50 protein-coding genes (1 of these 50 running past the window's edge) are annotated in these 56,778 nt (G+C 63.9%); 21 read left to right on the top strand and 29 right to left on the bottom strand.

The features are described from left to right. The 11 genes from BVH06_RS05845 to glnE form a co-directional block, all read right to left on the bottom strand. Positions 1-426: the start of a glycosyltransferase family 9 protein gene (locus BVH06_RS05845; RefSeq protein ID WP_075929685.1), read on the bottom strand. It extends 627 nt beyond the left edge of the window; the window shows 426 of its 1,053 coding nt (coding positions 1-426); it begins with the start codon at positions 424-426; its stop codon lies off the left edge, out of view. Positions 427-462: 36 nt separating this feature from the next. Beyond that, positions 463-2,286, bottom strand: coding sequence for a lipid A export permease/ATP-binding protein MsbA (gene msbA, locus BVH06_RS05850; RefSeq protein WP_075929686.1), 1,824 nt, complete (start codon positions 2,284-2,286; stop codon positions 463-465). Positions 2,287-2,448: 162 nt separating this feature from the next. After that, positions 2,449-4,224, bottom strand: a complete 1,776-nt coding sequence (locus tag BVH06_RS05855; protein WP_075933502.1) for a carbamoyltransferase — start codon at positions 4,222-4,224, stop codon at positions 2,449-2,451. 76 nt (positions 4,225-4,300) lie between these two features. Continuing rightward, positions 4,301-5,731, bottom strand: a complete 1,431-nt coding sequence (locus BVH06_RS05860; protein ID WP_075933503.1) for a lipopolysaccharide kinase InaA family protein — start codon at positions 5,729-5,731, stop codon at positions 4,301-4,303. Next, positions 5,728-6,477 (bottom strand): lipopolysaccharide kinase InaA family protein, encoded by a 750-nt coding sequence (locus BVH06_RS05865; RefSeq protein WP_075929690.1) that lies wholly within the window; start codon positions 6,475-6,477, stop codon positions 5,728-5,730. The genes BVH06_RS05860 and BVH06_RS05865 overlap by 4 nt, the downstream gene beginning before the upstream one ends. Further along, positions 6,474-7,211 carry a lipopolysaccharide kinase InaA family protein gene (locus BVH06_RS05870; RefSeq protein WP_075933504.1) on the bottom strand — a complete coding sequence of 246 codons (738 nt, stop codon included), beginning with the start codon at positions 7,209-7,211 and terminating at the stop codon, positions 6,474-6,476. Before BVH06_RS05870 ends, BVH06_RS05865 begins: the two co-directional genes overlap by 4 nt. Next, complete coding sequence (rfaP, locus tag BVH06_RS05875; protein ID WP_075933505.1) at positions 7,208-8,035, bottom strand: lipopolysaccharide core heptose(I) kinase RfaP; 828 nt, start codon at positions 8,033-8,035, stop codon at positions 7,208-7,210. Before rfaP ends, BVH06_RS05870 begins: the two co-directional genes overlap by 4 nt. A 133-nt stretch (positions 8,036-8,168) precedes the next feature. Continuing rightward, positions 8,169-9,290, bottom strand: a complete 1,122-nt coding sequence (locus BVH06_RS05880; protein WP_075933506.1) for a glycosyltransferase family 4 protein — start codon at positions 9,288-9,290, stop codon at positions 8,169-8,171. Positions 9,291-9,310: 20 nt separating this feature from the next. After that, on the bottom strand, positions 9,311-10,312 hold the full coding sequence (gene waaC, locus BVH06_RS05885; protein WP_075933507.1) for a lipopolysaccharide heptosyltransferase I: 1,002 nt from the start codon (positions 10,310-10,312) through the stop codon (positions 9,311-9,313). Then, a complete protein-coding gene (waaF, locus tag BVH06_RS05890) occupies positions 10,313-11,350 on the bottom strand; it encodes a lipopolysaccharide heptosyltransferase II (protein ID WP_075933508.1) in 1,038 nt (345 codons plus the stop codon). 43 nt (positions 11,351-11,393) lie between these two features. Beyond that, positions 11,394-14,339 carry a bifunctional [glutamate--ammonia ligase]-adenylyl-L-tyrosine phosphorylase/[glutamate--ammonia-ligase] adenylyltransferase gene (gene glnE / locus BVH06_RS05895; protein ID WP_075933509.1) on the bottom strand — a complete coding sequence of 982 codons (2,946 nt, stop codon included), beginning with the start codon at positions 14,337-14,339 and terminating at the stop codon, positions 11,394-11,396. Between the two features lie 268 nt (positions 14,340-14,607). Between glnE and aceE the strand changes: the two genes are divergently transcribed. The 6 genes from aceE to BVH06_RS05925 all read left to right on the top strand — a co-directional run bounded on the left by aceE (position 14,608) and on the right by BVH06_RS05925 (position 24,475). After that, on the top strand, positions 14,608-17,256 hold the full coding sequence (gene aceE, locus BVH06_RS05900) for a pyruvate dehydrogenase (acetyl-transferring), homodimeric type (RefSeq protein WP_075929697.1): 2,649 nt from the start codon (positions 14,608-14,610) through the stop codon (positions 17,254-17,256). 11 nt (positions 17,257-17,267) lie between these two features. After that, positions 17,268-19,247, top strand: a complete 1,980-nt coding sequence (gene aceF, locus BVH06_RS05905; protein ID WP_075933510.1) for a dihydrolipoyllysine-residue acetyltransferase — start codon at positions 17,268-17,270, stop codon at positions 19,245-19,247. A 312-nt stretch (positions 19,248-19,559) separates the two neighbouring features. After that, a complete protein-coding gene (locus BVH06_RS05910; protein ID WP_075929699.1) occupies positions 19,560-22,226 on the top strand; it encodes a bifunctional diguanylate cyclase/phosphodiesterase in 2,667 nt (888 codons plus the stop codon). A 58-nt stretch (positions 22,227-22,284) separates the two neighbouring features. Beyond that, positions 22,285-22,938, top strand: coding sequence for a peptide-methionine (S)-S-oxide reductase MsrA (gene msrA / locus BVH06_RS05915; protein WP_075933511.1), 654 nt, complete (start codon positions 22,285-22,287; stop codon positions 22,936-22,938). Between the two features lie 17 nt (positions 22,939-22,955). Next, entirely contained in the window at positions 22,956-23,153 is a 198-nt protein-coding gene (locus tag BVH06_RS05920) for a putative motility protein (protein WP_075929701.1), read from the top strand. Between the two features lie 71 nt (positions 23,154-23,224). After that, positions 23,225-24,475 carry an HD-GYP domain-containing protein gene (locus tag BVH06_RS05925; protein ID WP_075933512.1) on the top strand — a complete coding sequence of 417 codons (1,251 nt, stop codon included), beginning with the start codon at positions 23,225-23,227 and terminating at the stop codon, positions 24,473-24,475. A gap of 421 nt (positions 24,476-24,896) precedes the next feature. Here BVH06_RS05925 and BVH06_RS05930 read toward each other — a convergent pair whose 3' ends face one another. Continuing rightward, positions 24,897-25,742: a 23S rRNA (adenine(2030)-N(6))-methyltransferase RlmJ gene (locus BVH06_RS05930; RefSeq protein ID WP_075933513.1), complete on the bottom strand. Its 846-nt coding sequence runs from the start codon at positions 25,740-25,742 to the stop codon at positions 24,897-24,899. A 160-nt stretch (positions 25,743-25,902) separates the two neighbouring features. Between BVH06_RS05930 and BVH06_RS05935 the strand changes: the two genes are divergently transcribed. Both BVH06_RS05935 and BVH06_RS05940 read left to right on the top strand, forming a co-directional pair. Next, a complete protein-coding gene (locus BVH06_RS05935) occupies positions 25,903-27,702 on the top strand; it encodes an acyl-CoA dehydrogenase (RefSeq protein WP_075933514.1) in 1,800 nt (599 codons plus the stop codon). Positions 27,703-27,872: 170 nt separating this feature from the next. Then, on the top strand, positions 27,873-28,286 hold the full coding sequence (locus BVH06_RS05940; protein ID WP_075933515.1) for a GFA family protein: 414 nt from the start codon (positions 27,873-27,875) through the stop codon (positions 28,284-28,286). A 59-nt stretch (positions 28,287-28,345) separates the two neighbouring features. On the opposite strand, the gene ppk1 is transcribed toward BVH06_RS05940, so the two are convergent. Continuing rightward, the gene (gene ppk1, locus BVH06_RS05945) at positions 28,346-30,559 is read right to left on the bottom strand and encodes a polyphosphate kinase 1 (protein ID WP_075933516.1); all 2,214 of its coding nucleotides are present in this window, start codon (positions 30,557-30,559) and stop codon (positions 28,346-28,348) included. Between the two features lie 18 nt (positions 30,560-30,577). Further along, positions 30,578-31,591, bottom strand: a complete 1,014-nt coding sequence (hemB, locus tag BVH06_RS05950; RefSeq protein ID WP_075929707.1) for a porphobilinogen synthase — start codon at positions 31,589-31,591, stop codon at positions 30,578-30,580. Positions 31,592-31,852: 261 nt separating this feature from the next. Here hemB and BVH06_RS05955 point away from each other — a divergent pair, with 261 nt between their 5' ends. Together BVH06_RS05955 and elbB are read left to right on the top strand one after the other, a co-directional pair. After that, positions 31,853-32,404 carry a DedA family protein gene (locus tag BVH06_RS05955; RefSeq protein ID WP_075929709.1) on the top strand — a complete coding sequence of 184 codons (552 nt, stop codon included), beginning with the start codon at positions 31,853-31,855 and terminating at the stop codon, positions 32,402-32,404. A 148-nt stretch (positions 32,405-32,552) separates the two neighbouring features. Then, positions 32,553-33,212, top strand: a complete 660-nt coding sequence (gene elbB / locus BVH06_RS05960) for an isoprenoid biosynthesis glyoxalase ElbB (RefSeq protein WP_075929710.1) — start codon at positions 32,553-32,555, stop codon at positions 33,210-33,212. Between the two features lie 118 nt (positions 33,213-33,330). On the opposite strand, the gene BVH06_RS05965 is transcribed toward elbB, so the two are convergent. From BVH06_RS05965 to BVH06_RS05980, 4 genes are all read right to left on the bottom strand, one after another. Beyond that, the gene (locus tag BVH06_RS05965) at positions 33,331-33,783 is read right to left on the bottom strand and encodes a YaiI/YqxD family protein (RefSeq protein ID WP_075933517.1); all 453 of its coding nucleotides are present in this window, start codon (positions 33,781-33,783) and stop codon (positions 33,331-33,333) included. A 144-nt stretch (positions 33,784-33,927) separates the two neighbouring features. After that, positions 33,928-34,557 (bottom strand): homoserine/homoserine lactone efflux protein, encoded by a 630-nt coding sequence (rhtB, locus tag BVH06_RS05970; RefSeq protein ID WP_027908590.1) that lies wholly within the window; start codon positions 34,555-34,557, stop codon positions 33,928-33,930. A 129-nt stretch (positions 34,558-34,686) separates the two neighbouring features. Beyond that, positions 34,687-35,220, bottom strand: coding sequence for a mechanosensitive ion channel family protein (locus tag BVH06_RS05975; RefSeq protein ID WP_111542222.1), 534 nt, complete (start codon positions 35,218-35,220; stop codon positions 34,687-34,689). A 50-nt stretch (positions 35,221-35,270) separates the two neighbouring features. After that, the gene (locus BVH06_RS05980; RefSeq protein ID WP_075933518.1) at positions 35,271-37,184 is read right to left on the bottom strand and encodes an ATP-binding cassette domain-containing protein; all 1,914 of its coding nucleotides are present in this window, start codon (positions 37,182-37,184) and stop codon (positions 35,271-35,273) included. Positions 37,185-37,233: 49 nt separating this feature from the next. Here BVH06_RS05980 and BVH06_RS05985 point away from each other — a divergent pair, with 49 nt between their 5' ends. Next, a complete protein-coding gene (locus BVH06_RS05985) occupies positions 37,234-37,686 on the top strand; it encodes a TIGR02444 family protein (protein WP_075933519.1) in 453 nt (150 codons plus the stop codon). A gap of 67 nt (positions 37,687-37,753) precedes the next feature. On the opposite strand, the gene BVH06_RS05990 is transcribed toward BVH06_RS05985, so the two are convergent. Next, on the bottom strand, positions 37,754-38,032 hold the full coding sequence (locus BVH06_RS05990; protein ID WP_075933520.1) for a polyhydroxyalkanoic acid system family protein: 279 nt from the start codon (positions 38,030-38,032) through the stop codon (positions 37,754-37,756). 338 nt (positions 38,033-38,370) lie between these two features. On the opposite strand from BVH06_RS05990, the gene ubiE reads away from it, so the two are divergent. From ubiE to BVH06_RS06040, 10 genes are all read left to right on the top strand, one after another. After that, on the top strand, positions 38,371-39,141 hold the full coding sequence (gene ubiE / locus BVH06_RS05995; protein WP_027908587.1) for a bifunctional demethylmenaquinone methyltransferase/2-methoxy-6-polyprenyl-1,4-benzoquinol methylase UbiE: 771 nt from the start codon (positions 38,371-38,373) through the stop codon (positions 39,139-39,141). After that, positions 39,141-39,758 carry an SCP2 domain-containing protein gene (locus tag BVH06_RS06000; protein ID WP_075933521.1) on the top strand — a complete coding sequence of 206 codons (618 nt, stop codon included), beginning with the start codon at positions 39,141-39,143 and terminating at the stop codon, positions 39,756-39,758. The genes ubiE and BVH06_RS06000 overlap by 1 nt, the downstream gene beginning before the upstream one ends. Next, positions 39,755-41,362 carry a ubiquinone biosynthesis regulatory protein kinase UbiB gene (gene ubiB, locus BVH06_RS06005; protein ID WP_075933522.1) on the top strand — a complete coding sequence of 536 codons (1,608 nt, stop codon included), beginning with the start codon at positions 39,755-39,757 and terminating at the stop codon, positions 41,360-41,362. The genes BVH06_RS06000 and ubiB overlap by 4 nt, the downstream gene beginning before the upstream one ends. Positions 41,363-41,414: 52 nt before the next feature. Further along, positions 41,415-41,816 (top strand): phosphoribosyl-AMP cyclohydrolase, encoded by a 402-nt coding sequence (hisI, locus tag BVH06_RS06010; RefSeq protein WP_013793288.1) that lies wholly within the window; start codon positions 41,415-41,417, stop codon positions 41,814-41,816. Beyond that, positions 41,809-42,150 (top strand): phosphoribosyl-ATP diphosphatase, encoded by a 342-nt coding sequence (locus tag BVH06_RS06015; protein WP_075929721.1) that lies wholly within the window; start codon positions 41,809-41,811, stop codon positions 42,148-42,150. The genes hisI and BVH06_RS06015 overlap by 8 nt, the downstream gene beginning before the upstream one ends. A 24-nt stretch (positions 42,151-42,174) precedes the next feature. Next, complete coding sequence (locus BVH06_RS06020) at positions 42,175-42,450, top strand: twin-arginine translocase TatA/TatE family subunit (RefSeq protein WP_074889750.1); 276 nt, start codon at positions 42,175-42,177, stop codon at positions 42,448-42,450. Positions 42,451-42,458: 8 nt separating this feature from the next. Next, complete coding sequence (gene tatB / locus BVH06_RS06025) at positions 42,459-42,863, top strand: Sec-independent protein translocase protein TatB (protein ID WP_075929723.1); 405 nt, start codon at positions 42,459-42,461, stop codon at positions 42,861-42,863. Beyond that, complete coding sequence (gene tatC, locus BVH06_RS06030) at positions 42,860-43,654, top strand: twin-arginine translocase subunit TatC (protein WP_074889756.1); 795 nt, start codon at positions 42,860-42,862, stop codon at positions 43,652-43,654. The genes tatB and tatC overlap by 4 nt, the downstream gene beginning before the upstream one ends. Further along, positions 43,651-44,358 carry a 16S rRNA (uracil(1498)-N(3))-methyltransferase gene (locus BVH06_RS06035; RefSeq protein WP_075933523.1) on the top strand — a complete coding sequence of 236 codons (708 nt, stop codon included), beginning with the start codon at positions 43,651-43,653 and terminating at the stop codon, positions 44,356-44,358. The genes tatC and BVH06_RS06035 overlap by 4 nt, the downstream gene beginning before the upstream one ends. A gap of 286 nt (positions 44,359-44,644) precedes the next feature. Continuing rightward, positions 44,645-45,538, top strand: a complete 894-nt coding sequence (locus BVH06_RS06040) for an acyltransferase (protein ID WP_075933524.1) — start codon at positions 44,645-44,647, stop codon at positions 45,536-45,538. A 24-nt stretch (positions 45,539-45,562) separates the two neighbouring features. On the opposite strand, the gene BVH06_RS06045 is transcribed toward BVH06_RS06040, so the two are convergent. The 10 genes from BVH06_RS06045 to BVH06_RS06090 form a co-directional block, all read right to left on the bottom strand. Continuing rightward, on the bottom strand, positions 45,563-45,997 hold the full coding sequence (locus BVH06_RS06045) for a VOC family protein (RefSeq protein ID WP_075933525.1): 435 nt from the start codon (positions 45,995-45,997) through the stop codon (positions 45,563-45,565). Positions 45,998-46,104: 107 nt separating this feature from the next. Then, the gene (gene fdhA / locus BVH06_RS06050) at positions 46,105-47,304 is read right to left on the bottom strand and encodes a formaldehyde dehydrogenase, glutathione-independent (RefSeq protein WP_075929728.1); all 1,200 of its coding nucleotides are present in this window, start codon (positions 47,302-47,304) and stop codon (positions 46,105-46,107) included. A gap of 217 nt (positions 47,305-47,521) precedes the next feature. Beyond that, positions 47,522-48,379: a formyltetrahydrofolate deformylase gene (gene purU, locus BVH06_RS06055; protein WP_075929729.1), complete on the bottom strand. Its 858-nt coding sequence runs from the start codon at positions 48,377-48,379 to the stop codon at positions 47,522-47,524. A 263-nt stretch (positions 48,380-48,642) separates the two neighbouring features. Beyond that, positions 48,643-49,272: a sarcosine oxidase subunit gamma gene (locus tag BVH06_RS06060; protein ID WP_075929730.1), complete on the bottom strand. Its 630-nt coding sequence runs from the start codon at positions 49,270-49,272 to the stop codon at positions 48,643-48,645. Further along, positions 49,265-52,282, bottom strand: coding sequence for a sarcosine oxidase subunit alpha (locus tag BVH06_RS06065; RefSeq protein WP_075933526.1), 3,018 nt, complete (start codon positions 52,280-52,282; stop codon positions 49,265-49,267). Before BVH06_RS06065 ends, BVH06_RS06060 begins: the two co-directional genes overlap by 8 nt. Continuing rightward, the gene (locus BVH06_RS06070; RefSeq protein ID WP_075933527.1) at positions 52,279-52,605 is read right to left on the bottom strand and encodes a sarcosine oxidase subunit delta; all 327 of its coding nucleotides are present in this window, start codon (positions 52,603-52,605) and stop codon (positions 52,279-52,281) included. The genes BVH06_RS06065 and BVH06_RS06070 overlap by 4 nt, the downstream gene beginning before the upstream one ends. A gap of 55 nt (positions 52,606-52,660) precedes the next feature. Further along, positions 52,661-53,911, bottom strand: coding sequence for a sarcosine oxidase subunit beta family protein (locus tag BVH06_RS06075; RefSeq protein WP_075933528.1), 1,251 nt, complete (start codon positions 53,909-53,911; stop codon positions 52,661-52,663). Positions 53,912-54,040: 129 nt separating this feature from the next. Beyond that, a complete protein-coding gene (glyA, locus tag BVH06_RS06080; RefSeq protein ID WP_075929733.1) occupies positions 54,041-55,294 on the bottom strand; it encodes a serine hydroxymethyltransferase in 1,254 nt (417 codons plus the stop codon). Between the two features lie 174 nt (positions 55,295-55,468). Beyond that, positions 55,469-56,203, bottom strand: a complete 735-nt coding sequence (locus tag BVH06_RS06085; protein ID WP_075933529.1) for a TraX family protein — start codon at positions 56,201-56,203, stop codon at positions 55,469-55,471. Between the two features lie 100 nt (positions 56,204-56,303). Next, a complete protein-coding gene (locus tag BVH06_RS06090; RefSeq protein ID WP_075929735.1) occupies positions 56,304-56,603 on the bottom strand; it encodes a hypothetical protein in 300 nt (99 codons plus the stop codon). Positions 56,604-56,778 lie beyond the last annotated feature (175 nt).

Raw genomic sequence — 56,778 nt, forward strand, 5'->3', positions numbered from 1 at the left:
AGGCGCCAGCAGCGATGCCTTGCAGGGTGATAACCTGGCCAAGGCGTCGACAGCGGGAAACTCGATGAAACGCGGATCGACCTTGAGAGTTCCTACGAACGCATAACGCCTGGCAAGCATGTCGGCGGCCTCGCCGTGACGAGTAACCATACTGCCGAGATCGGAAATGACTAGATCAAATTCATCCAACGCATTAAAGGTGCGCTCAGGCGGGGGAAGTGGCTGGGCATCGAATAGCTCAAACCAGTTGCTCAGGGCGCCCACATGGTTGCTGAACACGGTGACCTTGTAGCCCGCACGCGCGAGGTTCGCGGCCAAAACGAGGTAAATACATCCATCTCCCAAGCCCATGGAAGGAATCAGCGCCAACCGGCAATCGGAAGACGTCACGACGCCAGCCACTTCATGGTGTGTAGCCTCAGCCATTAAAGCTCCTTTAAACACTCTATCGTCCATGATCTATTACTGCGCCGAATGCCCTGTGGCAGACGGATCTGCATCGCCCTCTTCTAATCCCATGGCATGCAAACGAGCGTAGTAACCATTCTGTGCCAGCAGAGACTCGTGAGAGCCGCGCTCGACGATGCGCCCCTGATCCATCACCAGAATCAGATCGGCTTTCTCGATGGTCGACAGCCGATGCGCGATCACCAGCGTGGTGCGGCCTTCCATCACCTTGTCCAGCGCTGCCTGGATGTAGCGTTCGGATTCGGTATCCAGGGCCGAGGTCGCCTCATCGAGTATCAGCACAGGCGCACTCTTGAGCAACGCGCGGGCGATCGCCAAGCGCTGGCGCTGGCCGCCCGACAACATCACGCCATCCTCACCCACCTTGGTATCGAAGCCCTGCGGAAGCAGATCGATGAACTCACGCGCATAGGCCGCCTCGGCGGCCTGCTCGACTGCCTCGCGTGGCAAGTTACGCAGATCGCCATAGGCGATGTTATTCAAGACGGTGTCGTTGAAAAGCGAAACCTGCTGTGTGACCAGCGCGATATGTTTCCTCAGGTTTTCGACGCGATAGTCCTCGATCGGCGTGCCATCGAGCAGAATCTGCCCCTGATCATGCTGATAGAAACGTGGAATCAAATTGGCCAGCGTTGACTTGCCGCTCCCCGAGCGGCCCACCAGCGCCACCATCTGCCCCGGTTCGACGGTAAAGCTGATGTCCTGCAGAACGGTTTTCTCGGTCCCCGGGTAAACGAAACTCAGGTGTTTTACTTCGAGCGCACCGGTTACTCGCTCTTTCTCGACCGTTCCGTTATCGGGCTCGGTCACTTCGTCCAGTTGTTCGAAAATGCTCTCGGCGCCGGCAAGCCCCTTCTGGATGGTCGAGCTGACTTCCGAAAGCTGTCGAATCGGCTTGGGCAGGAGCCCTGCAGCCGTGATATAGGCCACCAGATCACCCACGCTGGCATCACCGCGCAGAAACAGCACAAGGAACATCAGGAACGCCATGGCGGCGTAGTTCACCAGTTGCAGGCTGGGCGTGTAGATCGCGCTGGTGCGGGTCATGCGCAGCTGCTTGCGGGTGCTGTCTTCGCTCGCTTCGTAGAAGCGCTCACGCTCATAGCGCTCGCCACCGAAGCTACGAACCACACGGTAATTCTGGATGGTCTCGGACGACACGTGGGTCAACTCGCCCATGGCACTCTGAATCTTGCGGCTCTGGCTACGAAATTTCTTGCTCGCGCTCTTAACCATCAGGGCAATGAGCGGCAGAATCGCCACCATCACCATGGTCAGTTTCCAGTTCATCCACAGCAGATAGCCAAACAGGAAAACCACCGTCAGGCCTTCACGCACCATGACCTTCAAGGCATCCGTCGCCGCGCCGGTAACCGAACCGACGTTGTAGGTGATGCGAGAGATGAGATAACCCGTGGAATGGTTATCGAAATAACGATTGGGCAGTGTCAGCAGGTTGTTGAAAAGCGCAATGCGCAGGTCCTGTACCAGCCCCAGCGATACCCGTGCCAGGTAATAGCCCCCGAGAAACGAGCCGATACCCTGCCAGAAGGTAATGAGTAAAAGTGCCAGCGGCACGCCGTAGAGCAGCTGCATGCTGCCCAGCAACGGCAACTCGACCATACCGGCTTCGGGAGCGGCAAGGCCGTCGACGAAGTACTTGAGCAGGCCGGCGAGCATTGGCTGGGTCGAGGCGAAGATGATGTAGCCAATCATGCTGACGCCGAACATGAACCAGTAGCGCCTCATGTAGCTCAACAGCCGCATGTACAACTTGAAGCTGGAGATCGAAGGCGATTGGGCGCTTGAATCAGGCATAAGATGCTGGCTCTGGGATTAAGCCGGCGATTGTACCATCAGGCAACCCGCAACCAAATGCAGGCGCCGAGCCGGGGCGCTTCGACACGACTGCGGCTGCGCGAGAACGCCGTGTTACACAACGATTCGCTACAGCCGTCGACATATCGATAGCCAGCCGAACTACGATTCCACGCTGCCGGACAGATCGCCGCTCGACGCAACGACACCGTCCTTGACCACCAGAATATCCTCCATGATCAGGTACTGCAGATCCGAGCCGAAGAACATGTTCAGGGCGTCGGTCGGCGAGCAGATCATCGGTTCGCCACGGCGGTTCAGCGAGGTGTTCAGCGACACGCCGTTGCCGGTGAGTCTTTCCAGCTCCAGCATCAGGTCGTACCAGCGCGGGTTGTATTCGCGCTTGAGCACCTGGGCGCGGGAGGTGCCGTCTTCGTGGACGACTTCGCTGACGCGCTCTTTCCACTCGTCGTTGACTTCGAAAGTGAAGGTCATGAACGGGCTCGGGTGATCGACCTTGAGCATCTGCTCGGCGACGGTGTCGAGCATCGATGGGCAGAAGGGTCTCCAGCGCTCGCGGAACTTGATCTGTTCGTTGATGCGGTCGGCCACGCCGGGAATGCTCGGGCAACCGATGATCGAGCGACCGCCCAGGGCACGCGGGCCGAATTCCATGCGGCCCTGGAACCAGGCTACCGGATTGCCATCGACCATGATCTGCGCGATGCGCTGCGGCATGTCGTCGATCTTCTGCCATTTCGGCGCATTCGGGTGGCGGGCGCAGGCGGCAATGACGTCTTCGTTGGAATAGGCCGGGCCGAGGTAGACGTGCTCCATCTTCTCCACGGGCACGCCACGCTTGTGGGAAACGTAGGCAGCGGCACCAACCGAAGTGCCGGCGTCACCGGAGGCCGGCTGAACGAACAGTTCCTTGACCTCGGGGCGAGCAATGATCTTCTGGTTGAGCTTGACGTTCAGCGCGCATCCACCGGCGAAGGCGATCTTGCCGGTCTCGCGGATGATGTCGCCCAGGTAGTAATCCATCATCTCCAGCGCCAGCTTCTCGAACAGCGCCTGCATGCTGGCGGCGTAGTGGATGTACGGGTCGTCGGCAATGTCGCCTTCGCGCTTTGGCCCCAGCCACTCGATCAGTTTGGGGGAGAAGTAGAAGCCCTTGCCCTTTTCCTTGTGGCGGCGCAGACCGATGACGTTGGCGTAGTCGGTATTGATCACCAACTCGCCGTTCTCGAACTTGGCCAGGCGGGAAAAATCGTACTTGCTGGCATCGCCATAAGGCGCCATGCCCATGACCTTGAACTCGCCGTCGAGCATTTCGAAACCGAGGAACTCGGTCACCGCGCCGTACAGGCCGCCCAGGGAATCCGGGTCAAAGAATTCCTTGATCTTGTGGATACGGCCGTTCTCGCCATAGCCGAAGAAGGTAGTGGCGTACTCGCCCTTGCCGTCGATACCGAGGATCGCGGCCTTCTCGGTGAAACCCGAGCAGTGATAAGCGCTGGACGCGTGCGCCAGGTGGTGCTCGACTGGCTCGATCTTGACCTTCTTGGCATCGAAGCCCAGTTGCTCCAGGCACCAGACGACCTTCTTGCGATAGCGCTTGTAGCGGCGGTTGCCCATGAGAATGGCGTCGAGGGCGCGATCCGGTGCGTACCAGTAGCGTTTGGCGTAGTGCCAACGCGCCTTGCCGAACAGGCTGATGGGCGCGAAGGGAATCGCCACCACATCGACATCCGATGGTTTGATACCGGCCTGTTCCAGGCAGAATTTGGCCGACTCGTAAGGCATGCGGTTCTTCGCGTGCTTGTCACGCACGAAGCGCTCTTCTTCGGCTGCTGCAATCAACTTGCCGTCGATGTACAACGCCGCGGAGGGGTCATGACTGAGGGCGCCGGACAGGCCAAGAATCGTCAATGCCACGGGTAAAGCCTCTTAACGCGGCTGCCTGACTCGACAACCGATACGGTTTGATTTCGCTGAGCCTTCCTCGGAAGGCTCAAATATATGTTGGCAAGCGCCGGTCGAGTTCACGATACAGGGCGCTGTCGGCGGCCCAGTTGCGCAGCAGACGCGCGCGATCACGTGCATAGGCGGCCTTGAAGCTGCTGGCCTGGCCATGGAACTGCATGGCATCCAGATCGATCAGCGCCCAGCGGCCATCCTGCCAGAGAATATTGTTGCCCTTGCAATCGCCATGACTGATGCGCTCGCGCAACAGCGCTGCGAACAACGTATCCAACGCCTGCAAGTCCGCCTCTGGCGGTAAGCCATCCGCCCCGCACGGCGCGAAACGGGCGATTATATCCATACCCGGCGTGTGTTCGGTAATCAGATAGGCCTGGCGGCGCAGCCACAGGGTGCGCCGCTCGAGCACCGCCAGCGGCCTGGGCGTGGCGATTCCGAGAAAATCCAGGCGGTTGCCTTCGCACCAGCTGTGCCAGGCCCGGCTGGGCCGCCAGAAGCGCCGCAGCCAATGGCCGAAGCCCTTGATGTTGTAGCGTTTGATGACCAATTGCCGGCCAGCCTGCTGGACGCGCGCCACGGTCGAGGAGCCGCCCAGTTTGAGTGGCTCGCCTGCAGCGATCGCCGCGTCGGGGTCGGCCAGAAGAGGCGCCAGCGCCGCGTCCTCTTCACGCCTCACCACCTGCAGGCGCGACGGCCCACGCCAGACGCGAAAGGCCGTGCACTCACGCTGAATCTTGGCCATGAAAGAATGAAGACGCAGCCCGCGCGCCTTGGCCACAGCCTTGAGCAGGGCCTCAAGCGGCAGAGCATGTTCGCCGTTGACCAACAGGTAGTGCACCAACAATTCTTCGATGAAGTCATCAATGGCGCGGGGAAACAGCGCGAAGAACAACCCCAGGTTTTCCAGCACGCGAGCTCGGGAGAGGGGCTGCCCGGGCGTCTCGGCGCGAATGCCGCCGCCATCGATGAGATGCAGGTGGCCGTCATGGCGCAGCAAATTGTCCAGGTGCAGGTCTTCCTGCCATAGCCCACGACGATGAAGCTGGCCGATGACGCCAAGCGCCTCACCCAGCACCTGCTGCTGCGCATCGCTCAGCCAGGGCTGATCAGCGACGGCCTGCCAGTCATCCGCCAGGCTGCGGGCGTCCTCCAGGAACTCGAACAACAGCCAGCCGCCCTCGCCCGCCGATACACCATGATCGAGCAGCAAGGGGGTGCACAACCCTTGTTCCGCCAGTAGCTGGGCACCTTGCAGCTCCCGAGCGAAGTGCCGCTCGGCCTTGCTGCCGACCAACATCTTGGCGAGCACCTGACGCCCCTGCCATTGCGCCGCGCCGACATAACGCTGGCCCGGCAACACACGCAGCAGGCTCTGCAACTCGAGCGACGTACCGCCCGGCAGCTCGATCGGCAGCGGCAGCGCAGGGCTGCGCCCCGCCTTGTTGAGGTGAACCAGTTTCATGGGCGTTGGGCCTTGTCCTTCAACCGCGCCGTAAGACGCTGCGACCAATGATCCACATGTTGCCCGCTGCCCAGATAGGCCGTCAGGAAACCCAGGTGATCCGCTTCATTCCAGGGGTTGGTGCGTCGCAGCAACGGCTCGATGTCCTTGACCCTGTCACGCTCGCCGAGAAACAGTGGCCGGGTCTTCTCCAGATCGATCAGCTGCGCCGCAAAACCCTCATCTCGGGGTTGCAGGAAGATATGTTTGGGGTAGAAACAGCCATGCACCTGTCCCTTCTCGTGCACGCGCCGAGCCAGACGTCCGCAAGCGCTCACGATCGCCTGGCGCTGCTCCGCTGCAAGCTGATGCCATTCGGGCAGCCAGCTGTCGAGGTCGCGCCAACCATCCAGCGCATGGGTCAGCAGAACGGCCCGTCGCTCACCGGCGATGCGCCGCTCGGCGTAGAACGCGGCGCTCATCGCCGGGATGCCGAGGCGCTGGTAACGGCGGATGTTGCGAAACTCCCGCGCCAGCGTCGGCTCACCCCAGGGGCGCTCCAGGCTGTGCGTCAAGTAGTTGCTCTGGCGCTTGAGGTAATAGCCATGGCCTTCCAGATCGAGCCGGTAGACCGTGCTCCAGCCGCCGCGCGGCGCCCGGTTGGGCTCGTCGACCGCATGCAGCTCGAGCGTCCAGAGCGCCTCGAAACTGGCCAGCCCATGACGTTCGAGCAGCGCTTGATCATCGCGCTCGATGAAGTCCTTCATTCTCTTCCCTCGAAGTAACGCACGATCTGGCCGATACGCTGCTTGTCGCTGTCGTTGAGCCGTTCACGCCCTCGATACTGCAAGTAGAAGCGCAGGCGCTGGGTACGCGACAGGTGATATTTGGCCACCTTATCCAGACAGGCGAGATCCTTTACGATGCGCCGACGTAGAAACGGCCCTCGCCAGAATGCACCGGTCGGGCAGTCGATGAAGTACAGGCGGCGGTGCTCGTCGACCAGCAGATTGCGCCACTTCAGGTCGTTATGGGCGAAATGATGATCGTGCAGGATGCGCGTGGCACGGGCCAGCTGACAGCTGACATCGTCGACCCAGGCCCGATCATGCAGGCGCGCGTCACCCGAGGAGGCCAGCCGCCACATGTCCGTGGTGTCGACCAGTTCCTGGGTGATCAGTGCCCCTCGGTGAAAGGCTGCACCCTTGCGCTCCAGCCCGTAGGCAGCGATAGGCGCAGTGGGAATCCCCCAACTCGCGAAATGTTTGAGGTTCTGCCACTCAGCCTTGACCCGCGGCCGGCCAACGAAGCGCCGAGCGCCTTTGCCGGCACCGTGGTAGCGCTTGACGTAGTAACGCAGCCCATCGAACTCCACACGAATGACGTCCGACAACGGATCGTGAGTAATAGCCTCGCCTTGCAGGGCAAAGACCGCATCAAGCGAAGCGAATGCCCTGGCCGCCTCGGGCGTGGCCAAGGCGGTGACACGCCACTGACTCATGCTTGCCCCTCCGTTTCGTACTTGCGCGCATAACGCGCACGCAGGCGGTCGGCCTTGCCCTGCAACCAGCGCAGCAGGGCAGCCTCGTCCTGCAGGACCTGACGCAGGGGACGGCTGTCGACGACGCCAAAGTAAACCTTGATGAAACGCAGCAGATCGCGCTTGGTGAGGCCTATGTTCAAGGCCGAGAAATACAGACCGGCCAGATCCTTGTCGCGCCAGCGTTTCGGCACGGCATTGCGTACCTGGGCGCGGTGCAGATCGATCACCGACAGGCGGAAATCATCAGCGTCGAATGGCTTGTCGGTATGCAGCAGAAAGTGACAGATGTAGCAGTCCCGGTGGTTCACGCCCGCAGCGTGCATGCGCCCGGTCATTTGCGCCACACGGCGCAGCAGTGCCCGCTTCACGATGGGCGACGGCGGCTGCTCGATCCAGGTCAGCGTCAATTGCTCGAGGTCGACGGTCGGCGCGAGCTCCTCGGTGACGATGAACGAATGCTGCTGCGCCGGGTTGCTGCCACGCTCGCCATAAGCCACCGCGGTCATGGTCGACACCCCGGCGTCGTTCAAACGCTGGATGGCTTTCCACTCTTGGCCCGCGCCCAGCACCGGCAGGCGGGCCGTGACCAGGTTCTTGACGATTTCCCCCCAGCCCACGCCACGGTGAATCTTCACGAAATAGCCCTTGCCATTCACCTCTGTACGCAGCGTTCGACGCGCCTCCAGTTCGCGGTACACCTGCCCCTGCAGGCCCTCGACCGCTTCAAAGGCATCCTTGCCGTCCCACAGGGACTTGAATGGTTCAGCAAGAATCAGGCGCATAGGCCTCCCTGTAGGAGCCGCGGTCTCGCGGTGAATGCTGAAGGCAACGCGAGCCTTGTGGAACGGCCACTAGGGCATCGCGCCGTAGGCGACGCATTTAAAGGGCCCAAGGTTGCCAAAGCGGTTGGGTTGCTCACGGGTGCGCCGCCAGAATCACATCCGCAGCCCGCTGCGGCATGCTGTACAGATCGGCCGTGTCGGCATAGGCCAGGCCATTTTGCTTCCATCGCGCGCGGGCAGCGTCGTCGGCTAGCATCTCGGCCAGCAGGCGATTCAGCGCGGGCTGCTCGAATGGACTGGGCACCACGCGGCCGGCGTCTGCATCCTCGATGTAATGGGCGTAGCCGCATACATCGGTGACCAGCACAGGCAGCCCGGCGACCAGCGCCTCAAGCAGCACGGTACCAGTATTTTCGTTGTAGGCCGGATGGATCAGTAGATCGGCGCCAAGCAGGAAGCGCGGAATATCGCTGCGTCCCTTGAGAATCTGCACCTGGTCGCTCAGGCCGAGTGCCTTGACCTGCAGCAGGAACGGTTTGGGGTCGTCCTGGCCGATGACCATCAACCGGGTGCACTGCTTTAGCTCCGGCGGCAAGGCGGCCAGGGCCTTGAGGCTGCGGTCCAGGCCCTTGGTCTTGAAGCCCGAGCCGATCTGCACCAGCAGCAGGTCGCTGTCGGCCAGGGCGAACTCGCGGCGAAACTCGACGCGGATTTCGGCGGCATTGGCCGGCGCGCGGCGATCCAGGGCGATGCCCGGCGGCAGCAGGTGGAAGCGCTCGGCTGGCGTGCCGTAATGCTTGACGAACAGCGGCTGCTGCACCTCGGAGATCATCAGAATCTCGGTGTCCGACTCGGGTGCGAACACAGCTCGCTCGTACTCGGCGAAATGCTTGTAGCGGCCCCAGCGGCGATACAGGGGGTTGCGCAGGGTCTGCGCCTTGTCCTCGTAGCAGCCATCGGCAGCGTAGTACACGTCCAGGCCCGGCATCTTGTTGAAGCCAATCACCCGGTCGACGGGGCGCTCGCGCAAGTCGGCCTGCACCCAGGCGGTGAGTTTCTCGTTGCGGTGATGGTTGAACAGTGCCTTGACCGGTACCACCACCACTTCGAAACCCTCTGGCACCTCGCCTTCCCAGATTGGCGTGTAGACGCGGATGCTGTGGCCGCGCCGCTGGCACTCCAGGGCGATACGCATGAAATCGCGCTGCAACCCGCCGTAGGGGAAGTACTTGTAGAGGATAAAAGCCAGGCGCATCGGCCCTCCGCTCGCTTGCATCAGTCCAGCCCCAGATCCAGCAGCAGGGCATGTAATTCGGTGAACACCCGCTGTGGTTTCAAATCATCGAAACAGGGTTTCTCGCGGTCGCCCTTGCCGGCATCCGGGCCGCTGGCGCACAGGTGCACCTGCGAGCGCCCGTAGGCACCCACCCGGCCCGGCAGGGTCGGGCCATAGAGCGACACGGTCGGCACATCCAGCGCTGCCGCCAGATGGCCCAGACCGGTATCGACGGCCACACAGGCCTGGGCACCGGCAAGCACCTTGGCCACACCTGCCAGGTTGAGCTTTGGCAATACCGCAGCGCCATCGATGCCGGCGGCGATACGCTCGGCGCGCGCCTTCTCGGCTTCGTTGCCCCATGGCAGGCGAATCGCCCAGCCGCGCTCGGCAACCTGCTCGGCCAGTTCGCGCCAGTAGGCTTCGGGCCAGTGCTTGCTGGCCCAGGTGGTGCCGTGCAGGAACACTAGATAAGGGCTTGCGGCCGGATCTGCAAGCTGGGCGCGGCTCAACCCGTAGTCGCCCAGACCAGCGGGCACGCTGTAGCTCAGCGCCTGGCCGAACAGCTGGCGGGTACGCTCCAACGCATGCTGGGCCCGCGGCACGCTGTAGGGGCGATCATAAAAGCGCGCAGCGATAGGCTCGCGGGCAGACTTTTTATCGAGCCCTGCCACCGGCGCCTTGACGTAGCGGGTCAGCCAGGCGCTCTTGAGCAGGCCTTGGGCGTCGATTACCAGGTCGTATTGACTCTCGCGCAGGCGCTGCTTGAACCGCGCCCACTCGCCACTGCGAAGGGTTTTCAGCGGGTGCTTGCGCCAGCGGCGGATGGCCACCGGAATCACCTGGGAGACGGCCGGATGCCAGGCTGGAATCTCGGCGAAGCCTTCTTCCACCACCCAGTCGAACCGGATGCCCGGGATCGCCCGGGCCGCGTCGGTCAGGGCCGGCAGGGTATGAATCACGTCGCCCAGCGATGAGGTCTTGATCACCAGCACGCGCATTCAGGGCATGACCTCGGCGGGCTCACCCGCCAGGCGCTGCAGCGCGTCGACGGCGACCCGTGGCTCGAGCTGCACCAGGCAGTTGTAATGACCGAAACGACAGGTACGCTCGAAGCACGGGCTGCATTCGATGCCCAGACGGATGATTTCCACCTGCTCGGCCAGCGGCGGGGTGAACTGTGGCGAGGTCGAGCCGTACACCGCCACCAGCGGGCGATCGAGCGCCGCGGCCACGTGCATCAGCCCGGAGTCGTTGGACACCACCGAGGCGGCGCACGATAGCAGGTCGATGGCTTGCGCAAGACTGGTCTCACCGGACAGGTTGACGGCCTCCTCGCGCAGGCCGGGAATCAGCCGCGATCGGATATCCTCGCCCACAGGGTGATCCTTCTTCGAGCCGAACAGCCAGACCTGCCAGCCTTCACGGATCTTCGTCTCGGCGACCTTGGCGTAATGCTCGCTGGGCCAGCGTTTCGCTTCGCCGAACTCGGCGCCTGGGCACAGGGCAAGAACCGGGCGATCCAGGCTCAGGCCGAAATGTGCCAGGGCTGCGTCACGAGTCGCGGGGTCGATGCGCAGGGACGGGCGCGGATATGGCTGCGGCAGCTCCGCGCCAGCCGGATACGCCAGGGCCATGAAGCGCTCGATCATCAGCGGGTAGCGATCCTTGTCCAGCTTGCGCACGTCATTGAGCAGGCCGTAACGCATCTCGCCCTTCCAGCCGGTACGCAGGGGGATGCCGGCGAAGAACGGCACCAGCGCCGACTTCATGGAGTTGGGCAGCAGGATCGCCTGATCGTAACGGCCGGCCAGGGACTTGCCGATGCGCCGCCGCGTGGCCAGCTCCAGCACGCCATGGCCGAGGGGAAAGCTCAAGGCCTGGCGAACCTCGGGCATGCGCTCGAGGATCGGCCGGCTCCAGTCCGGGGCCAGCACGTCGATGGCGCAGTCGGGATGACGCAGTTTCAGACACTGGAACAATGTCTGCGCCATCACCATGTCGCCTACCCACGAAGGGCCGATGATCAGAATATTCATAAGCTCAGTTTCGGTAGAGAAGCCCGATGGCGAACGACAGCCATCAACTCAGGCCCAGCTCACGCCAGATGCGCATCACATTGCGCCGGTGCTCGTGAAACTGGTCGCCGCCCACGATCCCGGGCTGCTTCTGCAAAGCCTGCCGATGGGCTGCCGAGCGATAGGCCTTGTAGGCGTCCTGCAGCAGGGTCGCCTCGCCATCGCGGAGCAGACCGAGCCGGTCCAGGCCTTCCAGAATGCGGATGTTATCGGTGAATTCGAGCAGCGCCGGGTGCTGCTCCGACCACGCCAGGGCCGCGTATTGCACCATAAATTCGATATCGACGATACCTCCGGCGTCCTGCTTGAGGTCGAAGGGCGAGGCCGCGTCGAAGGCATTCTCCGCCGTACCGGCGGCGGTGGCACGGCTGCCCAGGTTGTCACGCATCTTGGCGCGCATCTCGCTGACCTCGGCCTGCAGCTTGGCCTGATCACGCTCGCGGCCCAGCACGGCGCTGCGCACTTCGGCGAATGCAGCGCCCACGCGTTCGCAGCCGACCAGCACCCGGGCGCGCACCAGCGCCTGATGCTCCCAGGTCCAGGCCTCGCCCTCCTGGTAGCGGCGGAAGGCGCCCAGTGAGCTGACCAGCAACCCCGCCGCTCCGGAGGGGCGCAGGCGCATGTCGACGTCATAGAGCTGGCCGGAGTTGGTCTGCGCGGTCAGCAGGTGAATGATGCGCTGGCCCAGACGAGTGAAGAACTGCGCGCCGTCGATGGGCTTGGCACCATCGGTCTCGGCCTGCGGGTCGCCGTCGTGGATGAACACCAGATCCAGGTCAGAACCGTGGCCCAGTTCGATACCGCCGACCTTGCCGTAGCCGACGATGATGAAGTCCGGGGAGCACGGGCTGCCATCGGCGCGCAGCGGCGTGCCATGGCGGCTGACCATCTGCCGCCAGGCCAGGGCCAGTACCTGGTCGAGAATGGCCTCGGCCAACCAGGTCAGGTAATCGCTGACTTTCATCAACGGCAGGCTGCCGGCGATTTCCGAAGCGGCCACGCGCAAGCCGTGGGCCAGTTTGAAGTGGCGCAGCGCCTCCATCTGCTGCTCCAGATCCTCCTCGGGAATACGCGTCAGCCGCTCCTGCAGCTCGCCGGCCAACTCCGGCGCATGGGGCGGACTGAACAGGCGCCCCTCATTGAGCAGCTCATCGAGCAGCAGCGGGAAGCGGCTGATCTGCTCGGCGATCCACGGGCTGGCGGCGCACAGCGTCAGCAGACGCAGCAAGGCACCGGGATTTTCGGTCAGCAGCACCAAATAGGCCGAACGACGCGCCACTGCCTCGATCAGCGGCAACACGCGCTCCAGTACCAGATCGGGCTTTTCCTGCTCGACGGTGGCGGCCAGCAGCCGCGGGATGAAGGCATCCAGGCGCTCGCGACCCAGGCGCTGCATCGCGCGCACCTGGTTGCCGTTGCGCAGCCCCACCAGCCGCTGCCAGGCCGCCGGGGCGTTAGCGAAGCCGGCCTCGGCCAGTTGGCGGCAGGCGGCTTCTTCATCCTGGTCGTCGTTCCATAGCGGCAGCCAATCGGCGCCGACCATGGGCTCCTCATCGCCCTCCTGATCCTCGTCGGGGTCAGCGATGACCTGGCGGAAGTGCCAGTCGACCCGGCCGCGCCAGTGCATCAGTTGCTCATGGAAGGCCTCCCAGCCATCGAAGCCGAGCATGAAGGCCACCCGCGCGCGATCCTGATCGTTGTCCGGGAGCATCTGCGTCTGCCGGTCGTCGATGGCCTGCAGGGCGTGTTCGGTGTAACGCAGGAAGGCGTAGCCGGCGAGCAACTCGTCGACCGCCTGGCCAGGCAGGTAGCCTTGGTCCTTGAGGGTTTGCAGCACCTTGAGCAAGGAACGCTGCTGCAGGCTGAGATCACGGCCGCCATGGATCAGCTGAAACGCCTGGGCGATGAACTCCACCTCACGAATGCCGCCGGAACCGAGCTTGATGTTCTCGGCCATGCCCTTGCGGCGCACCTCCTGCTGGATCAGTTGCTTCATGGTGCGCAGCGCGTCGATGGCGGAAAAGTCCAGGTAACGGCGATAGACGAACGGGCGCAGCATTTCCAGCAGTTGCGCGCCGGCCTGCTGGTCTCCGCCGACCACCCGCGCCTTGATCATCGCGTAGCGTTCCCAATCGCGCCCCTGGTCCTGGTAGTACTGCTCCAGCGCATTGAAGCTGAACACCAGCGCGCCGCTCGATCCATAGGGGCGCAGGCGCATGTCGGTACGAAACACGAAGCCGTCGACGGTGATGGCATCCAGCGCCTTGATCAGCTTCTGGCCCAGGCGGATGAAGAACTCCTGGTTATCCAGCGCACGCTTCACGCCCTGGGTCTCGCCACCCTCGGGGTAGCCGAAGATCAGGTCGATATCCGATGACAGGTTCAACTCGAAGGCGCCGAGTTTGCCCATGCCGAGAATGACCATGTGCTGCGGCTCACCGCTGCGGCGGCCGACCGGTGTGCCGAATTGCTCGCAGTGCCGGGGGTACAGCCAGTGATAAGACAGGTCGATGCAAGCATCGGCCAGGTCGGAAAGGTCGCGACAGGTTTCCACCAGATCCGCCTGGCGGCTGATGTCTCGCCAGATGATGCGCAGCTGCTGGCGGTTGCGAAAACGCCGCAGGCTGCGCGCCAGGCCGTTCTCGTCCGCGCACTCCTGCAACTGCTCGGCGAGCTGCTGGCGCAATTCGCCGCCCGCCAGGCGCCGCTCCAGCTCGCCGCTGGCAGCCAGCTCGAGCAGCATCTGCGGGTCGCGCAGGCCCTGTTGCGTCACGAAATCACTGGCGGCCGTTACGCGCCGCAGGTGCTCTTTGCGCAGGGCCGGCCAGGCGGCGAAAGCGGCAGCGGCGTCAGCGGACAAGGCCGTGAACGCCTCGGCGAGCGATTGCTCGGCACGCTGGGCGATGGGGTGGAGCGAGGCAGGCAAAGAGACGAGCGCGGGCAAGCTCATGGTCTATCCTTTTCGGCGGGCTGGGAGCCTGGTGGAAAACCGGCGCAGACCCTGCGAAGGCTCGCCGCTTCTGGCTCTCGCCTGATTTGATTGTAGTTTCGCTACGACTGAATCGATCGAGAGAGCTGAAATCGCCGACGAAATGTAGTAAAACTACACGAAGCCGGATCTACCCAACCGGTACATCCAAGAATTAATGTGCCCGCCCAAAAAGCCGGCAACGCATCTGGTTTCCGATTCTGGAAGCCTTTCCGCTCTGGAGCAAGCCATGCAAGACCTCGATCCAATCGAAACCCAGGAATGGCTGGACGCACTGGAATCCGTCCTCGACAAGGAAGGCGAAGACCGTGCCCACTATCTGATGACGCGCCTGGGTGAGTTGGCCACTCGTAGCGGCACACAGCTGCCCTATTCGATCACCACTCCCTACCGCAACACCATTCCGGTCACGCGTGAAGCACGCATGCCGGGCGACCTGTTCATGGAACGCCGCATCCGCTCGATCGTTCGCTGGAACGCTCTGGCCATGGTCATGCGCGCCAACATGCAGGACCCCGATCTGGGTGGCCACATCTCCACCTTCGCCTCCAGCGCGACCCTCTACGACATCGGCTTCAACTACTTCTTCAAGGCGCCGACCGAAGAACACGGCGGCGACCTGATCTACTACCAGGGCCACGCATCGCCCGGCATCTACGCCCGCGCCTTCCTGGAAGGCCGCCTGAGCGAAGAGCAGATGCTCAAGTTCCGCCAGGAAGTGGACGGTGGCGGCCTGTCGTCGTACCCGCACCCGCACCTGATGCCGGATTTCTGGCAGTTCCCGACCGTTTCCATGGGCCTGGGCCCGATCACCGCGATCTACCAGGCACGCTTCATGAAGTACCTGGAAAACCGCGGTTTCATCCCGGCCGGCAAGCAGAAGGTATGGTGCTTCATCGGTGACGGCGAGACCGACGAGCCGGAAACCCTGGGTGCCATCTCCCTGGCCGGCCGCGAGAACCTCGACAATCTGATCTTCGTCATCAACTGCAACCTGCAGCGCCTCGACGGCCCGGTTCGCGGCAACAGCAAGATCATCCAGGAGCTCGAAGGCGTGTTCCGTGGCGCCAACTGGAACGTCAACAAGGTCATCTGGGGCCGTATGTGGGACCCGCTGTTCGCCCAGGACGAAGACGGCCGTATGCAGCGTCGCATGGACCAGGCGATCGACGGCGAATACCAGAACTACAAGGCCAAAGACGGTGCCTACGTGCGCAAGCACTTCTTCGGTGCCGATCCAGAATTGCTCAAGCGCGTCGAGAAACTGTCGGACGAGGAAATCTTCAACCTCAACCGCGGCGGCCACGACCCGTACAAGGTCTATGCGGCCTACCACCAGGCGGTCAACCACAAAGGCCAGCCGACCGTCATCCTGGCCAAAACCATCAAGGGTTATGGCACCGGTGCCGGCGAAGCGAAGAACACCGCGCACAACACCAAGAAGGTCGATATCGAGTCGCTGAAGAAATTCCGCGATCGCTTCGATATCCCGCTGAACGATTCGCAGCTGGAAGAACTGCCGTTCTATCGCCCTGCCGAAGACAGCGCGGAAATGAAATACCTGCGCAAGTGCCGCGAGAAACTCGGCGGCCATCTGCCGCAGCGTAACCGCGGCACCATCAGCATCCCGACGCCGCCGCTGGAAACCCTCAAGGCCGTTCTGGACGGCTCTGGCGACCGCGAAATCTCCACCACCATGGCGTTCGGGCGCATCCTCGCCTCGATGGTCAAGGACAAGGAGCTGGGCAAGCGCATCGTGCCGATCCTCGCGGACGAGGCCCGTACCTTCGGTATGGAAGGCATGTTCCGCCAGTTGGGCATCTACTCCCCCGTCGGCCAGCTGTACGAGCCGGTCGACCGCGACCAGGTGATGTACTACCGCGAAGAGAAGGACGGCCAGATCCTCCAGGAAGGTCTCAACGAGGCCGGTGCGTTCTCCTCCTTCATCGCTGCCGGTACTGCCTACAGCAACTACAACACGCCGATGCTGCCGGTCTACATCTTCTACTCGATGTTCGGCTTCCAGCGTATCGGTGACCTGGCCTGGGCAGCTGGCGACGGCCAGACCCGCGGCTTCCTGCTGGGCGGCACCTCCGGCCGTACCACCCTGAACGGTGAAGGCCTGCAGCACGAGGACGGCCACAGCCACATCCTCGCCAGCACCATCCCCAACGTGCGCAGCTATGACCCCACCTACGCCTACGAGCTGGCGGTGATCATGCGCGAAGGCACACACCGGATGATGACCCTGCAGGAAAACGTTTATTACTACATCACCGTGATGAACGAGAACTACCAGCAGCCAGCCATGCCCGAAGGTGTCGAGGACGGCATCATCAAAGGCATGTACCTGCTCGAAGAGGACAACAAGGAAGCCGCCCACCACGTACAACTGCTGGGCTGCGGCACCATCCTCAACGAGGTTCGCGAAGCGGCGAAGATCCTGCGCAACGACTACAACATCGGCGCCGATGTGTGGAGCGTCACCAGCTTCAACGAACTGCGTCGCGATGGCCTGGCCGTGGAGCGCAGCAACCGCCTGCATCCGGAACAGGAACCCAAGAAGAGCTATATCGAGCAGTGCCTGAGCGGCCGTCAGGGCCCTGTCATTGCCAGCACCGACTACATGAAACTGTTCGCAGAACAGGTTCGTCAGTGGGTTCCGGTCAAGGAATACAAGGTGCTGGGTACCGACGGTTACGGCCGCAGCGACAGCCGCCGCAAACTGCGTGACTTCTTCGAAGTGGATCGTCGCTGGGTCGTTCTGGCCGCGCTCGAAGCGCTGGCCGACCGTGGTCAGATCGAACGCAAGGCCGTGGCCGAGGCCATCGTCAAGTTCGGTATCGACCCCGAAAAACGTAACCCACTGGACTGCTGAGGAGACGCATTGTGAGTGAATTGATTCGCGTACCCGACATCGGCGGCGGTGAGGGTGAAATCATCGAGCTGTTCGTCAAGGTCGGCGACCGCATCGAGGCCGACCAGAGCCTGCTGACCCTGGAGTCGGACAAGGCCAGCATGGAAATTCCGGCCCCCAAGGCCGGCGTCGTCAAGAGCCTGAAGGTCAAGCTCGGCGACACCCTGAAAGAAGGTGACGAGCTGCTCGAGCTGGACGTGGAAGGCGACGCCGAAGCCGCGCCTGCCCAGCAGGAACAAGCCGCTGAGCCGGCAGCGCCTGCTGCCGCCGAGCAACCGGCCGCCGAGCCGCAAGCTCAGTCGGCTGGCAGTGCCGAGCCCCAGGAAGTCAAGGTGCCGGACATCGACTCCAGCGCCAAGGCCAGCATCATCGAAGTGGCGGTCAAGCCGGGCGACACCATCGAGGTCGATCAATCGCTGATCACCCTCGAGTCCGACAAGGCCAGCATGGAAATCCCATCGCCGGCTGCCGGCGTGGTGGAGAGCGTATCGGTCAAGGTCGGTGACGAAGTCGGCACTGGCGACCTGATTCTGGTGCTCAAGGGTGCCGGCGGCGCCCAATCCAAGCAGGCCGCCAGCGCGCCAGCGCCGGCAGCTGCACCGGCCGAGGCCGAAGCGCCAGCACCTGCCGCAGCCGAAGAGCCGGCAGGTGAGAGCAGTGAGGAAGTGCGTATCCCGGATATCGGTGACGACGCTGCTGGTGTCATCGAAATGCTGGTCAAGGTAGGCGACAGCGTGGAAGCCGAGCAATCGCTGATCACCCTGGAGTCGGCCAAGGCCAGCATGGAGATCCCAGCTCCAAAGGCTGGCGTGATCGAAAGCATTGCCATCAAGGTTGGCGACCAGGCCAAGACCGGCGACCTGATCCTGACCCTCAAGGTCCAGGGCAAGGCTGCCGCCAAACCGGCCGCCGCTGCACAGGCGCCTGCCGCTGCTCCCGAGCAGGCCAAGCCGGCCAACGTGCAAGGCAGCGCACCCGCCAAGGCCGCACCGCAAGCTGCTCCTGCAGCAGCACCGAGCCGCGATGGCAGCAAGGTACACGCCGGCCCGGCCGTGCGTCAGCTGGCCCGCGAGTTCGGCGTCGAGCTGGGTGCGGTGCCCGGTAGTGGCCCGAAAGGTCGCATCCTCAAGGAAGACGTACAGGCGTACGTCAAGGCCGAGTTGCAGAAAGCCAAGTCGGCTCCTGCCGCTTCTGCTGCTGGCGCGACAGGCGGTGCCGGCATTCCGCCGATCCCGACCGTCGATTTCAGCAAGTTCGGTGAAGTCGAAGAAGTGCCGATGACCCGCCTGATGCAGGTCGGCGCCGCCAACCTGCATCGCAGCTGGCTCAACGTGCCGCACGTGACTCAGTTCGATTCGGCTGACATCACCGAGCTGGAAGCCTTCCGCGTCGCCCAGAAAGCCGTCGCCGAGAAAGCGGGCGTCAAGCTGACCGTGCTGCCACTGCTGCTCAAGGCCTGTGCCTACCTGCTCAAGGAGCTGCCGGACTTCAACAGTTCGCTGGCGCCAAGCGGCAAGGCCGTGATCCGCAAGAAGTACGTGCACATCGGCTTTGCCGTCGATACGCCGGACGGCCTGCTGGTCCCGGTAATCAAGAACGTCGACCAGAAGAGCCTGCTGCAACTGGCTGCCGAAGCCGCTGCGCTGGCCGAGAAAGCGCGCAACAAGAAGCTGTCGGCTGACGACATGCAGGGTGCCTGCTTCACCATCTCCAGCCTCGGTCACATTGGCGGCACCGGCTTCACGCCGATCGTCAACGCCCCGGAAGTGGCGATCCTCGGTGTCAGCAAGGCGACCATCCAGCCGGTATGGGATGGCAAGGCCTTCCAGCCCAAGCTGATGCTGCCGCTGTCGCTGTCCTACGATCACCGCGTGATCAACGGTGCAGCCGCTGCCCGCTTCACCAAGCGCCTGGGCGATGTACTGACCGACATCCGCACCATGCTGCTGTAAGCGAACCGTTTCGAGCGCCACGCTCGTATCCTCGACCCCGCCCGATCCGGCGGGGTTTTTTTTGGCTTGCTCGTTGGTATACAACCGACCGTTCATCCCCTTTTTATCGATCTAATATCCTTTTCAAATCAGACAGTTGAAATAAAGACATCACAATGCCATTAGACTTCTTGTCAGTCGCCACACCATGGTGCAACCTAGGCCACCACTACCGCCCCATGGTGGCTGGAGCAGATACGGTAATCCCCTCGTTAGCGCTATAGTGAAGTGGCCGGGCAGTAACCTGTGCCAGCCGATGGATACAGCCAGTCGATGAAGAGCCATCCCGATACCGCAGGCCGTGCCATGGCCGAGGTCGTGACGCAATTACCCGTGCCCTCGCGGCTCGGCATGATGCGTTTCGAGCGGATGAATGAGGCGAACTGGCTCCTGCTGTTCATCGATGCGACCTGCGAAAAGCAGTTCGGCATCCCGCCCAGCGATCTTTGCAACCTCGTGGAAACGCCCTACGCCAGCCTGATGGAGCCCGAAGCGCGTTACCGGCTGCACGACTCAATCCAGCAACAGCTCGTGGAAAACTCGCGCTATCTGGTGCGCTACACCCTGCACACGCCCCAGGGCCCACTGCAACTGATGGAGCTTGGTGAGCCCTTCAAGCAACGCGGCCGTGCCCTGCTGCGCGGCTATCTGCTGGTTACCAGCGACGAGACAACCGCTCCGCCATTCCAACAGCAAGACACGCTGGAAGACCTGCAGCGCAGCCAAGCCGAGTTGCAGCAGCAGCAAACGCGCGCCTTTGCCCAGCAGCAGCTCATCGTGCGCCTGGCCAGTCAGCGCTATCAGGGCAATGACCAGCGTCGCGAGGCCGCCGAGCTGATCACCCGCAGCGCCTGCGAGATCTACGGCGTGGCGCGTGCCGGCATCTGGCACATCAATGGCGATACGCTCGAGCCCGTGGCGCTCTACCTGCAGGAGCAGGGCCATCACGAAATGCCGCTGCCGATCGACGGCCGGCGCTACCCGAACTACCTGCGTGCACTCAAGGAAGGCCGTGCGCTCGACGCCCACGATGCCGAGAACGACGCCCGTACCCGCGAGCTGCTCGACGACTACCTGCGGCCCAAGTCGGTGTCTGCGATTCTCGATGCCAGCATTCGGGTCGGCGGCGAACTGGTCGCCGTGCTGTGCCTGGAGCACACCGGCGGCCCCCGCGCCTGGCAAGCGGACGAAGTCGCCTTCGCCGGGGAACTGGCCGACCAGTACGCCAACGTGCTGAGCAATCAGGAGCGGCGCAACGCCACCAGCGCCCTTTACCTGTTCCAGCGCGCCGTCGAGCAGAGCGCCAGCGCCTTCATCCTGCTCAACCGAGACGGCATGGTGGAGTACGTGAACCCCAGCTTTACGGCCATCACCCAGTACAGTGCCGACGAAGTGCAGGGCCGTCAGCTCGCCGAGCTGCCGGCCCTGGAAAACCTCAGCGAGTTGCTGTTCGACAGTGCATCGGGGCTCGCCGAGCAGAACAGCTGGCAGGGCGAATTCAAGAGCCGGCGCAAGAACCTCGAACCCTACTGGAGCCAGTTCTCGATCTCCAAGGTGCATGCCGACGACGGCACCCTGACCCACTACATCGGCATCTACGAAGACATCACCGAGACCAAGCAGTCCCAGCAGCGCATCGAGCGCCTGGCCTACAGCGACAACCTCACCGGGTTAGGCAATCGCTACGCCTTCATCCGCGCGCTGGAAAAGCGCTTCAGCAGCGGCACCGCACCGGTCAGCCTGCTGCTGGTGGATATCGACAACTTCAAGCGCATCAACGACACCCTCGGCCACCAGACCGGCGACAAACTGCTGGTCAGCCTCGCCAAGCGCTTGCGCAACAGTTTCAGTGGCGAAGGCACCCTGGCACGCTTCGCCAGCAACGAATTCGCTATTCTGCTCGACAACTGCGAGAGCCCACGCGGCCAGCTGATCGCCCAGCAGGTTCTGGAGACCCTCGACAAGCCGCTGTTCGTCGACAATCAGTTGATCATCATCAGTGGCTCCGTGGGCCTGGCCTGCTCCCCGGAGCATGGCGCCGACCCGCAGACCCTGATGAAACATGCCGGTCTGGCGCTGCACAAGGCCAAGGCCAACGGCAAGCATCAGTTGCAGGTATTCACCGATGCGCTGAATGCCGAGGCCAACTACAAGCTGTTCGTCGAAAACAACCTGCGCCGCGCCCTGACCCAGAACGAGCTGGAAGTGTTCTACCAGCCCAAGCTGTGCCTGAAGACCGGCCAACTGCTGGGCATGGAAGCGCTGCTGCGCTGGCAGCACCCGGAAAAAGGCATGATCCGTCCGGACCAGTTCATCAGCGTGGCGGAAGAGACCGGGCTCATCGTGCCGATCGGCAAATGGGTGGTACGCCAGGCCTGCCGCATGAGCAAGCAACTGACCGCCGTCGGGCTGGGCAATCTGCAAGTGGCCATCAACCTGTCGCCCAAGCAGTTCAGCGACCCGGATCTGGTCGGCTCGATCGCGGCCATCCTCGAAGAGGAGCAGCTGCCACCCGAGCTGCTCGAACTGGAGCTCACCGAAGGGCTGCTGCTGGAAGCCACCGACGGCACGCGCAGCCAGCTCAACGCCCTCAAGCAGCTGGGCCTGACCCTGGCCATGGACGACTTCGGCACCGGGTACTCGTCGCTCAGCTACCTGAAGAAATTCCCCATCGACGTGATCAAGATCGATCGCAGCTTCATCAAGGACATCCCCGAGAGCGAGGACGACATGGAGATCACTTCCGCGGTGATCGCCATGGCCCACAACCTCAAGCTCAAAGTCGTCGCCGAAGGCGTCGAAACCCCCGCGCAACTGGCGTTCCTACGTCGCCAGCACTGCGACATCGGTCAGGGCTACTTATTCGATCGCCCCATACCGGGCCGCGATCTGGTAGAAAGTCTCAAGCGCTACTCGCGACGCCCGGCTGCCAGACGGTAATCAACCTCCGTCAGCCGCCGCGGTCTATCCCAGAACAACGATTCGGAGAACGGTCAACATGGCTCTACGCTCGGAAATTCTCGCCCACAAACTCGAACTGCCCAGCGCCGAGCAGGCGCTGCCGGGTCGCGAAACCCCGATTTCGGTGCCAGAGGCGCATTTCGTCAACGGCAACCCGCTACAAGGCCCCTTCCCCGCTGGCCTGCAGACCGCGCTGTTCGGCCTGGGCTGCTTCTGGGGCGCCGAACGACGGTTCTGGCAGCAACCCGGCGTGTGGAGCACCGCAGTGGGCTACGCCGGCGGCCATACGCCGAACCCGACCTATGAAGAGACCTGCTCGGGGCTGACCGGTCACGCCGAAGTCGTGCTGGTGGTATTCGATCCCAAGCTGACCCGCTACGAAGACCTGCTCAAGGTATTCTGGGAAGTGCACAACCCGACCCAGGGCATGCGCCAGGGCAACGACATCGGCAGCCAGTATCGTTCGGCCATCTACTGCGTCGATGAGCAGCAACTCGCTGCCGCCAGGCACAGCCAGCAGCACTTCCAGGAGGAGTTGGGCAAGGCCGGCCTGGGCGAGATCACCACCGAAATCGCACCCGCGCCAACCTTCTACTACGCTGAGGCCTACCATCAGCAGTATCTGGCCAAGAACCCCGAAGGCTACTGCGGGCTGGGCGGCACGGGTGTGTGCCTGCCACCGCAGGCCTGATATAGGAGCAAGCGACCGTGGAACTGAGCAGCATTGCCAGTCAGGTATCGAGTCAGGCATCGGCGCAGTTTTCTGCGCAGATGTCGCTCTTGCTGCTGCGCAAGACGCTCGAACTGCAGGCCGCCAGCGTCAGCGGCCTGGTGCAGGCAGCATCACCCGCCAGTGCCCCCGTCAATCCACCAAACCTGGGCAACAGCATCGACGTGATGGCCTGACGAACTACTGCCATCCCATCGTCAGTCCGACTAAACTTGTGGGCAATTAGCCAGTAATCGACGAGCACCGGATGCCCGCCAACCTGCCCTACATTTTGCCCGAGCAACTCTGTGTCGGGCTGTACATCCAGCTCGACTTGAGCTGGTGGGAACATTCGTTCGCGTTCAGCAATTTCAAGATCAAGGACGACGGCCAGCTCAAGCAGCTGCGCGCCCTGGGTCTCAAGCGCCTGCGTTATGACCCGGCACGCAGTGACTGCGCGCCCTTGCCACTGGCCGAAGCGCCGGTCGAGCAGCCTGCCGCGCCACTACCGCCCGATCCCCAGGAGCAGGCACGCCAGGCGCGGGTCAAGCAACTCAGCGTGCTGCGCAAACGCCTGTCGGAGGTCGACCGCGCTTTCGTCCAGGCCAGCCAGCGGGTCAAGGCCCTCAACCAGAGCCTGCGCAACCAGCCGGAGGAATCGGTCAAGCAGGCCGGTGCGCTGGTCAACGAGCTGGTTACCACCATGCTCGGCGAAGACGGCGTCGCCCTGCATAGCATCAACGGCAAGGCCGCCGAAGACTCTTACCTGCACTCGTTGAACGTTACCGTGCTGTCGATGATGCTCGGGCGCCAGCTGGGCCTGGACGCCGAGGCCAGCCACATGCTCGGCATGGGCGCACTGCTGCATGACATCGGTAAGCTGGAACTGCCCAGCAAGGTGTTGCTCAAGCCGCCACCGCTGACCCGCGCCGAGCAACAGTTGCTGGAAATGCACACGCTGTACGGCAAGCGCATGGGCGAGAAGCTGATGCTCGACGACGATGTGCTGCGCATCATCTACGAGCACCATGAACATTGTGACGGCAGCGGTTATCCACAGCAGCTGCGCGAGGCCTCCATCGGCCGTCTGAGCCGCATCGTGTGCATCGCCAACCACTTCGACAACCTGTGCAACCCGGTCGACCCGCGGACGGCCCTGAGCCCCCACGAGGCGCTGGCGCGGATGTTCCTGCCGCAGTATCGGGTACGTTTCGACGATGTCGCCCTGAAGGCCTTCATCCGCTGCATGGGTGTCTATCCGCCCGGCAGCCTGGTGCAGCTCGAGGACGAACGCTACGCGCTGGTGCTGGGCATGCATCCGACCTTGCCCCTGAAGCCGACCCTGATCATCTACGATCCGGCCGTGCCAAAGGAGGAAGCGCTGATCGTCAACCTAGAAGCCGAGCCGAAACTGGCCATCGCCGCCAGCATTCGCCCCTCGCAGCTACCGCCCGAGGCGCTGGAGTACCTCAACCCGCGCCAGCAATTGACCTACTTCGTCGACCCGCGGCGTCGCTAGGCAGCGGCGGGTGAGAACGTAGGAGGGGCTTTAGCCCCGAGCTTTATGAGGGCGTAAAGAGCTCGGGGCTAAAGCCCCTCCTACAAAAAGCACGCATTCACCAGCCGCTTCTGCCACTCAGCTGCCAAAAGGCTGAAAGATCGCGAACAGGCTCCTAGGGTCTGTTGACGTTTCACGCACGGCCGCGCCGGAGCCTGTTTTTGCGCGAGGCAAGGCACGAGATGCGAAGTTTGGCAGGTCAAATGAGCCATCGAGTAACGCCGCATCGCGCAAAAACGGGCCCGGCCCTTCGGGTTGCGCGAGAAAACTCGCCATGCGTTGTTGGAGGGCTTGGCAAGGGAACAACCATTGCCTGCGCCCTCCGCCTAGCCTGGCGAGTTTTCTCGCGGCAACGCGGCTCGCGTTGAAACGTCAACAGACCCTAGGCCTGCTGCTCGGCGATCAGCCAGTCCAGCCGCCAGTTGCCCTGGCTTTGCGCCAGGCGCTCGGCCAACCACGGCAGCAGCGCCCGCAGCTCCTCTTCCAACCCCCATGGCGGATTGCTGATCAGCAGGCCCGAACCATTGAGGCGCCCGGCGTCGTCGGCCGGATGGACGAACAACTCGGCACGCAGCAATTTCGGGGCGGCGCTCTTCTGCATGTCGCGGTAGAAGCGCTTGAGCTGGCGCTCATCCTTGATCGGGTACCAGACCGCCACGATGGTCTGACGCATGCGTCCGATCGCCTCGTTGAGAGCAGTCACGCAGCGCTCCAGCTCATCGGCCTTTTCGAACGGCGGATCGATCAGCATCACCGCGCGCTTCTCGCGAGTCGGCAGCAAGGCACGTGGCAGATGCCAGCCTTCGCCCAGGTGTACGGCCACGCGACGGTCGCCGGCCATGTTCTCCTTGAGCGCCTGGCCGTCGTCCGGGTGCTTCTCGTTCAGGTGCAGGCGGTCCTGCTCACGGGTCTGCAGGCGGGCCAGTTCGGGCGAGCCGGGGTAATGACGCAGCACGCCATCGGGGTTCATCGCGCGAATCACTTCCAGGTAGTCGAGCAGCGCCTCGGGTGCGTCAGTGGCTTCCCACAGCCGACCGATGCCTTCGCGCCATTCACCGGTACGGCTGGCCTGGTCGCCTTGCAAGTCGTAGAGGCCGACGCCGGCGTGGCTGTCCAGATAAGCATAGGGCGCGTCCTTGCGCGCCAGCAGCGCGAACAGGCGGCAGAGCACCAAGTGTTTGAGCACATCGGCGTGGTTGCCGGCGTGGAAGGCGTGGCGGTAATTCATCATCGGCTCCTGAGCAGGGGACGAATTGTAGCTGGCCTGGCCGCCTGGCGCAGCGCCCACCGGACGCCGTCCGGCTTCTCCCCGGGTATCACCGGTTTCGATGATGCTGGCCTCGTGTGGTGCGGCCCCTAGACTGGCTTCATTCCACCGGAGAGCCACCATGTCCGATACCCTGCTCAGCGCCCGCAACCTGGCATTCGAACTCTACGAAGTGCTCGACGCCGAGGCACTCAGCCAGCGCCCGCGATTCAGCGAGCACAACCGGGAAACCTTCGACGCCGCGCTAGGCACCGCACGCAGCATCGCCGAACACCTGTTCGCCCCGCACAACCGCAAGAACGACGAACACGAGCCCAGATTCGTCGATGGCGGCGCGCAGCTGATCGCCGAGGTCAAGCCGGCGCTGCAGGCCTTCAACGAGGCCGGCTTCCTTAACGCCACGCGGGATTTCGAGCTGGGCGGCATGCAGCTGCCCAACCTGCTGTCCCAAGCCTGCTTCGCGCATTTCCAGGCGGCCAATATCGCCACGGCGTCCTATCCCCTGCTGAGCATGGCCGCCGCCAACCTGATCGAAGCCTTTGGCGATGACGTGCAGAAGCGCCATTTCCTGCAGCCGATCATCGAGGGGCGCTTCTTCGGCACCATGGCGCTGACCGAGCCCCACGCCGGCTCCTCGCTGGCCGATATCCGCACCCGCGCCGAACCGACAGGCGACGGCAGCTACCGCCTCAAGGGCAACAAGATCTTCATCTCCGGTGGCGACCACGACCTCAGCGAGAACATCGTCCACCTGGTGCTGGCCCGCCTGCCCGACGCGCCAGCCGGTGTGAAGGGCATTTCACTGTTCATCGCGCCGAAATTCCTGGTCAACGACGACGGCAGCCTTGGCGCTCGCAACGACGTCACCCTGGCCGGCCTGTTCCACAAGATGGGCTGGCGCGGCACCACGTCCACGGCGCTGAACTTCGGCGATCAAGGCAGTTGCGTAGGCTATCTGGTTGGCAAACCCCATGCCGGGCTCGCCTATATGTTCCAGATGATGAACGAGGCACGCATTGGCGTCGGCATGGGTGCGGTGATGCTCGGCTATGCCGGCTACCTGTATTCGCTCGACTACGCCCGCCAGCGCCCCCAGGGGCGCCTGCCCGATGCCAAGCAGGCCGGCGGCCAGGTGGCGATCATCGAGCACGCCGACGTGCGCCGCATGCTGTTGGCACAGAAAGCCTACGTGGAAGGCGGGTTCGACCTGGTGCTGTACTGCGCCCGCCTGGTCGACGACAGCCAGACCCTCGACGATGCCGAGCAACGTGAACAGGCGCGCCAGCTGCTCGACCTGCTCACGCCGATCGCCAAGTCGTGGCCGTCCGAGTACTGCCTGCAGGCCAATGCCCTGGCGATCCAGATTCTCGGCGGCCATGGCTACACCCGCGACCACCCTGTGGAGCAGTACTACCGCGACAACCGCCTCAACCCGATCCACGAGGGCACCCACGGCATCCAGTCCCTCGACCTGCTGGGCCGCAAGGTCGGTCAGCACGGCGGCGCGGCGCTGCAGGTGTTGGGCCAGCGGATCACCGACACCTGCCAGCGGGCCGAGCCGTTCAGCGAGCTCGACGCCCTGCGCCAGCCCTTGCAAGCCCTGCTGGCACGCCTGTCCGAGGTCACCCAGGGCCTGCTCGGGGATCTGCAACAGGGTCGCATCAACACCGCACTCGCCGACTCGGCGCTATACCTCAAAGCATTCGGCCATCTGGTGCTCGGTTGGCGCTGGCTGGAGCAGGCGGTGCGCGCCGAGCAAGGCCGACTGGCGGGCAATGGCGCTGATACTGACTTCTATGACGGCAAGCTGCAGGCCGCGCGCTACTTCCTGCTGCGCGAAGTGCCGAGCTGCCACCACGACCTGGACATCCTGGCGCGCCGCGACGATACCTGCCTGGCGATGCAGGACGCCTGGTTCTGAACGCGGAAACACCACCAGCCAACATCACCTCGGGCAATGCGCCGGGTGTGCGGGGCAGCAGATACATCGCTTGCAACGTTTGCCGGCGGTATGGGGCACAGCAAAGGCACTAGAATCTTGCCGCCAAGCACCCAGCACTGAGCGACTCGATGATCTGGAGGAATGTGCGAATGAGCGATGCGGCGGCTTATACCGGCGGCTGTTTGTGCGGCCAGATCAGATTCAGTGTGCAGGGTGAGTTACGCGATCCCCATACCTGTTCATGCCAGCAATGCCAACGCCACTCAGGATCACTGACCCTAGCCTGGGTAGAACTGGACAAGGCCCAGTTGCGCTGGATCGGGCCATCTGGTGCACCACAACTGTGGCGATCGTCGGCAACTACTAGCCGCGCCTTCTGCCCGCACTGCGGATCGACCCTAGGCGCCATCGACGACGGCGCGACAATAGCGCTGACGCTCGGGGGGTTCGATGCACCGGGCAGAGAGCTGGCACCACAGTTTCATAGCTTCGCCGAGCAGCGGCCCTGCTGGTGGCGTGTGGAGGATAGCCTGTCACACGCACCAGCCGATGCTCCGAACTAGAACGCTATCGGCAGATAGACGATAGCGCTCGATGATCACTCAGCACGCTGATTGCTGCCTCAGCGTGCAGCGATCACCGGCGCACTGAGCTTCTCCAGCAGGCTGGCTTGCGCGCTGCGCGAGTTCTGGTTGCCGGTTGGCGACAGCCGCACGTAGCGGCCATCGGGCTGCAGCACCCAGGCGTGGGTGTTGTCGGTGAGGTACGCCTCCAGCTCCTTCTTGACCCGGGTGATGAGCTTCTTGCCCTCCACCGGGAAGCAGGTCTCCACACGCTTGTCGAGGTTGCGCTCCATCCAGTCGGCACTGGACAGGTAGATCAGTTCGTCACCGCCATTGAGGAAGTAGTAGACGCGGGTGTGCTCCAGGAAGCGGCCGATGATCGAGCGCACCTGGATGTTGTGGGACACGCCGGGGATGCCTGGGCGCAGGCAGCACATGCCGCGCACCACCAGGTCGATCTTCACGCCGGTCTGGCTGGCCTTGTACAGCGCGCGGATGATCTTGGCGTCGGTCAGCGAGTTGAACTTGGCGATGATGTGCGCCGGCTTGCCTTCGGCAGCGCTGGCCGTCTCCTTGGCGATCAGGTCGAGCAGCGTCTTCTTCAAGGTGAAGGGCGCATGCAACAACTTCTTCATGCGCAGGGTCTTGCCCATGCCGATCAGCTGGCTGAACAGCTTGGAAACGTCCTCGCCCAGCGCCACGTCGGCGGTCAGCAGGCTGTAGTCGGTGTACAGCCGCGCGTTGCCGGCGTGGTAGTTACCGGTACCTAGGTGCGCGTAACGGCGGATCTCACCGTTCTCGCGGCGCAGGATCAACATCATCTTGGAGTGGGTCTTGAAGCCGACCACCCCATAGATCACCACCGCGCCGGCAGCCTGCAGGCGGCTGGCCAGGGCCAGGTTGGACTCTTCGTCGAACCGCGCGCGCAGTTCGATCACCGCGGTGACTTCCTTGCCGTTGCGCGCAGCTTCCACCAGCGCATCGACGATTTCCGAGTTGGCGCCCGAGCGGTACAGCGTCTGCTTGATCGCCAGCACGTGGGGATCCTTGGCCGCCTGACGCAGCAGATCCACCACGGGGGTGAAGGACTCGAAGGGGTGCAGCAGCAGAATGTCCTGCTTGCTGATCACGTTGAACAGGTTGTCGCTGTTCTGCAAAAGCTTGGGGATCACCGGGGTGAACGGCGCGTGCTGCAATTCCGGGTGGCTATCGAGGCCGGTGATGCTGAACAGGCGGGTCAGGTTGACCGGCCCGTTGACCTGATACAGCTCGCTTTCCGACAGGCCGAATTGCTTGAGCAACTGGTCGGTCAGGTGTTTCGGGCAGCTGTCGACCACTTCCAGGCGCACGGCGTCACCGTAGCGGCGGCTGAACAGCTCGCCACGCAGGGCGCGGGCCAGGTCTTCGACGTCCTCGGTGTCCACCGACAGGTCGGCGTTACGGGTCAGGCGGAACTGGTAGCAGCCCTTGACCTTCATGCCGGGGAACAGATCGTCGGCGTGGGCGTGGATCATCGACGACAGGAACACATAGTTGGCGCCCGGGCCACCCACCTCTTCCGGCACCTTGATGATGCGCGGCAGCAGACGTGGCGCCGGTATCACCGCCAGACCGGAGTCGCGGCCAAAGGCGTCGACGCCTTCCAGCTCGACGATGAAGTTCAGGCTCTTGTTGACCAGCAGCGGGAAAGGGTGCGTCGGGTCGAGGCCGATCGGGGTGATGATCGGCGCGATCTCGTCACGAAAATAGCGGCGCACCCAAGCCTTGTGCTTGGTCGTCCAGTAACGGCGACGAATGAAGTTGATGCCGTGCTTGGCCAGCTCGGGGAACAGCACATCGTTGAGGATGGCGTACTGGCGGCCGACCTGCTCGTGCACCAGTTCGGAAATGCGCGACAGCGCCTGGTGCGGCTGCAGGCCGTCGGCACCGGCCTGCTCGCGGGCGAAGTTGATCTGTTTCTTCAGGCCGGCGACGCGAATCTCGAAGAACTCGTCGAGGTTGCTGGAGAAGATCAGCAGGAACTTCAGGCGTTCCAGCAACGGGTAGGACTCGTCCAGCGCCTGTTCCAGCACGCGGATGTTGAACTGCAGCTGCGACAGCTCGCGATGGATGTACAGGCTGCTGTCATCCAGGCTGGGCACGACCACGGGCGCTGCCGCGGCTTCGACTACGGGTGTTTCCACGACTGTTTCCACCGGCGCTTCGTCGATCACCGGCAGGCTGAGGGCCGGCACATCGAGCTGTTCGTTCTCACTGAGTCCTTCGTTGCTCATTGAATTACCCTGGAGGGGCTACTGCCCCTGTCGTATGAGTTCGGCCGCACGCACGGCGAAGTAGGTGAGGATGCCGTCGGCACCCGCTCGTTTACAGGCGGTCAGCGATTCGAGAATCACCGCCTCGCTCAGCCAGCCATTCTGGATGGCGGCCATATGCATCGCGTATTCACCACTGACCTGGTAGACAAAGGTCGGCACCTTGAATTCGCTTTTGACCCGGGAAACGATGTCCAGATAGGGCATGCCCGGCTTGACCATGACCATGTCGGCGCCTTCGGCCAGGTCGCTGGCCACTTCGTGCAGCGCCTCGTCACTGTTGGCCGGATCCATCTGGTAGGAGGCCTTGTTGGCCTTGCCCAAATTGAGCGACGAACCCACCGCATCGCGGAACGGGCCGTAGTAGGCGCTGGCGTATTTCGCAGAGTAGGCCATGATCCGCACGTTGACGTGATCGGCCAGCTCCAAGGCTTCGCGAATCGCCTGGATGCGCCCGTCCATCATGTCCGACGGAGCGACGACTTGGGCGCCGGCTTGGGCATGGGAAAGCGCCTGCTTGACCAGCGCATCGACGGTAATGTCGTTCTGCACGTAGCCGTCTTCGTCGAGAATGCCGTCCTGCCCATGGGTGGTGAACGGGTCCAGCGCCACATCGGTGATCACCCCCAGTTCAGGGAAACGCTCACGCAATGCGCGGGTGGCGCGCTGGGCAATGCCGTCCGGGTTCCAGGCCTCGCGGCCATCTAGGGTCTTCTTTTCCGCCGGGGTGACCGGGAACAGCGCCAACGCCGGAATGCCCAGCGCCACCCACTTTTCCGCTTCCTGCAGCAGCAGGTCGATGGACAGCCGCTCGACGCCAGGCATGGACGTCACCGCCTCGCGCTGATTCTCGCCGTCGAGCACGAATACCGGCAGGATCAGATCGTTGGTGGTCAGCACGTTCTCGCGCACCAGACGCCGCGAGAAATCGTCGCGACGATTGCGACGCAGGCGGGTGGCAGGGAACAGGCGGTTGGCGGGGGTAAAGCTCACGGCAGACTCCTGGGCCCGCTCGAGCGGGCGAAGTGTGACAGTTATAAGCCGCCATTATGACTAAATGATGACGACCACAACGAATACTGCGACGGTGCGTCGCAGCCAATAAGGCACATCGCAACGCGCAAAAGCTCGCCAAACCCCTTAGGTATGAACGCCATAAAGGTCGATGGGGATATTTCACAGGTTTTCGACAAATGCTGTTTTACAGTGTCGAACGGCGTAGCCTTGCCTCCCCATTTTCTACGGTCATCTGTAATGCTGGAAAATCTGTTGCAGCACTTCGGTTATCCGGCCCTGGCGCTGGGTACCTTTCTCGAGGGTGAAATGTCGCTGCTGCTGGCGGCCTACCTGGCGTTGCGCGGCATCCTGCAGATCGAGTTGGTGATGCTGTTCGCCTTCATCGGCACCTATGCCAGCGACCAGCTGTGGTTCCACCTGGGCCGCCGCCATGGCCGGCGGATACTCGAACGCCGGCCGAAGTGGCAGGCGCTGAGCGACAAGGCCCTGGTGTACCTGCGCCGCCACCCGGATCTGTGGGTGCTGGGCTTTCGCTTCTTCTATGGGATGCGCACGGTAATGCCACTGGCCATCGGCATTTCCGGCTATCCGCGACGCCGCTATGTGATTCTCGACGCCATTGGTGCGGCCATCTGGGCCATCGCGCTCGGTACCCTGGCCTACAAACTCGGCCGCGCGCTGGAGGGGTTGCTCGGTGAGTTGCACCAGGTGCAGTTCTACCTGTTCGGCGCCCTGCTGGTCATTGGCCTCGGCGTCTGGTTGTACCGTCGTAGACGGCGCGAGAGCTAGCAAGCAGTGGCTTGACGAAGGCGCCCGAGACGCTCAAAAGGCTGTAACAATTGGCTGACTGGCCAGTCATATCATCAAGCAGGTTTTTTCCAAGCGAGTGCCTTGCTCCAGTGCCACGCGAGGCTCGCCCTTCATCAGGAGTTGGTCGATGAACAAGAAAGTTGCAGTGATCCTTTCCGGTTGTGGCGTCTACGACGGCTCGGAGATCCACGAGAGCGTCATCACCTTGCTGCGCCTCGATCAGCGCGGCGCCCAAGTGCAATGCTTCGCGCCCGATATCGACCAGGCCCACGTGATCAACCACCTCAAGGGCGAGGAAATGCAGCCGGCCCGCAACGTGCTGGTGGAATCGGCCCGCATCGCCCGAGGCAACATCAAGGACGTGCGCGAACTGCGTGCCGACGACTTCGATGCGCTGATCGTTCCCGGCGGTTTCGGCGCGGCCAAGAACCTCTCCGACTTCGCCAGCAAAGGCGCCGACTGCACCGTGCAAGCGGACGTGCTGGCCGCCGCGCAATCCTTCGTGAGCGCCGCCAAGCCGGTCGGCCTGATTTGCATCGCCCCGGCCATGGCCGCACGCATCTTCGGCGCCGGCGTGACCTGCACCATCGGCAACGACGCCGATACCGCCGCCGCCCTCGGCAAGATGGGCGCCGAGCATGTCGACTGTCACGTCGAGGACATCGTCGAAGACACCGAACGCAAGCTGGTGACCACCCCGGCCTACATGCTCGCCAACTCCATCGCCGAAGCGGCCTCGGGCATCAACAAGCTGGTGGACCGGGTGCTGGAGCTGACCCACGAGTGAAAGCGCCAGCCCAGGACGGCGATGGGCGTGAACACCTGTCGTAGCCTGGGTCGAGCGCAGCGACACCCGGGACTCTGCCCTGGGTATCGCTACGCTCAACGCCAGGCTACAAAAGCGATTAGGCGCGCGATAGACGCGTCAGCAAGCGATCCAGCGAATTGGCGAAAGCCTGGCGATCCTTGTCGCCATAGGCCGCCTGGCCACCACCGACCTGCCCCTGCTCACGCAGATCGGTGAACAGGTTACGCACCGCCAGGCGCTCTCCCATATTGCGCTCGTCGAACTCGCGCCCACGGGGATCCAGCGCCAGCACGCCCTTCTTGACCAGGCGGTCGGCCAACGGCACGTCGCTGCAGATCACCAGTTCGCCGGGCACGGCGTGCTCTACTAGGTAATCGTCCGCCGCATCGGGGCCACTCGGCACCACGATCAGCTTCACGCAGGCGAAGTTGGGTCGCGCCACGGCCTGGCCAGCCACCAGCACCACCTCGAAATTACGCTTGAGGGCGAACTTGACCACCTGATCGCGGGCCAGCCCCGGGCAGGCGTCGGCGTCGATCCAGACACGCATGTTAAGAACCTTCTCAAAGGCGAGCGAGCTAGAGCCATGCAAGGCAAAAGCAGGCGAAAAAGCGGAGTGTACTTTTGTACATGAGCATTTTGAGGCTGCTTTTAACGTAGCAGGGCCGACGCGCAGCAGTCTTTGGGCAGATTCTTAGAGCGGTGCGCGGCGGACGGTAGCCAGCAATGCCGCGGCACCTACGAACAGCGCACCAAAACTGCGATTCATGATGCGCTGCTGACGCGGCGTGCGCAGCAGACGCAGCACCCGCACGGCCAGGCCGGTGTAGCCGGCCATGACGATCAGGTCGACGGTGACCATGGTCACGCCGATGATCAGGTACTGCTCGGTCAGCGGCGCATGGGGATTGATGAACTGCGGCAGCACCGCGAGCATGAACACGATGGCCTTGGGGTTGCCGAAATTCACCAGAAAGCCGCGCAGCACCAGGCTCAGCGGTCGACCGATGGGGCGTTCGCCATCCACGTTCATGTCCGCTGGCACGGCGCGCCACTGGCGCCAGCCCAGGTAAACCAGATAGGCCACGCCGAACCATTTGATCAGGCTGAACGCCAGGGCCGAGGTGGCGAGCACCGCGCCGACGCCCGCCGCGACGATGGCGATCTGCAGCGCCAGGCCCAGCTGCAGGCCCAGGGCATTCCAGTAACCGCGCCAGAAGCCGTATTGCAGCCCCGCCGACATCGAGGCGATGGCACCGGCACCTGGCGACAGGCTGATGAGCCAGCAGGCGACGAAGAAAGCGAGCCAGGTTTCCAGAGCCATGATGGCGACCTCGGTGAGGGATTAGCGAAACGTCGAAATTACCTGAATTGCCGCAACAGCGGCAGGGGCTGCAGATGCTATTTCACAGGCGGCGCACACGGCCCCAAATGAGTGCCGCGGCGCCGTCGATCAAGGCTCGATCTTGCGCGCCGTCGGCAGCTCGCCGTTGCGCCAGCGGCGTACCGCCTTCTGGAAGAACAGGCTGTTGGGAATCTGCAGCCAGGTGCCGGGCGCATCGCCGGTCAGGTCTTCCAGGGTGGTGTAGAACAAGTTGATGGCCAGCACGCGGCCGCGCACGCCCGGCTTGTCGGCGCTTTCCAGCACCTCCACGCAATCACCGATGCGGAATGGCCCGAGGGCGAAGATCAGCAGCGTGCAGAACATGTTGGAGAGCACGCTCCAGATCGCGAAGAAGGCGATCGCCGCCACCGCCACGAAGCCTGTCAGCGCCCCCCACAGCACCTGGGCGGACACGCCGAGGCGCTCGAGCACCAGCATGATGGCGCTGCCCAGGATCAGCCAGCGGGTCAGCCCGCGCAGCGGCATCAGCAGCTCCGGCGGCAACTGCGGGTAACGCTGGCCCAGACGGGTGATGCCGCGGGTGAGGATGCGCTGGGCGACCCACGCCAGGATAAGGATCAGCAGCACCTGGCCGGCGCGCATCAGCGGCTGGCTCCAGGACACCAGCCAGGCCCAATCGATCAGCTCCAGGTTCAAACCACGGCCTCCAGTTCACGTTGCAATGCTTCGAGGGTTTCCAGGGCTTCGAGCCAGCCCTCCTCCAGTTCGGCCTCGCGCGTTTTGAGCTGCGCCTGTTCGGCCAGGGCCTGGCGCAGCTCGTCCTTGCGAGCGGCTTCGTAGATCCCGCTATCGCCCAGGCGTTCTTCCAGCGCCGCGAGCTTGGTCTGCACCTGACCGAGCTCGGCTTCGAGCTTGTCGGCGGCCTTCTTGTGCGGCGCCAGTTGCTGACGCAGCGCTGCGGCGGCCTGACGTTGGCCACGCTTGTCGTTGCCGGCACCGGCAGCCGGTGCGGCGGCGACCGGCGCGGCCTGACGCTGGCGATAGTCGACCAGCCAGCGGGCGTAATCTTCCAGGTCACCGTCGAACGGCGCCACGCGGCCATCGGCCACCAGCAGGAATTCGTCAGTGGTGCTCTTGAGCAGGTGACGATCGTGGGACACCACCACCACGGCGCCGGCGAACTCCTGCAGGGCCATGGTCAGCGCCAGGCGCATTTCCAGATCGAGGTGGTTGGTCGGCTCATCAAGCAGCAGCAGATTGGGCTTGCCCCAGGCGATCAATGCCAGGGCCAGGCGGGCTTTCTCGCCACCGGAGAAATTCACCACCGGCTCGTCGCAGCGCGGGCCGCGGAAATCGAAACCACCGAGGAAATCGCGCAGGGTCTGCTCACGTTCGGTCGGCGCGATGCGCTGCAGGTGCAAGAGCGGGCTGGCCTTGTCGTCCAGGGCATCGAGCTGATGCTGGGCGAAGTAGCCGATCACCAGGTTTTCGCCGCGGGTCAGGCTGCCGCTCAGCGGCTGCAGCTCGGCGGAGAGGTTCTTGATCAGCGTCGACTTGCCCGCGCCGTTGGGGCCGAGCAGGCCGATGCGCGCGCCCGGCACCAGGCTCAGTTTGACCTGCTGCAGGATGGTCTTGTCGCCATAACCCAGGCGCCCTTCGCTGAGGCTGAGCAGTGGCGTGGAGATCTTGTCGGCTTCGCGGAACACGAAATCGAAAGGCGAATCGACGTGGGCCGCGCTCAGCTCCTCCATGCGCTCCAGGGCCTTGATGCGGCTCTGCGCCTGGCGGGCCTTGGTGGCCTGGGCCTTGAAGCGGGCGATGTACTTTTCCATGTGCGCGCGCTGCGCCTGCTGCTTCTCGTACGCCTGCTGCTGCTGAGCCAGACGCTCGGCGCGGGTGCGCTCGAAGGCCGAGTAGCCGCCGCGGTACAAGGTCAGCTTGCGCTGCTCGACATGGGCGACGTGATCGACCACGGCATCGAGGAAGTCCCGGTCGTGGGAAATCAGCAGCAAGGTGCCGGGGTAGCTCTGCAGCCAGCCTTCGAGCCAGAGAATGGCGTCCAGATCCAGATGGTTGGTCGGCTCATCGAGCAGCAGCAGGTCGGACGGGCACATCAGCGCCTGGGCTAGGTTCAGGCGCATGCGCCAGCCACCGGAGAAGTCGCCGACGCGGCGATCCATCTGCGCATTGTCGAAACCCAGGCCGGCCAGCAGCTTGCGCGCCCGGGCGTCGGCGGTATAACCGTCGGCGCTGTCCAGCTCGCTGTGCAGGCGGGCAATGACCGCGCCGTCGTGGCCCTGCTCGGCCGCGGCCAGCTCACGCTGCACGCGGCGCAGGTTGTGGTCGCCATCGAGCACGTAGTCCACGGCCAGGCGGTCGAGGGTGTCGACCTCCTGGCGCATATGGGCGATGCGCCAGTCGCCGGGCAGCAGGCAATCGCCGGAATCGGGCGTCAACTCGCCGCGCAGCAGCGCGAACAGGCTGGACTTGCCGGCGCCGTTGGCACCGATCAGGCCGGCCTTGTGGCCGGCGTGCAGGGTCAGCTCGGCGTTCTCGAGCAAACGCTGAGGGCCACGCTGTAGGGTAAGATTCTGGAGTCGGATCATAATGGCGGCGGATTCTACCAGAGTCCCCCGCCGCATACTCGGAGCACGCATGAGCCCTGACCTGTGGACTTTCGCCACCACCCTCTACGCCCGCCCAGGCGTGGAAGCCGCCTGCCTGGAATTGCAGGCCGCCGGCGCAGACGTCTGCCTGCTGCTCTGCGGCCTGTGGCTGGACAGCCGAGGCGTGGCCCATGACGCGGAGCGCGAAGCGCAGCTGCGACAAGCCGCCGAGCAGTGGCAGCGTGAGGTGGTGAAGCCGCTGCGGGCGCTGCGCCAGGGCTGGCGCGAAGCGGCTGGCCATGATTCAGCACTGAGCGGTCTGCGCGAGCGGGTTAAACAGCTGGAGCTGGAGGCGGAGCGGGAGCAGTTGGAGCGGTTGCAGGCGCTGGCGGAGGGGTGGAGTCAGCAGCCGAGTGAACAAGATCGGCGGTGGCTGGAGGCTTTTTCACCAGCAGGGCATGCCGAGGCATGTGCGGGGCTGCGTAGCGCCAGCCTGCTCTGAAGTTCTAATCACGGCGGGATCACCTGGGTATCGCTGCGCTCAACCACAGGCTACGGGCGACCCGTACTCAGGCCACCAATTCCTTATCCAGCACTTCCTCGATCTCGCTCTTGATCTTGCCGCTCATCACCGACAGCAGCAGGCCGAGGTTGAGTTGCAGCTGAACGCGGTCTTCGCTGACGGCGAGCCAGCCGTCGGCGCCGCTGCGTTTGAATTCCAGGGTGTCGCCCTTCCACTGGTAGCGCACGTCGTACTCGCGGGCCAGGCGTTCGGCGAGCTTTTCAGCCTTGCCACGGGCGGCCTCGATGCCCAGATTGTGGGGGCGGTCGACGGTGATTCTGGCCATCATGGCTCTCCTGACTGAAACGCGGGCGGGGCAATATACAAGATGCGCCCACAGGCCCACTACCACGTGTGCAGCCGGCGCCCGGCTTTTGGGTTTAGAATGCCCCCACTCGGCGTTGTGCAAGCGGTTGAACAGGCCGTGAAGCGGCCTGCCGTGCAGTACTCGATGGAAACGCTTATTTACCTCGGTAAACTCGCCTTTTCGCTTGTCTGACTCACTGGCATGCTGCGATGAGACGAGCCCGGCGCTGTCTCATGATCACGGTCACGCCATGCTGGGCTCCAAGCCCGCACACTGAGCAGACGCCAACGCCTCCCGGACTTCAGGAAAAGGGCCACATGAACGATCCGCGCAAGAACGACAGCAGCGAACCCACCACCCACTTCGGTTTCCAGGACGTTCCGGAAAGCCGCAAGGCGGAAAAGGTCGCCGAGGTGTTCCATTCGGTGGCCGCCAAGTACGACCTGATGAACGACCTGCTCTCCGGCGGCATGCATCGCCTGTGGAAGCGCTTCACCATCGAGCTGTCCGGCGTGCGCAGCGGCAACCGGGTGCTCGACATCGCTGGCGGCACTGGTGACCTGGCCCGCCAGTTCTCACGCATCGTCGGCGAGACCGGCGAAGTGGTGCTGGCCGACATCAACGCTTCGATGCTCAAGGTTGGCCGCGACCGCCTGCTCGACCGCGGCGTGTCCGGCAACATTTCCTTCGTGCAGGCCGATGCCGAGAAGCTGCCTTTCCCGGACAATCATTTCGACTGCGTGACCATCGCCTTCGGCCTGCGCAACGTCACCCACAAGGACGCGGCCATCGCCTCCATGCTGCGCGTGCTCAAGCCGGGCGGCCGCCTGTTGGTGCTAGAGTTCTCCAAGCCCAAGAGCAGCCTGCTGTCCAAGGTCTACGACACCTACTCGTTCAACTTCATGCCGCTGGTGGGCAAGCTGGTCACCAACGACGCCGACAGCTACCGCTACCTGGCCGAGTCGATCCGCATGCACCCGGACCAGGACACCCTCAAGGCGATGATGCTGGACGCCGGTTTCGACCGCGTGACGTACCACAACATGACCGGCGGCATCGTCGCCCTGCACCGCGGTATCAAGCCCTGATGCTCACCCAGGCCCTGCTGGCGGCCGTCGAGCGCGGCCTCAACCGTGTGCTCGAGCTGGACAGCACCGCACTGCCTCGCCTGGCCAGGCTCAATGGCCGGGTGATCGCGGTGCAGGCCCAGTCGCCGTCACTGCAGATGTTCATTCTCGCCGACGGCCAGGGGCTGCGCCTGGCCGGGCAATGGGCCGGCGCGGTCGACTGCACCCTGCGTGCCCCCGCCAGCGCCCTGCTGCGCCTGGCCCTGGCCCGGGACAAGCAGGCGGTGCTGCACGAGCCCGAGGTCGAACTCGATGGCGACAGCGGCGCGCTGATGGAGCTGGCCGGTGTGCTGCAGGATCTGGATCTGGACTGGGAGTACGAGCTGTCGCGCTGGCTCGGCCCGCTGCCCACGGCGCTGCTGGCTGGCCACCTGCGCAGCCGCGCCGGCTGGACGCGGGAGAACCTGCAAAGCCTGCAACTGAGCCTGGCCGACTACCTCAGCGAAGAATCGCGCACACTGGTCGGCCGCCGCGAGGCCGACGCCCGCTTTGCCGAACTCGATGACCTGAAACTCTCCCTCGACCGTCTCGACGCGCGCATCGAGCGCCTCGCCCAACGCCATAAGCCCATCGCATGAAGCTGCTTGCCGTTCGTCGTCTGTTGCGCATCCTCTACGTGGTCATCCGCTACCGCCTCGATGACCTGCTGTTCGCCCTGCCGCTGCCGTTCTGGCTGCGCGCGCCGCGCTTCCTGTTGCCATGGCGCTGGGTGCCGCGCGGCAAGTCGTCGCGCAGCCGCGGTGAAAGCCTGCGCCTGGCGCTGGAGGAGCTGGGGCCGATCTTCATCAAGTTCGGTCAGTTGCTGTCCACCCGCCGCGATCTGCTGCCGCCGGATATCGCCGACGAACTGGCGCACCTGCAGGACCGCGTACCGCCGTTCGACCCGGCCAAGTCCCTGGCGCTGATCGAAGAGCAGCTCGGCGTGCCGGTGAGCGTGGCGTTCGCCCGTTTCGACACCGCACCACTGGCCTCGGCCTCGGTGGCCCAGGTGCACGCCGCGCAGCTGAAAAGCGGCGAGGAAGTGGTGGTCAAGGTAGTGCGTCCCGGCCTCAAGCCGGTGATCAAGGCCGACATGGCCTGGCTGTTCCTGCTCGCCAAGATGGCCGAGCGCGCCTCGGCCGAAGCCCGTCGCCTGCACCCGGTGGACGTGGTCAGCGACTACGAGAAGACCATCTACGACGAGCTCGATCTGCTGCGCGAGGCGGCCAACGCCAGCCAGCTGCGGCGCAATTTCGAAGACTCCGGCCTGCTCTACGTGCCCCAGGTGTACTGGGACTGGTGCCGCCCCAAGGTGCTGGTGATGGAGCGCATCTACGGCATTCCGGTCAACGACATGGTAACCCTGGCCGACCAGCGCACCGACATGAAACTGCTGGCCGAGCGCGGCGTGGAGATCTTCTTCACCCAAGTGTTCACCCACAGCTTCTTCCACGCCGACATGCACCCGGGCAACATCTTCGTCAGCACCCGCACGCCGTGGAACCCGCAGTACATCGCCATCGACTGCGGCATCATCGGCAGCCTCACCCCCGAGGACCAGGACTACCTGGCGCGCAACCTGGTGGCCTTCTTCAAGCGTGACTACCGCAAGGTGGCGCAACTGCACATCGATTCGGGCTGGGTGCCCCAGGAGACCCAGGTCAACGACTTCGAGGCGGCGATCCGTACCGTTTGCGAGCCGATCTTCGAGCGCCCCCTCAAGGACATCTCCTTCGGCCTGCTGCTGATGCGCCTGTTCCAGACCGCACGACGCTTCAACATGGAAATCCAGCCGCAACTGGTGCTGCTGCAGAAGACCCTGCTGAACATCGAGGGTCTGGGCCGCCAGCTGTACCCCGACCTGGACCTGTGGACCACTGCCCAGCCATTCCTGGAGCGCTGGATGCGCGAGCGCGTCAGCCCACGCAACGTCATGCACAACCTGCAGAGCCAGGTCGAGCAATTGCCGCACCTGGCCAACATGACCCGCAGCCTGCTCGAGCGTATGGCCCAGCCCCACGCCAACGACCCGCCACCGCCATGGCGCGAACGCGATGGTTGGGCGGTGCGGCTGATCGGCGCCGCGCTGATCGGCGGCGGTGTGGTGACAGCCCTCGGCCTGGGCAACCTGAGCGAACCCGCCACGGCCTGGCCGGCCTGGCTGATGGGCGCCAGCGGTCTGTACCTGGTCCTGCGCCGATAGCCAGCCCGCGTCCCGGCTGGCACACTTGGCTTCGATTGAAGATGGAAATGCAATGAACGACTGGCTAGATGCAATCAAGTGGGACGACAACGGCCTGATCCCGGCCATCGCCCAGGACTACCAGACCGGGCGCATCCTGATGATGGCCTGGATGAACCGCGAAGCCCTGGCGTTGACCGCCAGCGAGCAGCGCGCCATTTATTGGTCACGTTCGCGCGGCAAGCTGTGGCGCAAGGGCGAGGAGTCCGGCCATGTGCAGAAACTCCACGAGCTGCGCCTGGACTGCGACGCCGACGTGATCGTGCTGATGGTCGAGCAGTTGGGCGGCATCGCCTGCCACACCGGCCGCGAGAGCTGCTTCTATCGGGTGTTCGAAAACGGTGCCTGGAAAACCGTCGATGCGGTGCTGAAAGATCCGCACACCATCTATTCGCCGGAGCACCGCCATGACTGATACCCTCAAGCGCCTGGCCGAGGTGCTGGAGTCGCGCAAGGGCGCGGCACCGGATAGCTCGTACGTGGCCAGCCTGTACCACAAGGGCCTGAACAAGATTCTGGAGAAGGTCGGCGAAGAATCGGTGGAAACCATTCTTGCCGCCAAGGACGCCGCCAGCAGCGGCGACTGCAGCGACCTGATCTACGAAACCGCCGACCTGTGGTTCCACAGCCTGGTCATGCTGGCCGCACTGGATCAGCACCCGCAAGCGGTGCTGGACGAACTGGATCGCCGTTTCGGCCTGTCGGGGCACGCGGAAAAAGCCGCGCGCAGCGACAGCGACACTCAATAAAGACGCTGACGAGGACTACGAAACATGGGCATTTTCGACTGGAAACACTGGGTCGTCATTCTGATCGTCGTGGTGCTGGTGTTCGGTACCAAGAAACTCAAGAACCTGGGTTCCGACCTCGGTGAAACCATCAAGGGTTTCCGCAAGGCGATGAACGAGGAAGACGGCAAGCCGGCCGAGCCGCACGCGCAACAGCCGCAGCAGCCGCAACAGCCTTACCAGCAACAAGCACCGCTGAACCAGCCGCACACCGTTGAAGGCCAGGCCAGCAAGGTCGAAGAACCGCTGCGCAAAGACTGAGGCAAAGCATGTTCGGTATCAGTTTCAGCGAGCTGCTGCTGGTCGGGCTGATCGCCCTGCTGGTGCTCGGCCCCGAGCGCCTGCCAGGTGCGGCGCGCACCGCCGGGTTGTGGATCGGGCGCATCAAGCGCAGCTTCAACGCGATCAAGTCGGAAGTCGAGCGTGAGATCGGCGCTGACGAAATACGCCGGCAACTGCATAACGAACGCATCCTCGAACTGGAGCGCGAGATGCAGGCGGTCAAGAACGACATCCTGCCGCCGGCGCCCCAGGCCAGCGTGCCGCCGCCTGCCATGCAACCGAGCACCGCTGCCGAGCCCGCTGCGCAAGCGCCGGTGGAGCCCGCTCCAGCGCCTGCAACACCGCCCTCCACGGCGCCCGTCGCCAGCCAGGACAAGACGCCGCAACCATGAGTCGACTGCCCGACAACGACCAGGAAATGCCGCTGGTTTCCCACCTCGCCGAATTGCGCACCCGCCTGCTACGCTGCGTGGCGGCGATCTTCCTGATCTTCGCCGGCCTGTTCTATTTCGCGCAGAAGATCTACACACTGGTCTCGGCGCCGCTGCGCCAGTACCTGCCCGAAGGCGCGACGATGATCGCCACCGACGTGGCCTCACCGTTCCTCACGCCCTTCAAGCTGACCATGATCGTCGCGGTATTCCTGGCCATGCCGGTGATCCTGCACCAGGTCTGGGGCTTCATCGCCCCGGGGCTGTACAAGCACGAAAAGCGCATCGCCATTCCGCTGCTGATCTCCAGCATCATCCTGTTCTATGCCGGCATGGCCTTCGCCTACTTCCTGGTATTCCCGATCATCTTCCACTTCTTCGCCAGCGTGACGCCCGAAGGCGTGTCGATGATGACCGACATCGCCAGCTACCTCGACTTCGTGATGACGCTGTTCTTCGCCTTCGGCGTGGCGTTCGAGATCCCGGTCGCGGTGGTGCTGCTGATCTGGATCGGCATCGTCGACGTCGAATACCTGCGCAAGATCCGCCCTTACGTGATCATCGGCTGCTTCGTGGTCGGCATGATCCTCACCCCGCCGGATATCTTCTCGCAGACCCTGCTCGCCGTCCCGATGTGGCTGCTGTTCGAACTGGGCATCCTGGCCGGCAGCCTGATCCGCACGCGCCGCGGCCAGCCGGATGAGGAAGACGAAAACGCACCGACCGACCAGCCGCCCAGCGTCCAGCCATGAATCTGCTGCTGCTCGAGGACGGTGACTTCATCGCCGCCGACCGGGTGCGCCTGAGCGGTCGCCGCCTCACCCATCTCAATGAAGTGCACCGCGCCGAGAACGGCGACACCTTGCGTGTCGGCCGCCTTGGCGGGCAGATGGGTCGTGGCCAGCTGTTGCAGCTCGATGGGGCGAGCGCGGAACTCCAGGTCGCCTTCGACCAGCCGCCACCGGCCAAATTGCCGATCACCCTGCTGCTCGCCCTGCCGCGCCCGAAGATGCTCAAGCGCGTGCTGCAGAGCGTCAGCGCCATGGGCGTGCCGCGGTTGGTGCTGCTCAACAGCTACCGGGTGGAGAAAAGCTTCTGGCAGACACCCTTTCTGGAGCCGGAAGCGATTCGCGAGCAGTTGATCCTGGGCCTGGAGCAGGCCCGGGATACCGTACTGCCCGAGGTGATCATCGAGAAGCGCTTCAAGCCCTTCGTCGAGGATCGTCTGCCCCAGCTGGCCGCCGGCACGCTGGGCCTGACCGGGCACCCCGGCGACTACCCGGCCTGCCCCCGCGCCGTCGAGCAAGCGGTAACCCTGGCCATCGGCCCGGAAGGCGGTTGGATTCCCTACGAAGTGGACAAGCTGGCCGAGGCCGGCCTCAAGCCAGTGCAGCTGGGTGAGCGGATCTTGCGGGTGGAAACGGCTGTTACCGCGCTATTGGCCAGGTTGTTCTGAGCGGTGCACGAGGGCGGCTTAGTGGCGGTAGCGGCCGTTATCCGATCCATTGTGGGAGCCGCGACCTCGCGGCGAATCGCTCAGGCACCGCCGAAATAGGCAGTCAGGCTGCAATCGTTTCGCCCCGAGGTCGGGGCTCCCACAGGTTGGTTTGAGTGTCTGCTTCTGCCTTACCAAGGCCATCGCGTAGCAGCAGGACATCCGGTAACGCCTTGCCCTGAGCAACGATTTGGCGCCAGCATGCGGTCTGCCTATGATGAATACCTCGTGCCCTCAAGGAGCTGTCATGCGCCGTCTGCTCACCGGCATCACCGTCATCCTGCTGTTGCTGCTCAACACGCTGATTCTCATCGGGCCGATGATGTTCATCGCCCTCGGCAAGTTCGTGCTGCCCGGCCAGGCGCTGAAGGCGGCCTGTTCGCGCCAGGTGATGCATATCGCCGAAGCCTGGGCCGAGAACTGCAAGCGCATCTTCGCGGCGCTCACGCCGACCCAGTGGGATATCCGCGGCAACGCCGAGCTGCGCCAGGACACCTCCTACCTGGTCATCAGCAACCACCAGTCGTGGGTCGACATTCCCGCGCTGGTGCAGGCCTTCAACCGCAAGACGCCCTACTTCAAATTCTTCCTCAAACAGCAGCTGATCTGGGTGCCCTTTCTCGGCCTGGCGTTCTGGGCGCTGGATTACCCCTTCATGAAGCGCTACAGCAAGGCCAAGCTGGAGAAGTACCCGCAGCTCAAGGGCCAGGACCTGGAAATCACCCGCCGCGCTTGCGAGAAATTCCGGGATCTGCCGGTTACCGTGGTCAATTACCTGGAAGGCACGCGCTTCACGCCCGCCAAGCAGGCCCAGCAGGGCTCGCCCTATCAGCACCTGCTCAAGCCCAAAGCCGGCGGGGTGGCCTTCGTACTCGCGGCCCTGGGCGAGCAGCTCGACGCCATTCTGGATGTCACCATCGTTTATGCCGAGGACACGCCGCCCGGTTTCTGGAGGCTGATCAGTGGCCAGGTGCCAAAGGTGATCATGGATATCCGCACCCGGCCGCTGGAGCCGGCGCTGTGGCAGGGTGACTACCAGAACGATGCGGATTTCCGCCTGTACGTACAGGATTGGGTCAGCGGCCTTTGGGAAGAGAAGGATGCGCTGATCACCCAGCTGAAGCAGGAAGCCAAGGGCTGAGCCTGCCCCAGCCAAACGACTTCATCAGTCCGGCAGGATCATATGGCCGGCCTCGTCGAGCGGCGCGAAGGGATTGTGCGCCAGCTCCCAAAGGTGGCCGTCCGGATCGGCGAAGTATCCTGAATAGCCACCCCAGAACACCTTCTCCGGCGCCTTGACCTGCTGCGCTCCCGAGGCGACAGCGAGCGCCATGGCCGCGTCCACGGCTTCCGGGCTTTCCAGATTGTGCGCCAGGGTGATGCCGGAAAAGCCTGCAGGGCCGGCTTCGGGCAAATTGGCGTCCTTGGCCAGCTCATCGCGTGAGAACAGCCCCAGGGCAAGGCCCTTGAGCTTGATGAAGACGATCTGCTCCTGGGACGCAGACGAGCGCGTCCAGCCCAGGCGTTCATAGAAGGCGGCGCTGGCCTGTACATCGGCCACGCCCAGGGTGATCAGGGAAATCCGCCGGTCAAAGCTCATGAGGTGCTCCTGCAGGTCGAGCCTGACAGGGTAGCAGCCGTGCTGACCACAGGAATGAAAAAGGAAGGTAAAGAAAAAGCGGAGCCTTGTGGCTCCGCTTTTCTGCTTCAGGCTGCGCTGAAGGTTTTGTGCGGGTCGATGACGAATTTCTTCGGCACGCCGGCATCGAACTCGCCGTAACCGCGCGGTGCGTCGTCCAGGCTGATCACCTGCACGCCAACCACTTCGGCGATGTTGATGCGATCCCACATGATGGCCTGCATCAGGGCGCGGTTGTACTTCATCACCGGGGTCTGCCCGGTATGAAAGCTATGCGACTTGGCCCAGCCGAGGCCGAAGCGGATGCTCAGGCTGCCGATCTTCGCCGCGGCGTCCACTGCGCCCGGGTCTTCGGTGACGTAAAGGCCGGGAATACCGATCTTGCCGGCGACCCGAACCACGCCCATCAACGAGTTGAGCACCGTGGCCGGCGCCTCGTGCTGGGCACCGGCATGGCCATGGCCGCGGGCCTCGAAGCCCACCGCATCGACCGCGCAATCCACTTCCGGCTCACCGAGCAGGTCAGCGATCTGCTCATGCAGCGGGGTGTCCTTGGACAGGTCGGCGATTTCGAAACCCTGGGCCTTGGCGTGCGCCAGGCGCACCGGGTTGACGTCACCGACGATCACCACGGCGGCGCCCAGCAGGCGAGCCGACGCGGCAGCGGCCAGGCCGACCGGGCCAGCGCCGGCGATATACACCGTGCTGCCCGGGCCAACGCCAGCGGTCACGGCGCCGTGGTAACCGGTCGGCAGGATGTCGGAGAGGCAGGTCAGGTCGCGGATCTTCTCCATCGCCTTGTCGCGATTCGGCAGCTTGAGCAGGTTGAAGTCGGCATACGGCACCAGCACGTACTCGGCCTGGCCGCCAGTCCAGTCGCCCATGTCCACGTAACCGTAAGCGCCGCCGGCACGCGCCGGGTTGACGGTCAGGCACACGCCGGTGTGTTGTTCCTTGCAGGAACGGCAGCGGCCGCAGGCGACGTTGAACGGTACCGAGACCAGATCACCGATCTTCAGGTTCTCGACGTCGCTGCCCTTCTCGATCACTTCACCGGTGATCTCGTGACCGAGCACCAGGCCGACCTGGGCGGTGGTACGGCCGCGCACCATGTGCTGGTCGGAGCCGCAGATGTTGGTGGAAACGACCTTCAGAATGACGCCGTGCTCGATCTTGCGACCGCGCGGATCCTGCATCTTCGGATAGTCGATCTTCTGGACTTCGACCTTGCCTGTGCCGAGATAGACGACACCGCGATTACCAGACATATGAATCTCCTTTCTTCTTGTGGATGCAAGGCGCGAGGTCTTGCGATGGAGTATTGAAGCGTCTGTCTCGGCACCCGCCGGTAAGGGCAGGACGGCTACCGAGCTGTCGTGCTGACGGTGAGGGCAGCGCGAATGGTCTAGCCAGACTAGCTAGCGTATGGCGCAGCCGCGGATGCAAAACCGACAGCCGCCGTTCTCTGCGCGGCACCGCCTCAGGTTAGAGGACTACGGTCCGATTGGCGTTGAGAAACACCCGGCGCTCGAGGAAGTAACCGACCGCGCGGGCCAGGGTCAGGCATTCGATATCGCGGCCTTTTGCCACCAGATCCTCGGGGTAATGCGCATGATCGACGCTTTCCACTCCCTGGGTGATGATCGGCCCTTCATCCAGGTCGTTGTTGATGAAGTGCGCTGTGGCACCGACCAGTTTCACGCCCTTCTGGTACGCCTGGTGATACGGCTTGGCGCCCTTGAAGCCGGGTAACAGCGAGTGATGGATGTTGATCGCCCGGCCGTCGAGCTTGCGGCACAGGTCGGCGGACAGCACCTGCATGTAGCGGGCAAGCACCACCAGCTCGGCGCCGGTGTCCTCGACCACCTGCATCACCCGGCGCTCCTGGGCGGGCTTGTCGTTGGGGTCGAGCGGAAAGTGGTGGTACGGGATGCCGTGCCAGTCGGCGAGCGGCTTGAGATCGGGATGGTTGGAGACGATGGCGGTGATGTCCATCGGCAACTGGCCGGTACGTTGGCGGTAGAGCAGGTCGTTGAGGCAGTGATCGGCCTTGGACACCATGATCACCACCTTGGCGCGGTAGCCCGGCGGCGTCAGCTCGGTGCGCATGTCGAACGGCGCAGTGCGCTCGTTGAGGCCGGCGAGGAAGGTCGCCTCGTCGAAATCGGCCTGGGTGCGGAATTCGACGCGGATGAAGAAGCGACTGGCCAGGCGATCATCGAAGCTGTGGTGCTCGGTGACGTAGCAGCCCTGCTCGAACAGGTAGCGGGTCACCACATCCACGGTGCCCAGCACGCTGGGGCAGTGGGCGGTGAGAATCCAGGTGTCGGGGGTACGGCTCATGAAAGCGATTCCTTATGGTGATCGCTCCCATGCGCTGACCGGCAGTGCACGATCTGGAGCGTCGTTGGCTGCACCTGTGCGCAGCCTTTGGGAGTGGTGAAGCTAAAGCAGGAGCGACGGTCTGTACTCGGTAATGTGGGAGCGGGCATGCCCCCACAGTCACGTAGGGTGGATGACGCTTCACCTACGCGGCCCGACCCATCCACCGTTGCGATCCCAAGGTGGACGAAAAAAGCGTCGTCCACCCTACGGTTCCAATGTCCTCAAGCCTCCACGGCCAACCCGTACTCGGCGCTGGCATCCTGCAGCCACAGCCAGAAGTAGTCGGAGAAACTGCGGCGGATCAGCAGCTCCCAGGTGTCTTCGCCGGTGTGGCGAATCACCAGTTGGGATTTGGCGAACACCGTGCCCACGGCCTTGCCCACCGGGAAGTTGTTCGGGTGCACGTCGTAGCTGCTGGACTTCATCAGCAGTTCGCGCACCTTCGGCCCGGACAGCTCCAGCAGGGTTTGCCCACCGCTGACGTTGACCACCGAGATGTGCTGGCCGTCGAGAGCCTCGCGCAGCTTGCGCTCGACCTCGAGCTCGCTGCCGCCAGGCACGATCAGCAGCCATTCATCCGGGCCCAGCCACTGCAGCGAGGTGTCGCCGCTGGCTACCAGCATCAGGGCGCCTGGTAGCTCCAGGCCCAGGGCCTTGTGCACGCCGCCGGCGAAGTTGGCGTCGTCGGCATCGCCACGCAGCACCAGGTGGCCCAGCAGTTTCTTCTCGCGCAGCGTCACCCCAGCGCCGGTGCGGCCCTTGCCGGCCAGCTCGTGCAAGCCGGCGTGGTGCAGCGGCGATTGCCCGGCGATGTCGGCGGGGCGTTGCTCGTAAACATTGACGTTAGACATTCTGGCGGTCCCCTTTCGGGTCATAGAACACGGGGCTGACGATTTCGGCTTCGATCACGCTGCCATCGACCAGCGGTGCGAACACGCGCTCGCCGATGCGCTTGAGGCCGCCCCTGACCAGGGCCATGGCGAAGGAATGGCCCATCGCGGCGCTCATGTAGCTGGACGTGACGTGACCGACCATGGTCATCGGAATCGACTGCTTGGGATCGAACACCAGCTGGGCGCCTTCCGGCAGCACCTTGTTCGGATCCACCGGCTTGAGGCCGATCAGCTGCTTGCGGTTTTCCTTCAGGCAGTCCTCGCGGTTCATGCCGCGCCAGCCGATCCAGGAGAACGGCTTGGTGCGACCGACGCACCAGCCCATGCCCAGGTCGTCCGGGGTGACCGAACCGTCGGTGTCCTGGCCGACGATGATGAAGCCCTTCTCGGCGCGCAACACGTGCATGGTCTCGGTGCCGTAAGGCGTCAGGCCGTGCTTCTTGCCGGCCTCGGCGATCTGCTCGAGAACGCCCAGAGCGTAATCGGCCTGCACGTTGACTTCGTAGCTCAGCTCACCGGTGAAGGAGATGCGGAACACGCGAGCCGGTACGCCAGCGACCTTGCCTTCCTTCCAGGTCATGAACGGGAAGGCGTCCTTGTCCAGATCGATATCGGTGACTTCGGCCAAGAGCTTGCGGCTGTTGGGGCCGGACAGGGTCAGGGTCGCCCAGTGGTCGGTGACCGAGGTGAAGTACACCTTCAGCTCCGGCCATTCGGTCTGATGATAGATTTCCAGCCACTCCATCACGCGGGCAGCGCCGCCGGTGGTGGTGGTCATGACGAAATGGTTGTCGGCCAGACAGGCGGTGACGCCGTCGTCGAATACCATGCCGTCTTCCTTGCACATCAGGCCGTAGCGGGCCTTGCCCACGTCCAGCTTGGTCCAGGCGTTGGTGTACACGCGGTTGAGGAATTCGCGGGCATCCGGGCCCTGGATGTCGATCTTGCCCAGGGTCGAGGCATCGAGAATGCCCACAGCATTGCGCACGGCCAGGCATTCACGGGCTACGGCGGCATGCATGTCTTCACCGTTCTTCGGGAAGTACCAGGGGCGTTTCCACTGGCCGACGTCCTCGAACTCGGCGCCCTGCTGCAGGTGCCATTTCTGCAGAGCGGTATAACGTTTGGGCTCGAACAGCTCGCCGCAATGACGGCCGGCGATGGCGCCGAAGGTCACCGGGGTGTAATTCGGGCGGAACATGGTGGTGCCCATTTCACCGATGCCGATGCCCAGCGAACGGGCGGCGATGGCCAGGCCGTTGATGTTGCCCAGCTTGCCCTGGTCGGTGCCGAAACCCAGCGCGGTGTAGCGTTTGACGTGCTCGACCGACTCGAAGCCCTCGCGGGTGGCCAGCTCGATGCCGGCGGCGGTGACGTCGTTCTGCTGGTCGACGAACTGCTTCGGCGCCCGCGCGGTGTTCTTGTCGTGCGGCACCTGGAACAGCGCGATGGTGGCTTCCTCGATACGCTTCTCGGCCTTTGGCAGGGTACCGGTAACGGGCTGGAAGCCCACTTCCGCGGCGGCCTTGGCACCGGCTTCGAAACCGTCGGCCAGGCTGTCGCCCATGCCGAACACGCCATTCACGGCACCGGCGCAATGACGCTTCTGGAAGCCCTCACCCGGTACGAAGGCCAGGATGTCTTCACGCCAGACCGGACGGCCGCCCAGGTGCGACGCCAGGTGCACGACTGGGCTGTAGCCGCCGGAGCTGGCGATCAGGTCGCAATCGAGGGTCTCGCCGGGGCTGGTGACCTTGTGCCTGGCGGCGTCGATGGCGCAGATGCGCGCACCAGTGACGCGCTTGCTGCCGCGCGCTTCGACCACGGCGCTGCCGGTGAGTACCCGCACGCCACGCCGGCGCGCTTCCTCGACCCAGCTGCCGCGCGGGTTGCTGCGCGCGTCCGCCACGGCCACCACCTGGCGACCGGCATCGAGCCAGTCGAGCACCACGCGGTAGGCGTAATCGTTGTTGGTCGACAGCACCAGTTTCTGGCCGGGCGCCACGCCGTAGCGGCGCACGTAGGTCGACACGGCGTCGGCCAGCATGTTGCCGGGCACGTCGTTGTTGCCATACACCAACGGGCGCTCGTGGGCGCCGGTGGCCAGCACCACGCGACCGGCACGCACCCGGTGCAGGCGCTGACGCGGCTGGCCCATGGGGGCGACTTCGCCGAGGTGGTCGGTGAGGCGCTGGTGAATGGTCAGGAAGTTGTGGTCGTGGTAACCGTTGACCGTGGCGCGTGGCAGCAGGGTCACTTCCGGCATGGCCCGCAGTTCGGCGATGGCCTTGGCGGCCCACTCGGCGGCGGGCTTGTCGTCGAGCATCTCGCGGGTGGAGAGCAGGCTGCCGCCGAACTCCTCCTGCTCGTCGGCCAGGATCACCCGCGCACCGCTACGGCCGGCAGCCAGGGCCGCGGCCAGGCCGGCGGGGCCGGAACCGACCACCAGCACGTCGCAGTGCTGGTTCATGTAGTCGTAGATGTCGGGGTCGTTTTCTTTCGGCGAACGACCGAGACCGGCGGCCTTGCGAATGTACTTCTCGTAGGTCAGCCACAGGTTCTGCGGGTACATGAAGGTCTTGTAGTAGAAACCGGGCGGCATCATGCCACCGCCGACCTTGCCGAGGATGCCCATCAGGTCAGTATTGACGCTCGGCCAGCCGTTGGTGCTGGTGGCGCTCAGGTTGGCGTACAGCGCCTGCTGGGTGGCACGCACGTTGGGGATCTGCGCCGCCTCGGTGGAGCCGATCTGCAGCACGGCATTGGGCTCTTCGGCACCGGCAGCGACGATGCCGCGCGGGCGCGAGTACTTGAAGCTGCGGCCGACGACGTCGACGCCGTTGGCAAGCAGCGCAGCGGCCAGGGTGTCGCCGGCGTAACCCTGGTAGGTCTGGCCGTTGAAGTTGAAGGTCAGCGGCTGGCTGCGGTCGATGCGGCCACCCTGGGAAAGACGATTGACCTGGCTCATGCCGTTACTCCTTGGTCAGCGGCCTTTTTCGCGGCGATGCCAGCCTCAGTCACGCTGGGGCGCTCGCCGATCTTGTAGGTCTCGAGAATCTCGTAGCTCACCGTGTGACGGGTGACGTTGAAGTACTGCCGGCAGCCCGCCGCGTGAATCCACAGCTCGTGGTGGATGCCACGCGGGTTGTCGCGGAAGAACAGGTACTCGCCCCACTCCGCGTCGGTGCAGGCGTTTGGGTCCAGTGGACGGGCGATGTGCGCCTGGCCACCAGCGTGGAATTCTTCTTCGGAACGCAGTTCGCCACAGTGAGGGCAGAAGATGTGCAACATGCTCGGTACCTCCAGAAAACCATCGTCCCCCTCTCGCCGAGAGAGGGCGCCAAAATCAGTGGGCTACGCCGGCTGCGCCGTGCTCGTCGATCAGCGCCCCATTGTGGAAGCGCTCGATGGAGAAGGCCTTGGCCAGAGGATGCATCTCGCCCTTGGCCAGGCTGGCCGCGAACACGTTGCCCGAGCCCGGTGTGGCCTTGAAGCCACCAGTGCCCCAGCCGCAGTTGAAGTAGAGGTTCTTCACCGGCGTCTTGGCGATGATCGGGCAGGCGTCCGGCGTGGTGTCGACGATGCCGCCCCACTGACGGTTCATGCGCACGCGCGAGAGCACCGGGAACATCTCGACGATGGCCTGCAGGGTGTGCTCGATGGTTGGGTAGGAGCCGCGCTGGCCGTAGCCGTTGTAGCCGTCGATGCCGGCGCCGATGACCAGGTCGCCCTTGTCGGACTGGCTGATGTAGCCGTGCACGGCGTTGGACATGATCACCGTGTCGATGATCGGCTTGATCGGCTCGGAAACCAGCGCCTGCAGCGGGTGCGACTCCAGCGGCAGGCGGAAGCCGGCGAGCTTGGCCAGGTGCCCGGAGTTACCGGCGGCGACCACGCCGACGCGCTTGGCGCCGATGAAGCCCTTGCTGGTTTCCACACCGATCACCGCGCCGTCCTGCTTGCGAAAGCCGATCACTTCGGTCTGCTGGATCAGGTCGACGCCCAGGGCGTCGGCAGCGCGGGCGAAGCCCCAGGCCACGGCGTCGTGACGGGCCACGCCACCGCGGCGCTGCAGCGAGGCACCGAGGACCGGGTAACGGGTGTTCTTCGAGCAATCGAGGTAGGGAATCATCTCCGCCACCTGCTTGGCATCGACCACTTCGCCATCGATACCGTTGAGGCGGTTGGCGCTGACGCGGCGCTCGATGTCACGCATGTCCTGCAGGGTGTGGCCGAGGTTGAACACGCCGCGCTGGGAGAACATGACGTTGTAGTTGAGATCCTGGGACAGGCCCTCCCACAGCTTCATCGCGTGCTCGTATAGGTGCGCCGACTCGTCCCACAGGTAGTTGGAACGCACGATGGTGGTGTTGCGCGCCGTGTTTCCACCGCCCAGCCAGCCCTTCTCGACCACGGCGATGTTCTTCACGCCGAATTCCTTGGCTAGGTAATAGGCGGTGGCCAGGCCGTGACCGCCACCGCCGACGATGACCACGTCGTAAACCGGCTTAGGGGTCGGGTTGCGCCACATGCGCTGCCAGTTTTCATGGTGGCTGAACGAGTGCTTGAACAGGCCGAAGCCGGAATAGCGCTGCATAAGGGACTCCTGAATTCTGCTTGCTGTAGGAGCACACCCGGACCGCAGGACGTATGAAACCCATCGATCGACGATGGGTTCCGGCGTCCTAGGGCATCAAAGCGGCAGCTCCGACGTGAAGACGATGCGTTAGCGATAGACCGGGTAATCGGCGCACAGACCGGCCGCCAGGCCAGCCACCTGGGCCTCGACATCGGCGTCGCCGAGGTGCTCGAGGATGTCGGCGATCCAGCCCGCCAGCTCACGGCACTGAGCTTCCTTGAAGCCGCGGGTGGTGACCGCCGGCGTACCAATGCGCAGGCCCGAGGTCACGAACGGCGACTGCGGGTCGTTGGGCACGGCGTTCTTGTTGACCGTGATGCCGGCGCGACCCAGGGCGGCGTCGGCGTCCTTGCCGGTGATGCCCTGCTTGATCAGCGAGAGCAGGAACAGGTGGTTGTCGGTGCCACCGGAGACCACGTCGAAACCGCGCTCGATGAACACCGCAGCCATGGCCTGGGCATTCTTGATCACCTGGGCCTGGTAGTCCTTGAAGCCGGGCTCCAGCGCTTCCTTGAAGCACACGGCCTTGGCGGCGATCACGTGCATCAGCGGGCCGCCCTGGGCGCCGGGGAACACCGCGGCGTTGAGCTTCTTCTCGATCTCTTCGTTGGCCTTGGCGAGGATCAGCCCACCACGCGGGCCACGCAGGGTCTTGTGGGTGGTGGTGGTGACCACGTCAGCCAGCGGCACCGGGTTGGGGTACAGGCCGGCGGCGACTAGCCCGGCCACGTGCGCCATGTCCACGAAGAGCAAGGCACCGACCTTGTCGGCGATGGCGCGAAAGCGCGGGAAATCCAGGGTCTTGGAATAGGCCGAAAAGCCGGCGACGATCATCTTCGGCTTGTGCAAGGCGGCCAGGCGCTCGACTTCGTCGTAGTCGATCAGACCGGTGTCGGTGTCGATGCCGTACTGCACGGCGTTGTACAGCTTGCCAGAGGACGACACCTTGGCGCCGTGGGTCAGGTGGCCGCCATGGGCCAGGCTCATGCCCAGGATGGTGTCGCCGGGCTGCAGCAGCGCCAGGTAGACGGCCGAGTTGGCGGAGGAACCGGAGTGCGGCTGCACGTTGGCGAAGTCGGCACCGAACAGCTGCTTGGCGCGCTCGATGGCCAGCGCCTCGACCTTGTCCACATGCTCGCAACCGCCGTAGTAGCGCTTGCCCGGGTAGCCTTCGGCGTACTTGTTGGTCAGGCCGCTGCCCTGGGCTTCCATCACGCGCTTGCTGGTGTAGTTCTCCGAGGCAATCAGCTCGATGTGATGTTCCTGACGACGCTCCTCGGCCTGCATGGCACTGAGCAGGGCGTCATCGTAGCCTTGAATCTGATCTTGCTTGCTGAACATCACGTTTCTCCCCGGGGCGCCTCGCAGCGCCGCATCTGGCTCGGTTGCTCGATATGAGTCTTGTTGCAGCGATGGTATGACTCGCCCTCGAGAACCAGATGCCTATGTACGCCACGGGAGATTGCGTTTGCGACATGCCCAGGCGTCGCATTTGTGCATGCCCGAACAAGCCGTTTAGAGACTGCGCAGCGCCACCAAGACGAGAAAATGCGCCGGATAGAAGAGGTAAGCCCAGCGCCTGACCGGCGGCACCGAGAATGGCGGCTGGCGGCGCAATAGCAGCAGGCCCAGCAATGGCGCAAACAGGCACATGGCAAGCACGCTCCATGCGAAGGGATCACCACGGGCCGCATCGGCATAGAAAGGCGCCCAGTAATTGGCCGCCAGGCAGCCGAGCATAGGCAACAGCCACACGCCACGGGGCCCGCGCAGGGCCAGCAGGAAAGCCGCTGGCAACAACGCACCAAAGACGCCGAACATCAGCCATTCGTGAGCCAATACAGCGGTCGCCAATGCCCCGGCGCCCAGCCAGCGCGCCTGGATGTCGGCCCGCTGCACGGCATTGGCAATCAGCAGCCCGAGCACCAGGGTCGGCATCACGTTGAGCGATTCGGCGGTCGGCACCAGCAGCCGGTACGGCCATTCGGAGATCAGCGAGAACAGCAACAGCCAACCTAGGTAACGGGCGGTCACACCACCAGCGTTGCCCACCGTGGGCCGTGCGACGTTGGCGGCGATGGCCAAGCAGAACAATGGAAAGGCCAGGCGGCCAGGCACATAGAGGAAATACAGCTCGGGCCAGGCATGGCGCAGGTGATCGATCAGCATGGTCAGCAGCGCCAGCCATTTGATCAGATCGAGGGCCGCGTCGCGGCTAGGGGAAGGATGGTGTGGGAAAGAAGAAGGCATGCACGCCCATCACGCTGACGGATAAAGCATCAAGGTAGAGGTTGCCAGCGCCATGGCGCAAACGAAAAGGGCGGCGTAGAACGTACGCCGCCCTCAAGGCTTATTGCAGCTTTTCGTTGCAGCTGCTCGAGGCCGTGACCAGACGCTTCTGCAGCGCCGCATCCGGCGGAACTTGCTTGCTCATCTCGGCCATTTCCGCCTCGCTGAACTCTTGGCTGACCTTGGTCGCTGCGCAATCACAGAAGGCTGTCAGCTTTTCCTGCGAGTGGCCGGACTGAGCGCCCTTCACGCACTCCTGAACGAAGGTCGACTTGGCCTCCGGCGACCAGGGCTCGGCGGCCACGGCTGGTAGGGCGAAGGCAAGCGGTGCGAACAGTGCGATCAGATGACGGTAGCTCATGGTGGGCTCCTGTAGCTTGGGATCGGCGAGTCCTTGAGTGAACTCTCTGTTTTGTGAGCCCATCGGCGCCCGTGAGTTCACAATTAATGGCACGCCTGAGCATGGCTGGCCAACGGAACAATATGTCGCGCCAGCGAGTTCTATGCACCGGCGCGGCGGGATACAGTACCGGCAT

The sequence above is a fragment of the Pseudomonas sp. PA27(2017) genome (genome assembly GCF_001945445.1).
Lineage (GTDB): Bacteria > Pseudomonadota > Gammaproteobacteria > Pseudomonadales > Pseudomonadaceae > Aquipseudomonas.

What these genes read in the sequence shown, in the direction of transcription:
- msbA (WP_075929686.1), bottom strand. Translation starts at nt 2,286, where the DNA reads ATGCCTGATTCAAGCGCCCAATCGCCTTCGATCTCCAGCTTCAAGTTG.
- BVH06_RS05860 (WP_075933503.1), bottom strand. Translation starts at nt 5,731, where the DNA reads ATGAAACTGGTTCACCTCAACAAGGCGGGGCGCAGCCCTGCGCTGCCG.
- BVH06_RS05865 (WP_075929690.1), bottom strand. Translation starts at nt 6,477, where the DNA reads ATGAAGGACTTCATCGAGCGCGATGATCAAGCGCTGCTCGAACGTCAT.
- BVH06_RS05870 (WP_075933504.1), bottom strand. Translation starts at nt 7,211, where the DNA reads ATGAGTCAGTGGCGTGTCACCGCCTTGGCCACGCCCGAGGCGGCCAGG.
- rfaP (WP_075933505.1), bottom strand. Translation starts at nt 8,035, where the DNA reads ATGCGCCTGATTCTTGCTGAACCATTCAAGTCCCTGTGGGACGGCAAG.
- BVH06_RS05880 (WP_075933506.1), bottom strand. Translation starts at nt 9,290, where the DNA reads ATGCGCCTGGCTTTTATCCTCTACAAGTACTTCCCCTACGGCGGGTTG.
- waaC (WP_075933507.1), bottom strand. Translation starts at nt 10,312, where the DNA reads ATGCGCGTGCTGGTGATCAAGACCTCATCGCTGGGCGACGTGATTCAT.
- waaF (WP_075933508.1), bottom strand. Translation starts at nt 11,350, where the DNA reads ATGAATATTCTGATCATCGGCCCTTCGTGGGTAGGCGACATGGTGATG.
- glnE (WP_075933509.1), bottom strand. Translation starts at nt 14,339, where the DNA reads ATGAGCTTGCCCGCGCTCGTCTCTTTGCCTGCCTCGCTCCACCCCATC.
- aceE (WP_075929697.1), top strand. Translation starts at nt 14,608, where the DNA reads ATGCAAGACCTCGATCCAATCGAAACCCAGGAATGGCTGGACGCACTG.
- BVH06_RS05910 (WP_075929699.1), top strand. Translation starts at nt 19,560, where the DNA reads ATGAAGAGCCATCCCGATACCGCAGGCCGTGCCATGGCCGAGGTCGTG.
- msrA (WP_075933511.1), top strand. Translation starts at nt 22,285, where the DNA reads ATGGCTCTACGCTCGGAAATTCTCGCCCACAAACTCGAACTGCCCAGC.
- BVH06_RS05925 (WP_075933512.1), top strand. Translation starts at nt 23,225, where the DNA reads ATGCCCGCCAACCTGCCCTACATTTTGCCCGAGCAACTCTGTGTCGGG.
- BVH06_RS05930 (WP_075933513.1), bottom strand. Translation starts at nt 25,742, where the DNA reads ATGAATTACCGCCACGCCTTCCACGCCGGCAACCACGCCGATGTGCTC.
- BVH06_RS05935 (WP_075933514.1), top strand. Translation starts at nt 25,903, where the DNA reads ATGTCCGATACCCTGCTCAGCGCCCGCAACCTGGCATTCGAACTCTAC.
- BVH06_RS05940 (WP_075933515.1), top strand. Translation starts at nt 27,873, where the DNA reads ATGAGCGATGCGGCGGCTTATACCGGCGGCTGTTTGTGCGGCCAGATC.
- ppk1 (WP_075933516.1), bottom strand. Translation starts at nt 30,559, where the DNA reads ATGAGCAACGAAGGACTCAGTGAGAACGAACAGCTCGATGTGCCGGCC.
- BVH06_RS05955 (WP_075929709.1), top strand. Translation starts at nt 31,853, where the DNA reads ATGCTGGAAAATCTGTTGCAGCACTTCGGTTATCCGGCCCTGGCGCTG.
- elbB (WP_075929710.1), top strand. Translation starts at nt 32,553, where the DNA reads ATGAACAAGAAAGTTGCAGTGATCCTTTCCGGTTGTGGCGTCTACGAC.
- BVH06_RS05965 (WP_075933517.1), bottom strand. Translation starts at nt 33,783, where the DNA reads ATGCGTGTCTGGATCGACGCCGACGCCTGCCCGGGGCTGGCCCGCGAT.
- rhtB (WP_027908590.1), bottom strand. Translation starts at nt 34,557, where the DNA reads ATGGCTCTGGAAACCTGGCTCGCTTTCTTCGTCGCCTGCTGGCTCATC.
- BVH06_RS05975 (WP_111542222.1), bottom strand. Translation starts at nt 35,220, where the DNA reads ATGCGCGCCGGCCAGGTGCTGCTGATCCTTATCCTGGCGTGGGTCGCC.
- BVH06_RS05980 (WP_075933518.1), bottom strand. Translation starts at nt 37,184, where the DNA reads ATGATCCGACTCCAGAATCTTACCCTACAGCGTGGCCCTCAGCGTTTG.
- BVH06_RS05985 (WP_075933519.1), top strand. Translation starts at nt 37,234, where the DNA reads ATGAGCCCTGACCTGTGGACTTTCGCCACCACCCTCTACGCCCGCCCA.
- BVH06_RS05990 (WP_075933520.1), bottom strand. Translation starts at nt 38,032, where the DNA reads ATGGCCAGAATCACCGTCGACCGCCCCCACAATCTGGGCATCGAGGCC.
- ubiE (WP_027908587.1), top strand. Translation starts at nt 38,371, where the DNA reads ATGAACGATCCGCGCAAGAACGACAGCAGCGAACCCACCACCCACTTC.
- BVH06_RS06000 (WP_075933521.1), top strand. Translation starts at nt 39,141, where the DNA reads ATGCTCACCCAGGCCCTGCTGGCGGCCGTCGAGCGCGGCCTCAACCGT.
- ubiB (WP_075933522.1), top strand. Translation starts at nt 39,755, where the DNA reads ATGAAGCTGCTTGCCGTTCGTCGTCTGTTGCGCATCCTCTACGTGGTC.
- hisI (WP_013793288.1), top strand. Translation starts at nt 41,415, where the DNA reads ATGAACGACTGGCTAGATGCAATCAAGTGGGACGACAACGGCCTGATC.
- BVH06_RS06015 (WP_075929721.1), top strand. Translation starts at nt 41,809, where the DNA reads ATGACTGATACCCTCAAGCGCCTGGCCGAGGTGCTGGAGTCGCGCAAG.
- BVH06_RS06020 (WP_074889750.1), top strand. Translation starts at nt 42,175, where the DNA reads ATGGGCATTTTCGACTGGAAACACTGGGTCGTCATTCTGATCGTCGTG.
- tatB (WP_075929723.1), top strand. Translation starts at nt 42,459, where the DNA reads ATGTTCGGTATCAGTTTCAGCGAGCTGCTGCTGGTCGGGCTGATCGCC.
- tatC (WP_074889756.1), top strand. Translation starts at nt 42,860, where the DNA reads ATGAGTCGACTGCCCGACAACGACCAGGAAATGCCGCTGGTTTCCCAC.
- BVH06_RS06035 (WP_075933523.1), top strand. Translation starts at nt 43,651, where the DNA reads ATGAATCTGCTGCTGCTCGAGGACGGTGACTTCATCGCCGCCGACCGG.
- BVH06_RS06040 (WP_075933524.1), top strand. Translation starts at nt 44,645, where the DNA reads ATGCGCCGTCTGCTCACCGGCATCACCGTCATCCTGCTGTTGCTGCTC.
- BVH06_RS06045 (WP_075933525.1), bottom strand. Translation starts at nt 45,997, where the DNA reads ATGAGCTTTGACCGGCGGATTTCCCTGATCACCCTGGGCGTGGCCGAT.
- fdhA (WP_075929728.1), bottom strand. Translation starts at nt 47,304, where the DNA reads ATGTCTGGTAATCGCGGTGTCGTCTATCTCGGCACAGGCAAGGTCGAA.
- purU (WP_075929729.1), bottom strand. Translation starts at nt 48,379, where the DNA reads ATGAGCCGTACCCCCGACACCTGGATTCTCACCGCCCACTGCCCCAGC.
- BVH06_RS06060 (WP_075929730.1), bottom strand. Translation starts at nt 49,272, where the DNA reads ATGTCTAACGTCAATGTTTACGAGCAACGCCCCGCCGACATCGCCGGG.
- BVH06_RS06065 (WP_075933526.1), bottom strand. Translation starts at nt 52,282, where the DNA reads ATGAGCCAGGTCAATCGTCTTTCCCAGGGTGGCCGCATCGACCGCAGC.
- BVH06_RS06070 (WP_075933527.1), bottom strand. Translation starts at nt 52,605, where the DNA reads ATGTTGCACATCTTCTGCCCTCACTGTGGCGAACTGCGTTCCGAAGAA.
- BVH06_RS06075 (WP_075933528.1), bottom strand. Translation starts at nt 53,911, where the DNA reads ATGCAGCGCTATTCCGGCTTCGGCCTGTTCAAGCACTCGTTCAGCCAC.
- glyA (WP_075929733.1), bottom strand. Translation starts at nt 55,294, where the DNA reads ATGTTCAGCAAGCAAGATCAGATTCAAGGCTACGATGACGCCCTGCTC.
- BVH06_RS06085 (WP_075933529.1), bottom strand. Translation starts at nt 56,203, where the DNA reads ATGCCTTCTTCTTTCCCACACCATCCTTCCCCTAGCCGCGACGCGGCC.
- BVH06_RS06090 (WP_075929735.1), bottom strand. Translation starts at nt 56,603, where the DNA reads ATGAGCTACCGTCATCTGATCGCACTGTTCGCACCGCTTGCCTTCGCC.